The 55020-nt window shown below is 66.0% G+C and carries 41 protein-coding genes and 1 pseudogene; 21 read left to right on the forward strand and 21 right to left on the reverse strand.

What is annotated here, in order from left to right; genetic code table 11:
- The 10 genes from FJZ36_02185 to FJZ36_02230 form a co-directional block, all read right to left on the reverse strand.
- Positions 1–445 (reverse strand): 2,3-bisphosphoglycerate-dependent phosphoglycerate mutase (locus tag FJZ36_02185; GenBank protein ID MBM3213709.1); only part of this gene is annotated, 445 nt, incomplete at its 3' end.
- A gap of 25 nt (positions 446–470) precedes the next feature.
- A complete protein-coding gene (locus tag FJZ36_02190; GenBank protein ID MBM3213710.1) occupies positions 471–1334 on the reverse strand; it encodes a J domain-containing protein in 864 nt (287 codons plus the stop codon).
- A gap of 17 nt (positions 1335–1351) precedes the next feature.
- A complete protein-coding gene (locus tag FJZ36_02195) occupies positions 1352–1594 on the reverse strand; it encodes a FeS-binding protein (GenBank protein MBM3213711.1) in 243 nt (80 codons plus the stop codon).
- Between the two features lie 145 nt (positions 1595–1739).
- Positions 1740–2651 (reverse strand): amidohydrolase, encoded by a 912-nt coding sequence (locus FJZ36_02200; protein ID MBM3213712.1) that lies wholly within the window; start codon positions 2649–2651, stop codon positions 1740–1742.
- Positions 2587–3564: a Gfo/Idh/MocA family oxidoreductase gene (locus tag FJZ36_02205; GenBank protein MBM3213713.1), complete on the reverse strand. Its 978-nt coding sequence runs from the start codon at positions 3562–3564 to the stop codon at positions 2587–2589. Before FJZ36_02205 ends, FJZ36_02200 begins: the two co-directional genes overlap by 65 nt.
- 5 nt (positions 3565–3569) lie before the next feature.
- On the reverse strand, positions 3570–4565 hold the full coding sequence (locus FJZ36_02210) for a PDZ domain-containing protein (protein ID MBM3213714.1): 996 nt from the start codon (positions 4563–4565) through the stop codon (positions 3570–3572).
- A 93-nt stretch (positions 4566–4658) separates the two neighbouring features.
- Positions 4659–4850 carry a hypothetical protein gene (locus tag FJZ36_02215; GenBank protein ID MBM3213715.1) on the reverse strand — a complete coding sequence of 64 codons (192 nt, stop codon included), beginning with the start codon at positions 4848–4850 and terminating at the stop codon, positions 4659–4661.
- Between the two features lie 477 nt (positions 4851–5327).
- A complete protein-coding gene (locus FJZ36_02220; protein MBM3213716.1) occupies positions 5328–6140 on the reverse strand; it encodes a diaminopimelate epimerase in 813 nt (270 codons plus the stop codon).
- A 45-nt stretch (positions 6141–6185) separates the two neighbouring features.
- Positions 6186–7454 carry a diaminopimelate decarboxylase gene (gene lysA, locus FJZ36_02225; GenBank protein ID MBM3213717.1) on the reverse strand — a complete coding sequence of 423 codons (1269 nt, stop codon included), beginning with the start codon at positions 7452–7454 and terminating at the stop codon, positions 6186–6188.
- Between the two features lie 99 nt (positions 7455–7553).
- Complete coding sequence (locus tag FJZ36_02230) at positions 7554–8411, reverse strand: DUF547 domain-containing protein (GenBank protein ID MBM3213718.1); 858 nt, start codon at positions 8409–8411, stop codon at positions 7554–7556.
- A 59-nt stretch (positions 8412–8470) separates the two neighbouring features.
- Between FJZ36_02230 and FJZ36_02235 the strand changes: the two genes are divergently transcribed.
- On the forward strand, positions 8471–10219 hold the full coding sequence (locus FJZ36_02235) for a fibronectin/fibrinogen-binding protein (GenBank protein ID MBM3213719.1): 1749 nt from the start codon (positions 8471–8473) through the stop codon (positions 10217–10219).
- Between the two features lie 36 nt (positions 10220–10255).
- The gene (locus FJZ36_02240) at positions 10256–11431 is read left to right on the forward strand and encodes a Gfo/Idh/MocA family oxidoreductase (protein ID MBM3213720.1); all 1176 of its coding nucleotides are present in this window, start codon (positions 10256–10258) and stop codon (positions 11429–11431) included.
- 102 nt (positions 11432–11533) lie between these two features.
- Here FJZ36_02240 and FJZ36_02245 read toward each other — a convergent pair whose 3' ends face one another.
- The 3 genes from FJZ36_02245 to thiO are packed head-to-tail and all read right to left on the reverse strand — an operon-like array spanning position 11534 to position 14468.
- Positions 11534–12259: a hypothetical protein gene (locus FJZ36_02245; protein ID MBM3213721.1), complete on the reverse strand. Its 726-nt coding sequence runs from the start codon at positions 12257–12259 to the stop codon at positions 11534–11536.
- 21 nt (positions 12260–12280) lie between these two features.
- Positions 12281–13177, reverse strand: a complete 897-nt coding sequence (locus FJZ36_02250) for a creatininase family protein (protein MBM3213722.1) — start codon at positions 13175–13177, stop codon at positions 12281–12283.
- Entirely contained in the window at positions 13170–14468 is a 1299-nt protein-coding gene (gene thiO / locus FJZ36_02255) for a glycine oxidase ThiO (protein MBM3213723.1), read from the reverse strand. Before thiO ends, FJZ36_02250 begins: the two co-directional genes overlap by 8 nt.
- Here thiO and FJZ36_02260 point away from each other — a divergent pair.
- Complete coding sequence (locus tag FJZ36_02260) at positions 14391–14696, forward strand: MTH1187 family thiamine-binding protein (protein MBM3213724.1); 306 nt, start codon at positions 14391–14393, stop codon at positions 14694–14696. The two genes, thiO and FJZ36_02260, sit on opposite strands and share 78 nt — an antisense overlap.
- Here the strand turns inward: FJZ36_02260 and FJZ36_02265 are convergent.
- Positions 14693–17593 carry a bifunctional YncE family protein/alkaline phosphatase family protein gene (locus FJZ36_02265; GenBank protein MBM3213725.1) on the reverse strand — a complete coding sequence of 967 codons (2901 nt, stop codon included), beginning with the start codon at positions 17591–17593 and terminating at the stop codon, positions 14693–14695. The genes FJZ36_02260 and FJZ36_02265 overlap by 4 nt on opposite strands.
- 500 nt (positions 17594–18093) lie before the next feature.
- Between FJZ36_02265 and FJZ36_02270 the strand changes: the two genes are divergently transcribed.
- A complete protein-coding gene (locus tag FJZ36_02270; protein ID MBM3213726.1) occupies positions 18094–18717 on the forward strand; it encodes a VTT domain-containing protein in 624 nt (207 codons plus the stop codon).
- Positions 18633–19790, forward strand: coding sequence for a radical SAM protein (locus tag FJZ36_02275; GenBank protein MBM3213727.1), 1158 nt, complete (start codon positions 18633–18635; stop codon positions 19788–19790). Before FJZ36_02270 ends, FJZ36_02275 begins: the two co-directional genes overlap by 85 nt.
- Here the strand turns inward: FJZ36_02275 and FJZ36_02280 are convergent.
- From FJZ36_02280 to FJZ36_02300, 5 genes are all read right to left on the reverse strand, one after another.
- Entirely contained in the window at positions 19739–20482 is a 744-nt protein-coding gene (locus FJZ36_02280; GenBank protein ID MBM3213728.1) for a phytanoyl-CoA dioxygenase family protein, read from the reverse strand. The two genes, FJZ36_02275 and FJZ36_02280, sit on opposite strands and share 52 nt — an antisense overlap.
- A 110-nt stretch (positions 20483–20592) precedes the next feature.
- The gene (locus tag FJZ36_02285) at positions 20593–21360 is read right to left on the reverse strand and encodes a sugar phosphate isomerase/epimerase (protein ID MBM3213729.1); all 768 of its coding nucleotides are present in this window, start codon (positions 21358–21360) and stop codon (positions 20593–20595) included.
- A gap of 16 nt (positions 21361–21376) precedes the next feature.
- Positions 21377–23311: a hypothetical protein gene (locus FJZ36_02290; protein MBM3213730.1), complete on the reverse strand. Its 1935-nt coding sequence runs from the start codon at positions 23309–23311 to the stop codon at positions 21377–21379.
- Between the two features lie 48 nt (positions 23312–23359).
- Complete coding sequence (locus FJZ36_02295; protein ID MBM3213731.1) at positions 23360–24541, reverse strand: dihydrodipicolinate synthase family protein; 1182 nt, start codon at positions 24539–24541, stop codon at positions 23360–23362.
- 119 nt (positions 24542–24660) lie between these two features.
- Positions 24661–26838, reverse strand: a complete 2178-nt coding sequence (locus FJZ36_02300) for a tetratricopeptide repeat protein (GenBank protein ID MBM3213732.1) — start codon at positions 26836–26838, stop codon at positions 24661–24663.
- Between FJZ36_02300 and FJZ36_02305 the strand changes: the two genes are divergently transcribed.
- The 15 genes and pseudogenes from FJZ36_02305 to FJZ36_02375 all read left to right on the forward strand — a co-directional run bounded on the left by FJZ36_02305 (position 26793) and on the right by FJZ36_02375 (position 47230).
- Complete coding sequence (locus FJZ36_02305) at positions 26793–31520, forward strand: tetratricopeptide repeat protein (GenBank protein ID MBM3213733.1); 4728 nt, start codon at positions 26793–26795, stop codon at positions 31518–31520. The genes FJZ36_02300 and FJZ36_02305 overlap by 46 nt on opposite strands.
- Positions 31510–31983 carry a hypothetical protein gene (locus tag FJZ36_02310; GenBank protein MBM3213734.1) on the forward strand — a complete coding sequence of 158 codons (474 nt, stop codon included), beginning with the start codon at positions 31510–31512 and terminating at the stop codon, positions 31981–31983. The genes FJZ36_02305 and FJZ36_02310 overlap by 11 nt, the downstream gene beginning before the upstream one ends.
- A 165-nt stretch (positions 31984–32148) precedes the next feature.
- Positions 32149–33405, forward strand: a complete 1257-nt coding sequence (locus FJZ36_02315) for an amidohydrolase family protein (GenBank protein MBM3213735.1) — start codon at positions 32149–32151, stop codon at positions 33403–33405.
- Positions 33348–33851: a dual specificity protein phosphatase family protein gene (locus tag FJZ36_02320; GenBank protein ID MBM3213736.1), complete on the forward strand. Its 504-nt coding sequence runs from the start codon at positions 33348–33350 to the stop codon at positions 33849–33851. Before FJZ36_02315 ends, FJZ36_02320 begins: the two co-directional genes overlap by 58 nt.
- A gap of 26 nt (positions 33852–33877) precedes the next feature.
- A complete protein-coding gene (locus tag FJZ36_02325) occupies positions 33878–35389 on the forward strand; it encodes a sulfatase (GenBank protein MBM3213737.1) in 1512 nt (503 codons plus the stop codon).
- A gap of 16 nt (positions 35390–35405) precedes the next feature.
- On the forward strand, positions 35406–36392 hold the full coding sequence (locus FJZ36_02330; GenBank protein MBM3213738.1) for a hypothetical protein: 987 nt from the start codon (positions 35406–35408) through the stop codon (positions 36390–36392).
- Positions 36393–36566: 174 nt separating this feature from the next.
- The gene (locus FJZ36_02335; GenBank protein ID MBM3213739.1) at positions 36567–36926 is read left to right on the forward strand and encodes a nucleotide pyrophosphohydrolase; all 360 of its coding nucleotides are present in this window, start codon (positions 36567–36569) and stop codon (positions 36924–36926) included.
- A gap of 29 nt (positions 36927–36955) precedes the next feature.
- Positions 36956–38341, forward strand: coding sequence for an HlyC/CorC family transporter (locus FJZ36_02340; protein MBM3213740.1), 1386 nt, complete (start codon positions 36956–36958; stop codon positions 38339–38341).
- A complete protein-coding gene (locus FJZ36_02345; protein ID MBM3213741.1) occupies positions 38338–39774 on the forward strand; it encodes an HlyC/CorC family transporter in 1437 nt (478 codons plus the stop codon). Before FJZ36_02340 ends, FJZ36_02345 begins: the two co-directional genes overlap by 4 nt.
- 9 nt (positions 39775–39783) lie before the next feature.
- Positions 39784–40746, forward strand: coding sequence for a hypothetical protein (locus FJZ36_02350; protein MBM3213742.1), 963 nt, complete (start codon positions 39784–39786; stop codon positions 40744–40746).
- 46 nt (positions 40747–40792) lie between these two features.
- Positions 40793–41182 carry a DUF1844 domain-containing protein gene (locus tag FJZ36_02355; GenBank protein MBM3213743.1) on the forward strand — a complete coding sequence of 130 codons (390 nt, stop codon included), beginning with the start codon at positions 40793–40795 and terminating at the stop codon, positions 41180–41182.
- Positions 41175–42710, forward strand: coding sequence for an AmmeMemoRadiSam system protein B (amrB, locus tag FJZ36_02360; GenBank protein ID MBM3213744.1), 1536 nt, complete (start codon positions 41175–41177; stop codon positions 42708–42710). The genes FJZ36_02355 and amrB overlap by 8 nt, the downstream gene beginning before the upstream one ends.
- Positions 42610–44005 (forward strand): annotated as a pseudogene (locus tag FJZ36_02365) (histidine--tRNA ligase). The gene amrB and the pseudogene FJZ36_02365 overlap by 101 nt, the downstream one beginning before the upstream one ends.
- Before the next feature lie 106 nt (positions 44006–44111).
- Complete coding sequence (gene aspS / locus FJZ36_02370) at positions 44112–45896, forward strand: aspartate--tRNA ligase (protein ID MBM3213745.1); 1785 nt, start codon at positions 44112–44114, stop codon at positions 45894–45896.
- Positions 45800–47230, forward strand: coding sequence for a ribosome biogenesis GTPase Der (locus tag FJZ36_02375; GenBank protein ID MBM3213746.1), 1431 nt, complete (start codon positions 45800–45802; stop codon positions 47228–47230). Before aspS ends, FJZ36_02375 begins: the two co-directional genes overlap by 97 nt.
- A 96-nt stretch (positions 47231–47326) precedes the next feature.
- On the opposite strand, the gene FJZ36_02380 is transcribed toward FJZ36_02375, so the two are convergent.
- Together FJZ36_02380 and FJZ36_02385 are read right to left on the reverse strand one after the other, a co-directional pair.
- Positions 47327–47962: a methyltransferase domain-containing protein gene (locus FJZ36_02380; protein MBM3213747.1), complete on the reverse strand. Its 636-nt coding sequence runs from the start codon at positions 47960–47962 to the stop codon at positions 47327–47329.
- 45 nt (positions 47963–48007) lie between these two features.
- On the reverse strand, positions 48008–52621 hold the full coding sequence (locus FJZ36_02385) for a hypothetical protein (GenBank protein ID MBM3213748.1): 4614 nt from the start codon (positions 52619–52621) through the stop codon (positions 48008–48010).
- A gap of 130 nt (positions 52622–52751) precedes the next feature.
- Here FJZ36_02385 and FJZ36_02390 point away from each other — a divergent pair, with 130 nt between their 5' ends.
- Positions 52752–55007 (forward strand): TonB-dependent receptor, encoded by a 2256-nt coding sequence (locus FJZ36_02390; protein MBM3213749.1) that lies wholly within the window; start codon positions 52752–52754, stop codon positions 55005–55007.
- Positions 55008–55020: the final 13 nt, after the last annotated feature.

Raw genomic sequence — 55020 nt, forward strand, 5'->3', positions numbered from 1 at the left:
TATTCCCCGCCTTCAGGTCGGGTAGGATGTGGGCTTCCCAGTAGGGCATGACGCGCTCCGCCGTGTCCTTGAGGCTCTCGCCGTTGGGCGGCCGCACGTCGAAGCTCCGTCGCCAGATGTGCACCTGTTCGTCACCGAACTTCTGCGCCGTTTCCGCCTTGTTCAGCCCCTGCAGGTCGCCGTAGTGCCGCTCATTGAGCGCCTGGTCGCGCTCGGTGGGAAGGTTCGCCTGCTTCGCGACTTCGAGGGCGATGTCTGCCGTGCGGATGGCGCGCTTGAGCACCGACGTGTAGACCTTGTCGAACCGGTAGGACGCCAGCTTCGCGCCCGCCTCGCGCGCTTCGAGCTCGCCCTTGGGGCTCAGATCGACGTCGACCCAGCCTGTGAAGCGGTTCTCCAGGTTCCACTGGGATTCGCCGTGACGCAGCAGTACTAGGAACGCCATGAGGACCTCTCAGCCGTGGATAGGACTAGCTCGCGTCGGCGAGCTTGCGAACCATCGATTCCTGCTCGGGGGAGACCGTCTGCGGAACCGTGATGAGGACGCGCGCGCGGAAGTCGCCTTTCGTGCCATTCGCTCGGGCGAACCCTTGACCCGCGATGCGCAGGAACTTGCCGGACTGCGTGCCCTTCGGGATGGTGAGCATGATGGAGCCACGCGGCGTCTCGACCAGCACCTTGCCGCCCAGGATCGCCGTCGTGAAGGGCACGTAGACGTCGGCGATGATATCGTCCCCGTCGCGCTCGAAGCGCGGGTCTTCGCGCACATCGACGGTCACGAGCAGGTCACCGGGCGGCATGCCGCCCGTTCCGGGGTAGCCCTTGCCTTCGACCCGCAGCGTGCGTCCGGACTGGATGCCTGCGGGGATGTGGAGCTTGATGCGCTGCTTCTGCCCGTCGCGCGTGACGGTGAGCGATTTTTCCGTGCCCGAGATGGCTTCATGGAACTCGATGGTCAACGAGTGATGGAAGTCGTCGCCGCGTCGGGAGCGGGAGGGTCCCTGTCCGAAGGTCGTGCGCCGTTCGCGTACGTCGCCCCAGAGATCGCCGAAGATATCGCCGAAGCGACCGAAGATGTCGTCCGTGCTCTCGAAGCCGCCGCCTCGGTATTCGTAGCTGCCGGCTCTGCCTCGCGCGTCGTACTTCCGGCGCTCGGCGGGATCGCTCAGGACATCGTAGGCTTCGGAGGCTTCCTTGAACTCGTCCGTCGCCTTGGCGTCCTTGTTCTTGTCGGGGTGATAGCGCATGGCGAGCTTGCGGTACGCCTTCTTGATGTCCTCCTGGGAGGCATCCTTCGGCACGCCGAGGGTTTCGTAGTAGTCGCGTTGCGCCATCGCTTCACTGCCTCGCCCTAGTGGACGACGACGTCCCCGTCGACGGGTTCCACCTGCACGCCCGTATGACGGAGATACTCCAGCGCTCGTTCGAGCTCGTCGGGCTCGCCGCTCATCTCCAGGACGACCCAACCGGCGTCTTTGGTGACGCTGGCTCGACGGATATTCGTCACGATGCGGAACTTGTGACCCACGTTGTAGATGACCGGCTCGGTCACCTGCTCCGGTGGGAAGGTCAGGCGTACGCGCTGCGATGTCATGGCGGACTCTCCTCGTCCGGCGCGAACGCGTCACCTCTCGCGTTCCGTCCGTCGGTTCTATTGTTGAGTACGGGTCGCGGCAAGGCAAGGGACGGCACGGTCCATCGGCGTCGACTACGCCGCGCAGAGCGGATGTCCGCAACGATCACGACAGGTGGAACACCCGCCGCGCGTTCCCGGAACCGATCGCCTCGCGGGCGGCGGCCGAGAGCCTCGCCGACTCGAACATCTCGAACTGTGGGACGTTCTGCCCGATGTGCAGGTAGTCCGTGGCGAAGAAGAGCTTCCGATGATGCCGTTCGAGGAACGCCTGCCCGAACTCCCAATCCCGCGTGATCGCCGTGTGCGCCGAGCCCGCCGACAGGTCCGCGTATAGGTTGGGGTATTGCCCCAGCAGGCGATCCATCGGTCCGCCTGGGACGACGGGACCTCTTGGATAGCCGCCCATGTCGGCAGCGGTCACGTCGGCGGAGATCGCCGCCCAGAACCCCGGCGCGTGCCCGATGAACGTCACATTCGGATAGGCGTTCAGCATCGCCTCGAGCCCGCGCAGGTCGGGCGCGTCGATGCAGCGAATATTGTCGCAGTGGAAGAGCAGCGGGAGCTTCAGGTCGTCGCAGATGCCGTAGAGAACCTGAAGCTTCGAGTCGTCGATGGGCAAGCCGACCTTCACCTCGCCGAATCCGACCGCGCCGCGCTCGACGTACTCCGTGATGACCGATCGGAAGCCATCCTCCCCTCGACTCATCGACATCCTCGGATCGACGACGCAGAATGGGATGAACCGGTCCGGGTGCTGTTCGCATAGGCGCAGCATGTCGCGCGTCGTGATGTAGTAGCTGGCGCTCTCTGGGCTCTCGACGGGCAGGGGAATCGCCATCTCGATGCCGTAGGCGTCCATCCATCCGAGCATCCGATGCGGTTCCACTGGCTCGTACGTGTCCCAGACGCGTCCGACGTGCGTGTGCGTGTCGATGAGCATCGAGTCTCCCTCAGATCGTCTCGTAGGCGACCTGGACCACGGCTCCGGTCTCCGACGAGTCGCGGATCGCCTCATAGAGAACCATGCTCCTGTAGCTTTCGGCGATGTTCGAGCGAGTCGTCCTACCGTCACGGATCGCTTCGACGAAGTCGATGATTTCCGCCAGGTGCCCGGTGTCGAGTCCGCTGTCGCCGGAGCTGGTGAACGTCGAGGGTTCCCGCCATTCCGTCGGTACGCCGTCGGCGGTGATCCGCCAGCGTGAGGAGTTCGAGATCGTCATGAAGTTACCGCCCCGCGCGGTGAGCTCGACCTCCTCGGTTGGGACGCGGAACGATCGACCGTCGTTCAGGTTCATCGACCCGACCGCGCCGTTGGCGAACCGGATGCTCACGGCGTAGGCATCCTTGCCCTTGGAGAACGCGAAGACCTCCGACGCGTCGCCGAACAGATAGCCCACCAGGTCGATAGCGTGAATGGCGAAGTCCAGCAGGAACGACGTGCGGAGCGATTCGTTCGAGTATTGCGCCGAGGCGTAGTCCACCGAGAGGGAGTACAGGTCGGACGGATCGAACGACTCGATCCACTGCTTCGCGCGGGCGTAGGCGGCCGAGTAGCGCTTCTTGAACGCCGTCATGCAGAGCCTGCCGGTCTCTTGGGCGACGCGGGCAACCTGCAGCGCGTCCTGAGCCGTTGGAGCCGGCGGCTTCTCCGTGTAGACGGGGAATCCGAGCCGGAGGACCTGCGGGGCGAGCGCCGCGTGTCCTTCGGGTCCGACGCAGATGATGACGCCGTCGGGCTCCTCGGCGTCGAGCATCGCCGTCAGGTCGGTGTAGGGCATGCCGCCGAAACGCCGAGCGTTCCGTGCGGCGCGCTCTGCGTCGAGGTCGCACACGCCGACGAGCTGGGCTCCGGCAGCCCCGACGTAGGGATAGATCCGTTTCGTCGAGAGGCTGCCGGCTCCGATGATGCACAGGCGAACGTCGTCCATGGTGCCTATTCGTCCCCGACCAGAGGCAGCGTCAGGTTGACGCGCTTGCCTTCACGAATGACGACGACGGGAACCGTGGTTCCCGGCTCGTAGTTGAGGCGTACGCGTGCGCTCAGCTTCTGGAAGCTGACGTGCTTCGAGTCGCCGTCGAACGACACGAGGATGTCGTTGTTCTGGAGACCCGCGCGCTTCGTCTCCTCGCGCGGGATCCACCGCACCTTCATGGCGAGAGCATCCGGCGCGAGCCCGTTGGCGAGGCGTTCCTCCGCCGACAGCTCCGGCGACCAGAAGCCCAGGTCGGGACGAAGTCCCCACATGGACGCCCGCCAGGAGATGTCTGTCTTGCGCCAGTCGCCGACGGTATTCAGCGTCGCCTCACGGTTCTTGCCGCCGCGCGCGTAGGAGACACGGAGCTTGCCTGGCGTCGGCAGGTTGTGCAGCACCCACGCGATATCCGCTTGGGAGATGATGGCTTGCCCGTTCATCATGCGGATGACATCGCCCGCCTTAAGCCCGGCTTTGTCGGCGAAGGAACCGCTCGCGACGCTCTCGATGACCGGGTCGTCATCGACCTTCATCGTCATGCCGACGTTCTCCGGCAGCGGGTAGACCCAGATGTCCTTCTTCTGGTCGAAGGACTTCTCGGCTTTGCGGACCTCCCGCGCGCCGTCGTTGAGCATGTGGCAGTGGATACAGCCTTCTTTCGCCTGCTCGCTGTTTGCGAGACGTTCGCGGAGCGAGGGCATGTCAGACACCGTCTTGAAGCGCGGGGTCGATCCGCGTTTGGCGGAGAAGAGGGCGCGGTTCTTCGGGTAGTCCTTGTGGAGCTCGAGGGCGCGGCGCATCGCCGTCGTGAGCCCCGTCAAGGAGAGATGATCCATGGCATCTTCGGACGCGCGGATACCGTAACGCCCGTAGATCGTACCGTCGGCGTTCATGAAAAACGCCGCCCACGTGAGGTCGTAGTCGAACTGGAACTGAACCAGGTCGATTGTGTTCATCCGAACGATACGCACCGGCACGAAGAGCTTGGAGAGCTCCGTGAGCTCGTTGTCCTGACGAGCAACCTGCCCGTCAAATGCTCGGCATGCCAGTCAAGGCACGCATCGGAAGACGACGAAGAGCGGTTTGCCCTCCTGCTTCGCCCGCGCGATGCCCGCGTCGAGGTCGTTGTAGATCCAGTGATCGCCCACTTCCAGGTCGCCGAGCTCCTGCCGCAACACTTGCCCCTGGAGCGACATGGCGATCAGCAGCGCACACGCCGTCGCAGCCGCGAATCGTTTCATCGAGCGTCCTCTCTGAACCGGCGAGCGATGTCCTCTCACCCTCGCCATATGCGCTGACTGTATCAACTCGGTCGTGGCGTGTCCAGCGGCGACTTGGCTTCACAGCCAATCGGCGGCAAGACCGGACCTCATCCACCAAGAATCTCTCACAGAAGGATGGATCGAAGTGTTAAGTTGGAGGGGGCTTGCGCGACGTGGCTCTTGACACGAATCGTGGCGCTGGTCAAAACCGATGGTGTTCCGACTGCCCCGATTTGGAAGGGGATGAAACGGCGCGTTGTTGTAGAGGGCAACGGGGGTCTGTTGGGCGTGGCGATTGCCGGCGCGAACGTCTACGACACTCAGTAGAATTCAGATACGACCTATAACGTTATCGAGTCTGATCAGTACGCGTGATACCCCGTCACCGAACGCGCGACGACAGAGCGCCTTGCGACAGTGGAGCCCGGAACGGTCACCAGTCCATTGGCGACTCGCCTAGTAGTCCCAAGCGTCCTGCCGTAGCTCGCCGACGTAGACGATCCGAGCGTCGCCTTCGAGATGGATCGACTGCGCGGACTCGCCGACGAGCTCGAAGCTGACGGTCAAATCGAAGCCGCCCTGCGTCCGAAGCGTCACGGGCGACTGTACGACTCCCCGCGCTCCGCCGAGAATCGCCGCCGCGATGGAGCCGGTTCCGCACGCCAGCGTCTCGTCTTCGACCCCGCGCTCGTAGGTGCGGATGCGCATCGAGTTCCGTCCCGTGACGGTGACGAAGTTCGCGTTCGTCCCGGCGGGCGCGAAATCGGCGTGGTAGCGCGTCTGCCGACCCAACCCGACGACGTCTACATCGTCCACGCTCTCGCAGAAGAACACGACGTGCGGAACACCCGTGTTCGCAAACGAAACCTTGAACTCGCCTCCTCGCAGAGCCAGCGGGAAATCGAGTCGCATGTCCTTCGGATCGCTCATCTGGACGCGGACACGCTCGCCTCGTATCTCGGACTCGTAGACGCCCGCGAGCGTCTCGAACCGCATGTTCTCGCCCGCGATGCCGTTGACGTGGGCGAACCGCGAGATGCACCGCGCGCCGTTGCCGCACGTCTCGGCTTCGCCGCCGTCGGCGTTGAAGTAGCGCATCCGAAAGTCCGCCTGCGCCGGGTCCGACGGGTTCTCAACCAGCAGCAGACCGTCCGCGCCGACCGACAGACGCCGCGCGCACACGCGCTCGACGAACCGCGCATCCGCCTGGACGGTACCTTGGCGGTTGTCGATGATGACGAAGTCGTTGCCCGCGCCCGAGAGCTTCATGAAGGGAATCGCCACGTCGGTTCACCTGCCGCATGTTGCGCCGCATTAAGCCAAGAAGTCGGGGATGCTTTCGCCTCGGATCAGGTCGTCGTACGTCTCGCGCGCTCGGACGACATGGGCTCGATCGACGCTGACCAGCACCTCGGCGGCGCGTGGACGCGCGTTGTAGTTGGACGACATCGCGAAGCCGTACGCCCCCGCGCTGAAGACCGCCAGGTAGTCGCCCGCGTCGACGCGTGGGAGCTCCCGGTTCTTGGCGAGGAAGTCGCCCGACTCGCAGACGGGCCCCACGACATCGACCGTCTCCGTGTCTGCCGAACGGTCCACAACCGGATGAATCCGGTGGAAGCTGTCGTAGAGCGCCGGGCGTATCAGGTCCGTCATCGCGCCATTGACGATGACGAACGTCTTGGTGTCCGTCTCCTTTCGGTAGAGGACCCGCGTACAGAGGATGCCCGAGTTCCCGCTGATGTAACGACCCGGTTCCAGTAAGAGCCGGCAGCCGCTCTGGCGGATCAAGGGGATGAGCCGCTCGGCGTACTCGGACGGGGGCGCGGGCGTCTCGTCGCGGTACGCGATGCCCAGCCCGCCGCCGAAGTCGAGCCGCGTGATGCCGATGCCGCGAGTGCGCAGGAGCCCGATCAGCTCCACGATGCGCGCCATCGCCTGTTCGAAGGGCTCCAACTGCATCACCGGGGAACCGATGTGCGCGTGAACGCCGCAGACGTCGAGATGCGGCATCGCGGCGGCTGCCTCGAAGCTCCTGATCGCGACGTCGAGATCGATGCCGAACTTGTTGCCCTTCTTGCCGGTCGTCGTGTGCGCGTGGGTGCGAGCGTCCACGTCGGGATTGACGCGCAGGGCGACGGGAGCCCGCACACCGAGCTCGCCAGCGACGGAGTCGATGAGCATCGCCTCCGCCAGCGATTCGACGTTGAGCATGTAGACGCCTGCCGTCAGCGCGGCGCGGACCTCATCACACGACTTGCCGGGACCCGCGTAGACGATCTTGCTCGCGTCGATCCCGGCTCTCAGCGCGCGGAAGAGCTCGCCGCCGGAGACGATATCGGCTCCAGCGCCTTCACGCGCCAGGGCGCGCAGAACCGCCAGGTTCCCGTTGCTCTTCATCGCGAAGCAGATCAGCGGGTCGATGCCCGCGAACGCCTTCTGAAAGTCGCGGAAGCGCGACACGAACGCCGCGTGGCTGTAGATGTAGAGCGGCGTCCCGTGCTGCGCGCAGAGGTCCTCGACGGAGACATCTTCGCAGAAGAGCTTCCCGTCCCGATACGTGAAAACGTCGTTCGTCTGCCCCATCCGGTGGCGTTCCTCGTGAGTAGGGTTCCTCGTGAGTAGGGTTCTTCGATGGCGCGGATGCGACGAAGGGTATCCGCGCTGGCGTCGGACGTCAAGGCGTCAGTGGTTCAGCGACCAGTCGTAGTCGTTGTAGACGAGCCGCAGCGTGTCGCGATGCTCCTCAATGTACTCGCGCGTGGCATCGTCGGACAGCATCCGCGCGATGAAGTCGATCTCGGATCGCGGCTTCTCGCCGAAATCGTCGCGGTACCAGTCGAAGATCGCCGACAGGTGGAGCGTGTTGCTCTCCGCGTCGAGGCGCACTTCGGAAGGCGAGTTCACGAAGGCGCGCGCTGCTGTGTCGAGCTGCTCGTCCAACCGGTCGGCGTCGTAGGCGGCGATGGGCGGGCATCCCGCCGACGCGCAGTTCAGGGCGAAGTGGATGCGCGGATCGAGCCGCGCGACGACGAACCGGAACCTCGGATCCGTGTGCAGGATCGATACGCCGCGCAGGATGCCGTGCTCGATGTCGTTGGGCGTGTAGACCAGTCCGCCGATCCGGTACGCGAAGAGGTCGAAGAACCGCTCGCGCTCTCGGACGCTGGTCGTCACGCCGGAATCGAGGACGGAGTGCATCACCAGCGCGTTGTAGAGGTTCACCCAGAAGGCGACCTGCTCGTCGTGCGTGGCGAGCTCGCCCGGGTCGAACCGATCCAGCCGCGCGGCGAGCTCTCGGTACTCGGCGAACGCCGGCGACTGCGACAGACCTTCGTAATCGACGCGCTTCCCGTCGACGAACTGCGCGACGAGTCGGTTCGCCGTCTTGCGCAGACGCGCGGGCACGCTCTCGTCGGGCTCTGGCGCTTCGGTCGCGCTGGCGGTCGGGTCGTTCAGGATGCGCGGCGCGCTGGCGCGAGCGCCCGACAGCAGCATGAGCGCGGCGGCGACGGACACGAGGCTGTGGGCTCGGATCGGCACGCGCGTTCCTTTCCGGGTGGAGCCGGTGCTATGCTTCCCACCGTGACCAGGAGAACCGAATGGCGATCGACGGCTTCACCCTCTACTGCATGTTACCCGAAATGGACGCGGCTCTGCGCGGGAGGGCTGTCCGCGACGTCGTCCAGCACACTCGGACCGAGGTCGTTCTACGCTTCCGGTCGCGCGAGGGCGAGCCCGAAGCCGCGCTCCTGTTGTCGGCGCACGCCGTCCACGCACGCGCGCATCTGGTCACCCGATTCCCCAAGCAGCGCGAGTCGGAGCGTCCACATTTCGCCTCGGTTCTCGTCAAGCATCTGATGCGCGCTCGACTCACGGGCGTGGGACAAGCGGGACTCGACCGCATCCTGACCTTCCGATTCGAGCTCGACTCCCAGGTTCCCGGAGCTGAACCCGAACGGCGCGATCTGGTCGTCGAGATGATGGGCAAGCACAGCAACATCATCCTGACGAACCCCGAAACCGGACGCGTCATCGAGCCGCTGACGCATGTGGACGAGCGCGTCAATCGCTACCGCGAGGTGCTCCCCGGCGTCGCCTACGTCCCGCCGCCGCCCAGCCGCCGCAGCGACCCGTTCGGGGAGACGCCGGAAGGGCTCGCCGAGAGGATCGACCCGCGCGAGACACCCGTTTCGCGTCAGATCGTCCGCGCGTACGACGGCTTCGGTTCCGCCACTGCGGCGCACGTGTGCGAGACGGCGCGCGACGAGACGGACGCTGCCGAGCTCTGGCACGCGTTCCGAACGACCGTCGTTCGCATCCGTTCCCACGATGTCGAACCGTGTGTCATCTGGGAGGAGAGGAACCGGGAACCGACGGCATACTCCTTGTTTCTCCCCAACGCCGCCGACACTCGCCATGAGCGGACGGATTCGGTCAGCCGCGCGGTGGGGCGAGCCTACGTAGGCATCGAACGACAAGACCAACTCGCGGGGTTGCGTCACACGATCGCCCAAGCCCTGGATCGGCGCGAACGATCGCTAGCGAGGAAGATCGCCGACCTGACCGTCGAGCTCTCAGCCGCCGAGAAGGCGAGCGAGTACCGCGTCTACGGCGATCTGCTTCTCGCGTCGCTCGACCGAATCGAACCTCGCGCCGAGACCGCGTCCGTCCCCAACTACTTCGAGCCCGACGCGCCCATCGTCCAGATTCCGCTGGAATCCGACAAGAACGCCGCCGAGAACGCACAGGCATACTTCCGCCGATACCAGAAGGCGAAGCGCGGGGCAGCGATCATCCGTCAGCACGTCTTCGACACCGAGCAAGAGCTGGAATGGGTCGAGGAGAAGCGCGTCGCCCTGGAGTCGGCTGACTCGCTGGAGGCGGCTACGGAACTCCACGCGCAGCTCATCGAGCTAGGCTGGGTCGCCGATCCGGATCGATCCCGGCGGCGCGAGAAGCGCAAGGCGGACACGCCGTACCGCCTCGTTACGACCGCCAACGGGTGGCAGATACTCATCGGGCGCAACGACCGTGAGAACGAGTGGCTCGTCACGCGGGCTGCCCGCAAGGACGACATCTGGCTCCACGCCAAGCAGATACCGGGCTCCCATGTCATTGTGCGGAACCCGGAGCGCAAGACGCAGATTCCGATGCCGGTTCTACTCGAAGCGGCTGGGCTCGCCGCATATTTCAGCAAGGGGCGCACGTCGAACCGTGTTCCCGTGGATTACACCTTCGCGAAGTACGTCGTCCGGCCCAAGGGTACGGCGGCTGGCTTCGTCACCTACACGCACGAGAAGACGCTCTACGTCGAACCTGCGGCGACCGATCGGCGGTTCGCCGACTGACGCACATCGCCCGCGCCAGGGCTCTCGGAGGGTTCCATGTCCGACCGACTGCGCATCGGGATCGTCGGCTGTGGTGGCATCTCGCCATCGCACATCCGCATCTACGCCGAGCATCTCAGCGAAGAAGCCGAGATCGTCGCCGTCTGCGACATCGACGAGGCGAAGGCGCGGAGCCGGTCGACCGTCGTGCGGGACACATACGCCAAGCGCGCCGAGGAGCTCGAAACACGCGCCGCCCAGACGGACACGACGGCGGCGTACGAGCGACGGAACCGCCAGATCGAGGCGTGCCGCGCATCTGCCCGCGAAGCCGCCGTGTTCACGGACTACGAGAAGATGATCGCCGAAGCCGACATCGACGCCATCAACATCTGCGTGCCGCCGTTCGCCCATTCGGGCCCGGCAATCGCGGCGGCGCAGGCGGGCAAGCACGTCTTCTGCGAGGGTCCCATCTCCGGCAGCCTGTCCGAGGCGGACGCGATGATCGCCGCTGCGAAGGCGCCCGGCGTCGTCTTCACCGTTCAGTACGGGCATACGCGGTTCCACCGGACGGCGATGATGGCGAAGCGCGCCATCGAGAACGGCGACCTCGGCAGGATCATCATGGGGAACGTGGACGTCCTGTGGCACCGAGGGCAGGACTACTACGACATGGACGCCTGGCGCGGGACATGGAAGGGCGAGCGCGGCGGAGCCACCTACCACCACGGCCGCTACGCCATCGACCTCTATCTGTGGCTCATGGGAGCCGCGGACGAGGTCTACGCCCGCATGGGGACGTTCACGCACGACATTGAGGTCGAGGACACGTCCGTCGCGCTGCTGACGTTCGCGGGCGGCGCGTTCGGGCAGATCACAGCGAGCACGTCGGCGCATCCGAACCCGAAGATGCCCAGTCAGCGCATCGAGATCTTCGGCGAACGCGCGTCGATCGCCGTCATTCCCGAGTACGCTATCGGCTCCGCCGAGAAAGGCTACGCGGAAGCTCTCGCAGCGAAGCTCGAACGCGAAACGCCCGCCGTAGGCACCGAGGGGATGCCAGGGCAGTTCGTCGACTTCATTCGGGCGATCCGCACGGGTTCCCAGCTCTTCATCTCCGGCGCGAGCACGCGTCCGCAGCTCGAAGTGACAAAGGCGATCTACAAGTCCGTCGAGACTGGGGCAGCCGTACGGCTCCCGATCCAGCGGTACGATCCGTACTACACGCTCTGATCCTGGTGTCGTCCTGAGTGGTAGGGGCGCGTCTCAGACCCGCCCCTACGGGACTGTCACCGATTTCCGAAACGAACCACTGGGAACGACACCTGCTCGCCATCAGCCGTCGTCGCGCGGGACGGGCTTGCGGCCGCCGACGTAGGGCGGCTCCAGCAGGGCTGAGCGTGTCGGCGACGCCGACTCCGCTCGAAGCCAGTCGAGCGACTCAGGCCTGCCCCAAGTCATGTGTCCCGCGTTGTACTTCAGCAGGAGCGACCGCCGCGTGTGGTCCGCCTGCCACTGGCGCGTCCCGTGGACGAGCGCCTCGGTGAACAGGATCGCGTCTCCGGGCTCCAGGGCTGGCTGGAGAACACGGTCGCCGTCGTGATCCATCTGCAGCGGCAGGTTCGACTTGTGCGATCCGGGCACGACGATGAACCCGCCGTCGCCGGGACGCTGCGGCGCAAGCGCGATGCTGATGACGACCAGCCCGTTCCACATGCGTCCCTGATGCCACGCGTAGTAGTGGGAGCCGTTGTCTCGGTAGGGCCCGCCGTGCAGGTTCGAGTGACCCTCGCCGCGCGTCATCTCCAGACCGTAGGTGTGGTCGAGCCGCACATGCTCGCCGCACATCGTCCGCATGTACGGCAGGATGCGCCGGTCATCGATGAGAGCGCGGAACGACGCGTCGAGCCGCATGAAGTCGAACGAGACACCCTTGCGCGGGTTCGCGGCGCGGTCGCGGTCGATGATTGCGTTGAACGCGGCGACCTCGTCCGCCGTCAGCAAGCCCGGGACGATCAAGAAGCCACCGAGATCGAACAGGAACATCTCCTGAGCGTTCATGTCACCCCCATGTTGCGACAGTCACGTCCGGTCCGGAATCCGCCAGTTCCGCTGCCAGACCGAATCCGACGGCAACTGCTCGCTCTCGCTCCACTGCTGCGTCATCGTGCGGAAGCCCTTGAGCGCCGGCGCGACGATGCTCTCCCAGACACGCTCGACCTCCTCGAAGGTCACCAGCCGCTGCGTCGGCTGCACGTGCTCGTAGTCGGCGAGCAGTTCGCGCGCCTTGTCGCCCAGCCAGCCGACCTCGTCGGCAACCATGCGCTCGCCGATCTGCCGGTTCGACTCGCGCGCGTTGCCTCCCATCGCGAAGTGGGGCCCCGGTGCGTCGACCGGCGGGATGCGCGACACGTCGACGCACTCAGGTTCCAGCGCCCACAGCAGCGACGTCTCGACACGACCGGCATGGTCACCGCCGCTCTTGCCGTCGCCCGCGAATCCCGGCTGGTTCGCTTCGAAGTCGGGCAGCCCGTAGAGCCGCGCGCCGACGTGGGGCTGAATGATATCGAGAAGCGTTTTGAGGTCCTGCCAGTTGGGCCCGTAGTGCCCGGTCAGCAGGATCGCTGCGCGGAAGCCGAGCGAGTCCGCCGCCCGAATCTGGTAGCAGATGTTCTTGAAGTGCATCCACGGCGGGACGGCGGTCATCCAGGCGCGTTCAACTTCGCCGACGGATCGGTGCGCCCATGCGGCGTACCCGCCGACCTCGTGGATGTGCCAGTAGTCCGGCGGCGCGACGATCCCGCCGTGCTCGTGCGCCGCGCGGCAGGCGATGGCATGCGCCTTGAGCGCGTCCAGTCCGATGGCGTTCTGGGGCCCGTGCGGCTCACACAGCCCGTAGGCGAAGTAGACGACGGGACACTGGGCGAACGCTCGCTCCAACTCGTCCGGGAACATGCGTTCCCACCGCACCTCACGCATGTCGTTCTCCTTTGCTCTGACCACGAACCGACCGCGCGTCGCGGTCTGGGTGGAAGTCGTCCAGGTTCACGGGCGACACGCCGTCCAGGATCGCCGTCGCGACGACGTGCGCCGTCGAGGGTGCGAGCAGAATCCCCGTCCGGAAGTGACCCGTCGCGACCCACAAGCCCGGTCGGAGCTCGGCGATGTAGGGGAACCGCCGCGCCGGAGCGGGCCTCAGCCCCGCCCACGTCTGCAGCACGCGCTCGTCGGCAAGAGCCGGGAACGCCCGGATGGCTCCGATCCGGAGCGACTCGATGCCGTCCTCTGTCGTCGACTTGTCGAACCCGACCTCCTCCTGGGTCGAGCCGACGATCAGCGTGCCGTCGTCTCGCTGGACGACATAGGCTCCATCGGCGTTGACCGTCCGGCTGAGCAGCCCGTCCGGCGCGGACATCCGAAGCATCTGTCCCCGAACGGGCCTCACCGGCAGCCGGACACCGCCATCGATCTGTCCCGACCAGCAGCCCGCCGTGAGCACCGTCGTGCCAGCCTGATGCTCGACGCCACCTGCGGCAGCGCCCACGACGGAGCCGTCCGGCGACGATAGGATGCCATCGACAGGCGCGTTCGTCACCACCTCCGCGCCCAAGCCTCGCGCGGCTTCGTTGAGCGCCCGCAGGAGCCGAGGCGGACGCACCTGGGCATCGTGCGGGAAGAACACGCCGCCCAAGACGGACTCGCTGACCGCCGGCTCCATGTCGCGGACCTCAGAAGGCTCCAGCCACCGAGCTCCCAGCCCGCGACGTTGCTGCATCAGCAGGAAGCGCGGGAGCGATGCCCTCTTCTCTGGCGAGAAGGCGAGCTCGAGCCCTCCGCGCGGGCGGAAGCCGATGTCGATTCCCGTGCGTTCCAGAAGGTCGTCCGCCCATGCGGGGTAGCGAGCCAGTCCCTCGCGTGAGAGCCAGCCGTAGGCGTCCTGCGTCGTCACGCGCTGATGGAGGAAACCGGCCGCAGCCCACGACGCTTCGCACCCGACCGCCGCGTTGCGCTCCAGAACCCGGACGCGCGCGCCGCGACGGGCGAGCTCGGAGGCGATTCCCAGACCGATGACGCCCCCGCCCACGATCAGGGCATCCGGGTGACTCGCGCTCATAGCGCGACTCGATCCGGCAGGCACGGTCGGCGGCGTGGTAGACTGACCGTAGGGTCCCCCTCGTGAAAGGAAGCGCGCATGTACGCCATCGCCGACATCTGCATCATCCCTCTGGGCGTCGGGACCTCCGTCTCGGAGCAGGTCACGGTCGCCCATCGCATCCTGCGCGACGCCGGGCTCAACGCCCGCCTGCACGCCTACGGCACGAACGTCGAGGGCGAGTTCGACGACATCATGGCGGCGCTGCGCCGCTGCCACGAGGAACTGCACGCGCTCGGAGTGCCACGCATCTCGACTTCCGTTCGGATCGGGACGCGAACCGACAAGCCGCAGACCGCCGACGACAAGCTCCGTGCGGTCGAAACGCTCCTCGGCGACGCCTAACGGGCTGGCGACACGCGCTCAGCTTCCCGCTCCAGTTCGTCGACGAAGTCCGCCGGATCGTCGAGAATGGGTCCCTCGTTAACGCGGCTCCAGTCGAACTCGGCGTCGAACGGATCGAGCGCCTTCGACGGGTCGAACACCTCCGGGTGAACTGGCACGGCGTCGTAGGGCGAGAAGTCCGGCGTGTCGGTGAAGCAGTCGTCCAGCAGCGATGCCCCACCGTCGTACTGGTTCAGATACGGGATTCCCAGCAGACGTTCCATCGTCTTGAGGATCGACCCGAAGCTGGCGTGCCGCCGCGAGAGGTAGCCGCGCTTCGCCCACGGGCTGATGACCATGCATAGGCTGCGATGGGCGTCCACGTGATCGAGGCCGCCCTGAGCGTCGTCCTCGGTGACGAAGATCGCCATCTCGCGCCAGTAGGGCGTCCGGGAGAGCATCGACACGACGCGTCCCAGCGCGAGGTCGTTGTCTGCCATGTAGGACTCGCGGAACGGGTAGCCGTCGTCGGGGCGTTCCGACGCGCCGTGGTCGTTGGGTAGCATCATCGTGATGAGCTGCGGGAAGGGCTCCGCGCCGCTCAGCCATCGCTCGCGCAGCTCCTGCTCGAACATGTCCGCACGGAACTGGTCGGGCACGTTCATGTTGTAGGTCGCGAACTGCCTCGACGTGCGCTCGAACAGGGCTTGCGGCATGGGGTAGTTGAGCGGTAGGCGGATGCCGGTGAACCGGTGCTCCTGCCGCTCGAAGCTACCCGCGAACTCGAATCCGAGTCCGAAGTTGCGGAAGGACACGCCGTTGCGTTCGAGATGCTCCCAGATGGAACCCGCCTCGTTGTAGTCTTCGGGGTAGATCGCGCCGCTGGCTCCGGTGACGGCGCGGCGTCCTGGCGCTGAACTCGTCGTGATGTGCCGCCGATGTCCGCCGTAGGACGCCGACGTGCTCGTCTCGACCCACTCGTTCGGGTAGACGCCGACGAGCCAGCGGTGACCATCTGCCGAGTGGTCTGAGTCGCAGTAGAAGTTGTCGGACATCGCGTACTGCGCCGCGAGCCGGCGATGGTTGGGCATGACGGTCACGTCCTCGACGGCGAGGCTCCCCGCCGCGTTGACGACGCGCCTGCCCGCGCCGTACGTCGCCAGCGTCGGGTCGCCGTCGACGCCCGGCATATCCCCGAACACCTGATCGAACGTCCGGTTCTCCTTGGCGATGTAGACGACGTAGCGGATGCGATCGCTCCAGTTGGGTTCCGCTGGATCGCTGGCGCGTTCGATGGCGAAGTTGGCGTTGACGACCTGCTGGGTCATCGCCCGCAGCGCGTCAGGTGACGGGATGTCGCACACCTGGACGACGCCCTTCATCAGCCGCCCGACGTTCCTTCCTTCGGGGCCCGGCACGAAGTCGGTTCCGCCGTTGGGTCCGGATCCGAAGCCCTTCGCGTTCGCGATGACCAGTCGCTTGCCATCGGGTGTGACGGCGATCTTGCTGGGGAACCACGCCGTCGGGATGTAGCCCTGTACGGAGAGGAGCCGCGTGTCGATCACGGCGACGGCGTTGACGCCGGAAGCCGCGACATACAGCGAGCGCTCGTCCGGCGACAGAGCCAGGCCGAACGGGATCGCGCCGCGCCATGCGTTAACCGCCGGATGGAGCCGCAGCGGAACCTCGGCGACGACCGTGTGCCGGTCGCGGGCGATGACGGACACCGTGTCGTTGCTCCCGTTGCTGACGAAGACGTAGTCGTCGGACACGACGACCGAGTTCGGGGACGACCCGCCGACGGCAGGGATTCCCTCGACAAGCTCGCCGACGAGGACGCCGGTCTTGATCCGCGCCGTAACTTCCAGCGTCGTCGTATCGACCGCCCAGACCGAGAACGACTCCGGGGCGTTCGGGTCGCCCAAACCGGGGACGTGTCTGCCATCGGGCAGCGTAACGCCCGTTTCGGCTTCGGGCGATGGGAATCCGAAGGCGGGGAACTCCATCGCCGTGGCTTCGGTCCCGTCGTAACCCTCGACGGTCTGGTACTCGAACATGCCGACGTTGGCGACGTAGAGTGTCCCCTCGTCTGGAGCGAGCGCGATACCGAACGGGTACCGACCCACGCGGACGCTCCCAGTGACCTGTCCTGTCTCGAGATCGGCGACGACGACGCGGAAGTTCGCCTGATCGACGGCGTAGACTGTCCGCGCATCCCGCGCCAGGACGAGATCGCCGATGTACGAGTGTTCGAACGCCTTGCCGTTCACCGGCACGTCGCAGGAGATCGTCTGGAGCCGTGTCCCGTCGAGCACGTCCCAGACCATGATCGTGCCGTCGTCGCCTCCGGCTGCCACAAGCCGGCGGCTGTCGGGAAGGAAGGCGAGTCCCATGAAGACGGCGTTCAAGATGCCGGAGTCCGTCTCGACGCCGGGCGGTATCTGCGTCACCGTCGGCGAGTCGGTGTCGATGCCCCGGACGACGGAGAGCGAGAAGGGCCCGGTTCCGCTGTTGGCGGTGACGGCGATCTTGCCGTCGGGGCTGAGCGCCAGCCCGTAGGGATGGGGAGCCACGGTGACCAAGTCGCCGACGGGGCGAACGATGCGCCCGTTCGGAAGGACCGCAATACCCGCCTCGCGGTCGATCTGTGCTGGTCGGTCACCAGCGGGTGCGCTGACTTGGTAACGAGCGTTCGCTGTCGCTGCCGCCGACCCGAGGCAAAGCAGTAGTCCTAACAACCGGAGCTTCACCAGCGCCTCCTGAGTGCGGCACGAGAAAGGGAGCCAATCGCTTGGCTCCCAGTCTGTACGAACGCGAGTCCGATGGCAACCGGCTGGCTGCGTCGCGCCAGATGCGGTCGAATCCCGCGTGACGGAGTTCTTGCCGATGTCGCTGCGAGTCATACGCCCGATCGGCATAGATCCGTTGAAAACGACGATGCGACGATCTCCCACAAGTCATCGGTCACCAACGGTCTTGCCATCGTTCCTCCCTTTCACCGGGAGGATAACCGCAGCGCCACCTTTTGTTAGAGGTTCTAAGTGGGCGCTACATCAGGGCGAATCTTGTGTCAATGCATGGCTGTCGGGCTCTGCCGATCGAGCCTCGTGTGACTCCACAGACGGCGAACCGTTCGGCACTCGTGACGGAACGGGCAGCCACGGCGCGACCCTACAGCTACACGCGAGCGCTGTAGACCAACAACGCTGCTATCATCGCCTATGTCACAACGTCGTCGGGTCGCCGGCTGACGGTGCACGCCCAAGCTCCGTCCAGCAGCCTCAGAAGTTCTTCTGGTCCCACGGTTTGCCGCGCACGACGGAACGGCAGTAGCCGTTGCCGGTCACGTCATAGGCGACCGTGACGGCGTGACTCATCCTAGTTGCGGCTGACGGTTAGGAGCGCTACCATCGCCTCCATGGATGCAGTACGACCGCATACCGCGACACGTCTGATCGCCATCTCATCCGCGATCCTGGCGGTGGGAGTCATTCTGTCCGCTGCTTGGCTGATCTATCCGCCCGGGCGTGGGCTGGTCTATCTCTGCCTCTACACCGTCCTGACGAACACCTACATCTCCCTCCTTCCGTACGAGCCGTTCCTGTTCTACTACTCTGCGCTTTACGCGCCGATGTGGGTCACGGCAGCGGCGGGAGTCGGCGCGCTCCTGTCCGGCTCGATCGATTACGCGACGCTGAACCCCGTGCTGCACCTCGCAAAGATCCGGCGCCACTTCGTCGAACGTCGGCTCTATCGGTGGCCGGTCCGCGTCTATGACAGAGCGCCGTTCCTGTTGATCGTTTTTGCCGCTCTGACCCCGTTTCCGTTCTACCCCGTGAAGTTCCTGGCTCTCTCGACTCGCTATCCGATGGGGCGGTACCTCGCCGCGCTGATGGTCGGACGACTGCCCCGGTTCTACGCACTGGCATCCGTCGGGCATGCGATTCACATACCGCTATGGGTGCTTGTCCTATCGTTCGTCGCGATGTTCGGCGTGACGTTTCTCGGCTCGAAGCTCAGACGCAAAGGCGCGCGCGGCTGAGCCGACATCGTCGGATACAGAAAGGGAGTCCGATGCGGATCCGCCACCCTATCCGCGTTGCATGGAACACGCTGGCGCGGAGATCGCCGATTGACGCCCAGTTGGTCGTTACGAGACGTTGCAACCTGAGCTGCGGGTATTGCCACGAGTACGACCGCACATCGCTGCCGGTCCCGACAGACGTGGCGAAAGAGCGCATCGACGTCCTGCATCGACTCGGAACCGCGTCCATATCGCTTCTCGGCGGGGAGCCGTTGCTGCATCCAGACGTCGTCGAACTGATCCGCTACATCTCTCGGCGGCGCGTCGCCGGCATCATCACAAACGGGTTCCTGCTTACAGACGAGATGATCCGTGCGCTGAACGACGCCAGGCTCGACTATCTGCAGTTGAGCATCGACGCGGCCGTGCCTTCGCCCGACCTCTTCATTATCAAGTCGCTCAAGAGCCTGAGCAGGCAGTTGGAGCTGCTCAGAGCAGCGGCGAGATTCTCGGTGAACGTGAACATCGTGCTCTGTCCGCAGAATGCGGATGAGTTCACAGAGCTCGTAACGACAGTGGAATCGATGGGCTTCCCGGTGACGATCGGACTCGTCCATGGCTCTCATGGGCGCATCATGATCCACGGGGAGCCGTATGTGAGCCTGTGGGAATCCCACTTCCGCCGGGCGACGGGGATGCCCGCCATCGAACGGACATACGGAGCTCGGCTTCTACGCGGTGAGACGCCCGACTGGCGCTGCCGGGCGGGACGGCGATATCTCTACGTGGACGAAGCAGGACGGGTTCAGTATTGCGCCTCGCAGCGCGGGCGTCTCGATGTTGCGCTATCGGAATACTCTCGCCGAGACATGCGTCGGTACGGCGATCGCCGGAAGGGGTGTGAGCCCGGCTGCACGATCGGTTGCGCGTACCGGACGTCCGCCATCGACAACTCGCCCGTTCGGGTAGCGCTGACGTGCTGGAGACTGCTCCTGCCACGGCCGCGTTCGCGATCTACCCCTGGCGGCTCGGCGAACACTCAGAAGTTCTTCTGGTCCCACGGTTTGCCGCGCACGACGGAACGGCAGTAGCCGTTGCCGGTCACGTCGTAGGCGACGGTGACCGCCCGGCGGTCGCGCGGCGACGGATTCGCGTCCGATCCGTGAATGACCAGGGGCCCGAAGAACACGGCGTCGCCTGCCTTCATCTCGACCGGTACGGCGTCCTCGCGCTTCTGAAAGTACCCCGGCAGAAAGACGCCAAAGGAGGTGTTCCGCCGGTCGTGCTCTAGCAGACCGCCCTTGTGGCTCCCCGGCACGAACTGAATGCAGCCGTTCTCGATGTCCGCGTCATCGATGGAGAGCATGCAGTTCATCATCAACGGACGGTTCTCTTTGCGATGCCAGTAACCGTAGTCCTGGTGCCAGGGCGTGATCGTCCCGTCGTAGGCGGCTTTCATGAGCAACTTGCAGTGGAACAGCGAGATGTCGGGACCCATGATGGGTTCGAGGACGTCGAGAACCTCGTCCGAGTGGACGAGCCGCTTGAGCCCGTCGCTGACGAGCTCGCCGTGCATCAACTGGCGAATGCGCTTCGGCTTGGCGGGGTCGTCGTATTCTTCCCAAGAGACGCCGACGCCCTGGGGCGTCTCCGCCGCCATCGCCTCGTGCAGTCCGTCCACCTCCTGCTGAATCTGCCGCAGCCAATCGCCCGTGACGAGCCCCCGCTTCACGAGAAAACCGTTGTCATCGAAGAACGCGCGTTCTTCTGCCGTCAGCGCCATGGTAATCCTCCTCTGCCACCCATTCCGTCACCCATACGGACGCCCTCTCATGGCTGGAAAGGGCTCCATCCGGCATATTCATGTTAGCGTGTCGTGATGCGGGGCGTGCGCTAGCTTGCCAGCGCCTGCGTGAACGCGAGGTTCCGCCGGTTCCCTTCGTCGGGAACGTCTCCTGTCGGCGTCTCCAGCACGAGCCACTGGTCATAGCCGATGTCGCGGATCGCCGCGCCGACCGCGTCGAAATCGACGCCGCCCTCGCCCAAGTGCTTGCCGCCGAGGTCCTTCATGTGGATCTGCGCGATGTGCGGACCCAGCGACCGAATCTCCGCTGGCGAGTCGTAGCCGTAGTTCGTCGCGTTCCCCATGTCGTAGTAGACCCCGACGGACGACAGCCTGACAGCGTGGACGAGCGCGTGATGCTGCTCGCCGCTCAACGTCGATTCGATGCCCAGCGTCACGCCGTACTTGCCGGCGACCTCGCCCGTCCGCTTGAGCCCGTCCACGAGGCGCGGATCGAGCGAGCGCTCCGCTGGGATCGTCCCGTCGCCGAAGAACGGCACAAGGATCACCTTCACGCCGAACTCCGGCGCGACGCGCGAGAGGTGGTTCAGCATGCGGAGTCCCTCGGTGCGCCGCTCGTCGTCCGGGTGGAGGTACGTGTAGCTCGTGAACCCGCCGGGCGAGAACGACGACACCGCGACCCCCGACGCGTCGCTCAGGGCGCGAAGCTGGTCGATACCCGCTTCGCTGAAGAGCGGGCTCGCCTGGTAGTTGCCGCCTAGGCAGATCTCGATCCCGTCGAAGCCGAGCTCCTTCGCCTTCGCAAACTGCTGTTCCAGCGGAACGCGGAGCATCCCGTCGCGGATCCCGAACCGCATCGCCGTGTCCTTCCGATCAGAAGATCCAGAACGTGTACGTCTGCTCCTGCATGATGACGCTGAGAGCGCTCCAGAAGCTCCCGATGGTGAACTCGCCGAGGATGAGTCCCAGGAAAAACGGCGTCGCTCGCTGGAGGGCTTTCAGCCCACCATATCGCAGGATCGCTGCCTTCGCAATCGACGCGATGACGAGGCAAAACCAGATGTAGTCGATCCCGAAGTTCGTCGAGAGGGCGTATCCCGCCGGGTGGAGGGGCCACCACAGGAACTGCATCCGCATCGCCATCAGGAAGAACGTGAAGACGAATCCGACCGCCAGGAAAAAGATGGCAGGCAGGTCGGGGTCGGTCGGCGACATGAGCCGACCCGTCAGCCGGTTGAACGTTTCATACCCGAACCAGTACCCGGGAGCCGTGTTCGTGTTGTAGCTCATGTGGAGCAGCGACGCGAACGAGGCGGGAACCGCGACGACGACCGCCAGCAGGATCGCCCAACTCAGGCGGCGGTTGTCCATGCGCGCCCGCTCCGCCATCTTGTAGGCTTCCAACTGCACGGGCATTGGATGGTTCCGATAGGAGCGGTTGAAGAACCAGTAGATCGTCATGATCGTCAGGCTGGGAGCGCCGAGGCGTCTCGACCCGAAGATGTCGACGAGGATGTGCTCGGCGTTCATGGGCGTCAGCTCGTGCGTTGGGGGACCCAGCTCCGCCCGCATGCGCGCGATCGCCGTCGAGATGCCCAAGTAGATGGCGAAGAAGAGCACCGCGCTCCAGAGCGACATGCCCGCCTGGACGGAGAATCCCACCAGGGCGAGCACACCGACGACGAACCCGCCAATCGCCCAGCGGTAGGGCATCGGTTCCCGCGACTCGTCGATCTCCTTCCGGTCGGGCGTCGCCGCCAGCGCCGTGCGGATCACCTGACCCAGATGGCGGCGGGATATCCAGATCGCCAGCGCCGCCAAGCCGATCCACGCGCCGGATGACTGCTCGTTCAGGTAGGGGAACCCCGGCAGATTACGAAGGCCAGCCGCCGCCGCGAGCACCTGCTGCCCCTTGCGGAACAGGTAGAAGAACCAGATGGAGAAGCACAGGTCCAGCGGCAGGAAGAACGCCAGCCCGACCGCGAACGGGTAGAGGGGCCACGGCAGGCGTCCGATGGCGTTCCACGGTTTCTGCGTGAAGACGGTTCCCAGTTGCGAGAACTTGACGGGTATCACCGGGATCGACGGGAAGAAGTGGTTCAACCCGTTGATGAGGTCGATGCCGCCCGCCAGGGCGAACGCCGCCCACATGACCGGGTTGCGGAACAGCCCCGCTGCGCCCTTCTCGTCGCTCAGTGCAAGCGGAACCTGGATGATCGGGTAGCTCAGCTTTTCGTCTTCGGTCCACGCCTTGCGGACGATCGCGTTGATGCAGAGCATCACGAACAGCAGGACGAAGATGAACCCGCCCCACCAGAGCATCGGGCCCATCCACGCCAGCAGGTTGTGCCGCGTGAACAACGACACGCCGCCGTCATAGTAGCCGTCCATCACCTGTGTATCGCGGATCGTCAGCCACGTGGGCAGATGGGGCTGGATGAGCGTCTGCCACTCGTTCTCCGGCGTGGCGAAGCGAAAGACGTGCGGGATCGACGGGATGAGAATCTGGAGCATGTCGTGCGAGGCGATCGTCGACATGATCCCGATCATCACGTAGATCGTCAGGAGCTCGCCCGGCGTCAGCGCGACGGACGGGAAGAAGCGCCGCACCGCCAGGTTGAGCAGCACAACGACCAGCAGGCTGAAGACGACGTTGTAGAAGATGGACGCGCAGGTGGGGTGCCCGGAGTACCAGACGATCTCGATCTGGATGACCCAGTAGCAGTTGAGCGGGCCCAGCAACAGAGCGATGAGGATGGCTCGCCAGGTGACGCTGCGGGGATTGGGCGCGCTGCCCCCTTTCCTCATTGGCACATGGGTTCAGACGATGCGGGCGCAGCGTGACCGTTGGATGCGTCAGACGTGGGGCTCGATATGCCTTCGGTACGCCTCAAGGGATTCGTCCTCGGTGAAGAGCCCCGCCAGGTCCATCAACCGGTAGATGCCGACCCGATGCAGAAGCCCCCGCTGGTGCGAGTTGCTGGGTAGCAGCAGGTCGTTTTCCTGCTTGCCGCGCAGCATGGCGACCGTCGCGACGCCGTGCTTGTACGCCGCCGTCGGAGCCTGGAACACCCAGTAGGACAGCGGAACCGTCGGCAGGAGCCACCGCCGGTAGAGCTCGATATCGCCTGCCGCCAGGGCGTTCAGCGCTTGCTCTGCCACGTCTTCGAACAGGCTCATGCAGCCCAGCAGTGCGTGGCTGAAGTCTCCGAAAGGATAGCGAACGCCCGATGACTCGTAAACCCCAGCGGCGACCGGATGATCCGTTCCCTCGATGAGCTCGACGTAGTGGTAGTCGTCGCCCGTCTTGACGATCTTGCCCAACGCGGCGAGCCGCCGTCGGATGTCGATCTCCCGGTCTTCATCCAGGAGCGATATCTTGGCGCTCTCGAAGTTGGGAAGCTCCATGACTCGGTAGAACGACTCGCCGGGGAAGTAGCCCCTCATCCGCGCGTTGAACATCTCTCCGAGCCAGTGAGCCAGCAGGGGACCTTCCGCCGCCGCGTCGATGGCGCTGTAGACCTCGACGAAGTCCGATTCGGTCCGCCCGGCGAGATACGGTGTCGGGAACACGGCGACTTTCCCGCCGAGCGACTGAATCTCTCTCACCTGCCGGATGTACGCCTGGGCGATCGCCCGATTGCTCGGATCGAACGCGCGGATGTCATCGGTTCCAGCGCCGAAGTACCAGCGGCGTCCGTTCGCCTGCTCGGCGGTCTGCTGGAGCAGATAGGCGACGTGTCCACGCGGCAGGATGTCGCGTTGAGCCGTATCCATGCCATCCGCGACGCCCAATCCTGCGTTCCAGATGTGCTCGCGGATCTCCGCCGTCTTGGTCCAATCGACGACGCTCAGGTCGAACTCGGTCTCGCTGCCGGCGTAGTCGGGGTTGATGACGATGTGGACGGCGGCGTCCACTTCACGGACCGGAGTCGCGGGTTGGGAGGCCCGAGGCGGCTGCCCGAAGAGACGCGCGCGAGGGATGTAGTACTCACGGGAACCGTCGCAGGTCGGAAGCCATATCCCCGTCTCAGGCATGGGGAGCCCTTTCTGTCGCGTACGTCTGCCGCGCGTTGGGGTGTCGATCCGTGCGTGCCGTCATCCCAACCTTCTCCCTCGATATGGACGGAGAGGGCGAGGGAACCGGACGCAGCGGCTTACCGGCGCATCTGGGCTTCGACGATTTCGAGGTTCTGCCTAGACTGCCGGGTCAGGGGATGGTCAGGACCCAGGAACTGCTCGCAGATGCGAAGCGCGCGTTCGGTGCATTGTCGCGCACCTGCCACATCACCCAGTTGTAGAAGAACGCCGCCCAGGTTGTTCACGTCCCTCGCGACTTCGGGGTGGTCTTTGCCGTACGCCGTTTCGTCGATGCGGAGGGCGCGCTCGAAGTGCTCCTTCGCCCCCTCCAGATCGTGCAGGTCTCGCAGAACGCCGCCCAGGTTGTTCACGTCCCTTGCGACTTCGGGATGGTCTTTCCCGTACGCCGCTTCATCGATGCGAATGGCGCGCTCGAAGCAAGCCTTCGCGCCCGGCAGATCGCCCAGGTCGTGCAGAACGCCGCCCAGGTTGTTCACGCACATCGCGACGGTGGGGTGGTCTTTGCCAAGGGCAGTCTCCAAGATAGGCAGGGCGCGCTCGAAGCACGCCTTCGCCCTCGGCAGATCGCCCAGGTCACACAGAACGCTGCCCAGATTGTTCACGAGTGTGGCGACGTTGGGATGCGCTTGTCCAAGGAGCGTCTCGAAGATAGATAAGGCGCGCTCGAAGCAAGCCTTCGCCCCCAGCAGATCGCCCTGGGCTCGCAGAACGCCGCCCAGGTTGCTCACGCCGATCGCGACGGTGGGGTGGTCTTCGCCGTACTTGGCTTCCGCGAGTTCGAGCGCCCACGTCAGGTACTCCTTCGCGCGGGCGAAGTCGGCGATCTCCCGCATCAGCCTGCCGACGTCCAACACGAACTCGCCTACATCGCCGCCGAGCCCGAGCGCCCTGACGCGCTCCAAGACGGCGATCATGTGGGGAACCTCGGACCGCAGCGCTCCCAGCCGCGTCACGAGCTCGGCATCCTCGACGTGGATCAACGGCGCATACGCCCGCGCGACCGAGAGCGCTGCCTCCTGCTCCGCCTCCGGTTCCTCGGCGACCTTCTCCCGCACGAACTCCTGAATCAGCCGATGGCAGACGATCCGTCCCGCGTCCGCCACATCGAGCATGCCGATCTGCCGCGCCTCGTGCAGCGCGTTCGCGAAGCGCGTCGGAGAGGGAGGCGCATCCGACAGGCCGCTTGCCGCCGCGAGCAGGTCGGACCCGATCGAGTTCGGCGCGTGGAACGCCGCCGCGACGACGACCTGCTTGGCGTCGATCAGGTTCCCGTCTTCCGTCAGGCGTTCCCAGGTCGTCCCGAACGTCGCGCGCACGCCTCGCACGTAGTCGTCGGGGTTGGACTCATCGAGCACGGCGACGCAACCCATCTTTTCGAGCATCGCGTCGTAGTCCTCGAAGGAGACGTCCGTGCGGGCGTTCAGGTAACCGACGGCGAGGCGCAGCGCCAGCGGCAGGTAGCCGACGCGCTCCGTGATGGACGCCGCCTTGGCGTGCTCGGGCGAGCCGGGCTCCGGTCGGCGTCGCTCGGAGCTCTCGGCGCGCGATAGCAGGAGTTCGAGCGCGTCTTCGGGGCGCAGCAGGTCGAGCCGCATCGTGTCGAGTTCGGCGGTTTCGGCGAGGCGCAGGACCCGCGTCGTCACGAGCGCGTGGTGTCCCTTCACGCCCCGTAGCGCATCCACCCACGGCTTGACGGTTCCCCACTTCTCGACGTTGTCGAACACGACGAGGAGGGGCTTCGTCTTCTGCTGGAGGGCATGAACCACCTTGAGGATCGCCGTATCCTGATGTGGTTCTTCGATGTCCAACGTGATGGCTTGGTTCGCCATCGAGGATCGGGCGGACCCCTCGTCTGCGACGACCCAGTAGACGCCGTCGGGGTAGTCGTCGCGGTGGCGGGCGGCGTATTCGGCGGCGAGCTGCGTCTTGCCGATGCCGCCGATGCCGGATAGCGCCGTCACCGAAAGGGCGTTGGCGGATTCGAGCCGCCGACGAACTTCTCCGAGTTCGTCGCTGCGTCCGATGAACCCGTCTCCGAGGGATGCCGGGGCGAAGGTGGGAGTCGGGGCAAGTTCAGGCTTCGGTGCGTCTGTCCTAGGCGCGGGAAGCGGTTCCGGGCCTACGAGCTTGAATGCCGTGACCTTGTTCCGGTCTAGACGACGTACGATAAGCCAACCTGCGGCACCCAATGCCGCAGCCACGGCCGAAGGCACAATCAATGGGACCCAGTCCATCGCGCGGACTCCTTACCCGAAGATCCGGTCGCGTTCGCGGCGAGTCTTCAACTAGAGATATGTCGCATCTCGTTGGATTCGGCAAGATGGTTCTGTCGGCGGGCGCGTCCGTGGTCGGCGGCGCGTCCGGCGATTGCGTGTACCGTTCGATGGGCATTGGACGTTTTTCACGTGAACGTGGCGTATTGGCAGCGCTGCGGCTGTGCGACGAGCTCTCCGGGACGACCGTTTGCAGGCGGCGTTCCCAAAGAGGGCGAACTCAGATGGGTTGGCTTCTAGAACGCATGCAAGACGTTCTCACCCGTGTCCTGCTCCGACAAGGCGTCTGGATGCTCCGCCACGGACGGGCGAAGACCGCCCTGGCGATCGCCACGCGAGCCCTGCACACCTATGGACGCCTCGATCCCGACTCCGGCGAGACGGTCCCGCGTCAGGAGGACGACTACGCCGACGCCCTGCTCCTCAAGGCGCGCGCGTTGGCGCATGTCCACTCGCCCAACGCCGTGGGGGCATATCTCCGCGCCCGGCAGTGGACGTCGCTCCAGCCGGAGGACATCGACTTTCTCGGCGGTTACTATCTGAACCACGTCCCCAAGACCTTCTCCGCGTTCCCCATCTATCTCGACTGGTACAAGCAGGCGGAAGACCCCGACGACGCCGAACAGCGCATCCGGCGAGTCGCCGAGATCCGCCAGAACGAGCTTCCCGACGAACCGACGCTGCCCGTTCGTCAGGAGTTGAACGAGTACCTCGCCGCGCATTTCCCGACGTGGCACTGGACGCTCGAGCATCTCGCCAACTGCCACCTGGTCTACGAGGACCTCGACGCCGCGCACGCCTGCCTCGCGGAATGGTACGCGCGGGAACCGGACAACCGCGAAGTGCGTTCGCGCGAACGCCTCACCGCAGGTCAGCGCCACTTGGCGGCGAATCAGCTTCCGGAAGCCATCGGAGCCTTCGAGACGTCGATGGCTGCCCACGGCAGCGCTGCCGAGGCAGCCGCCCGGGAACTGCTCTCCGTCGTCCGCCGGGCGCGGCTCAGCAAGGCGCAGGTGCGGCACATCCGTCGGGCGTTCGACGGGTTCAGCCTCCGCACCGATGACGTGGGGCTCCTCGTCGATTACGCGACGTGGGTGGCTCAGTCGGACGACGAGGCGGCTCTGGCGACGCTCCACCGCGCCGTGGACATCGACCCGCAACATCCGACGGCGCTCTGGGAGCTCTCCATCGCTCTCTATCGCCGAGGTCATCCCCAGCATGCCTTGGAGCATCTCGACCGGTTCCTGCGGATACGTCCCGACGACCTTCGGGCGACCGTCTGGGCGTCGCGCATCGCCGAGGAGGTGGGCGACTGGGAAAGCGCCATCGCGTTCCTCGACCGGGTTCCGACGCGAAACGCCCAGCAAGACCTGCGATACGCCCGCGCCTTGATATCCCTCAAGCGAACCGAAGCAGCGCGCGACCTGCTGACGGCACTCGACCTGAACGCGCTCCCGGCGGAACAGCGCGCAGTCGCCGAACGTCTTCTCGCCGATGTTCTCTACGAATCCGGTGATCTCGACGGAGCCGCCGAGCGCTACGAAATCCTGCTGGATACGTCCGACGACTGGACGCTCTACTACCGCCTCGGCGTCGCCTTCCTAGCCCGGCAGCGTTGGGAGGACGCCCGCGACGCGCTCTCGGAGGCGATCCTGCGGAACCCGGGGCACGTTCCCTCGCTGAACGCGCGCGGCAGCGCGAGCTTCCACCTGGGAGACCGCAAGGGCGCGTCGGAGGACTTTCACGAAGCGCTCCTGCACGACCTGCATCAGCCCAAGACGCTCTACGCCCTGGCGCTCTGCCTGATCGACGATGACGTGGACCTGGCGGCGACGTTCCTCCGACACGCCGTCGAATACGCTCCCGACATGGCTGGAGCCTGGCTCGCCCTGGCTCGGATCGCGGAGGAGGGCGAGGACTGGGCGGAAGCAACGAGAGCGTACCGCAAGGCGATGGAGAACTCGGACGATCCGGCGATCCACGCGCGGCTCGCCTTCGTCGCCCTGAGATCCGGAGACCACAGCGCCGCGACGGAATACTTCGAACAGCGAGCCGACGCGGACGACGCCGACGCCTTCGCCCGCTACGCGCTCGGCATGTGCAGCTTGCAGGCGGGCGACCTGGTACGCGCTGCTCAACAATGGCGCGCCAGCCTCTTGGTGCGCGACGATCCGAAGCTCCGCGAGGACCTCGCGTGGCTTCACATCCGGCTCGCAGACGCGGCGGCGGCTCGCAACCGAGCGGAGATGACGCAGCACTGGAACACGGCGATCGACCGCCACCCGGAGAGCCCCATCGTCGAGGCGCTCGTCCAGCGCTGGACGGCGGAAGCGGTCCGGCGGCTGCGGTATCCCGAATCCTTCCATCCGTCGTCGCGCGATTTCCAGATCGCCTACGACCTGATGTCCGATGTGCTCCACTACACGGAGGGTGACCCGGTCTATCGGCTGATCGCGGGGCTCTGCGCCGCGCGGATGGGCGATTGGCAGCTCGCCGACGATCTGGTGGAACCCCTTACGAACGAGGGGTTGTGGGCGACGGAGGCTGCCTATTTCGCCGCCGTCTGCCGGATGGAGCGGAACCTGCCCGACAGCACCCTGGCGATCCTCGAAACGCTCGGCAGAGACTGGGGCCCCTGGGAACCCTATGCCCAGGCGTTCCGCGTGCAGGTGTTCCTCTCGTCCAGCGACATCGATAAGACCGCGCGCGAACTCGCCATGCTCCGCGCGATGGCTCCCGAGCACTGCACGCAGGAGACGACGCTCGCCGTCCTGCTCCACCTGCGCGTGTGGCGGCAGCTCTACGATTTCGTTCAGGAGCTCCCGTCCGAGGATCGCTCGCCCCTGGCGTTCTACGCCCACGGGGTCGCCGCCCTCATGCTCCGGCGCGAGACGGAAGGCATCGAGCGCTTGGAGCAGGTTCCGGCGGGCTCGGAATGGGATTCGGCGGCGCAGTCGCTGCGTCTGACAGGCTACAAGCGGCAGGCGCTGCGGGCGTTCCAGGCGCTTGGGTGGTCGGAAGTCGCCCGGTCGCTCGAAGCGGTCGTCCAGATGGACGAAGACGACGAGACGGTGCGCGACTGGCTGGAACGCGCCAAGGTCTTCGCTCTGCTGTCGAGCCAGGACCCCGGTTCCAGCGCAACGCTCGTCGCGAAGTGGCGCGAGCGCATCCGCCGCGAGCCGACGGACCCGCGTCCGCTCCATCAGTGGGCGACCTTCGCCTACTGGGACGCCCAGACTGAGCCGACCCCGGAGAAGTGGCGTCACGCCATGTCGCTCTGGGGAACCCTCCTCAACCTGGAGGGCTACTGGCGGCGTTGGATCGCGGATCGGCTCAAGCGGCACGACCCGAAGTCGTGGATCGTCGCCAACGAGGACGAGACGTTCTGGACGCGCGTCGCCGCGATCGTCGCGGCGCATCGAACACGCATGATGGAGTCGCTCACGTCCGAGATGACGGACTCCGTCCTGCGGGCGAATCCTGCGTCCGAGGAGCTCGACGCGCTCGTGCTGGACTTCCTGCGCGAGTATCGCACGTCGATGCTCTGGCGCGAATGGCTCGACGAGAACTCGGACCTGCGCGACGCGGTGCTCCCTTACGGCGGCGATCTGTTGGAGACGCTCCACCGGCTCGACGAGGCGCGGGACATCCTCTCGACGACGCTGAACCTGGAGCCGACGTCGCTGACCGAACGCCTGCTGATCTACCTGTCGCCGCTGGGCTCGCTCATCGCGGCGGCGGAGACGGGCAACGAGCGGTTCGCCCACCAGCGGGCGCGAGGGCTCTTCACGAGTCCCGACGCCACGGAGCGGCGCTATGCGCGGATCGTCTACGTCTTGGCGACGCGGCACGGCGACTGGCTCACGGCAGCGCCGCGCGAAGGTCTGGAGACCGCCTTGACCGCGGTGGTCGCCGCCCACGAGGTCGGGCACTCCTCCGTGATCGCCGAAGTGGCTTGGGGCCCCATCTTCGCCCGTCTGTCGGACGCCATCGTGGCGGAGGTGGAAGGGCTCGCCAACCAGAACACCGAAGAGCGGATCCGAATCGCCGCCGACATGCGCGACCTGCTGCGCCGCGCCTACGAGACGACGCGCATGGGTTCGCTCATCCACGCCATCGTGCGCCTGACGATTCTGGAAGTGCGCGCGCGGGTCGTGCTGGGCAGGCGGGGACGCCGCGCCGCCGATGATCCCTACTTCTCGGAGCAGGACGCCGAGGCACTTGGGCTCCTCCAAGAAGCGCTCGCCCTCGCGCCCGACCACGTGACCCTCCAGCAAGAGGCGGCGCAACTCAGGCTGCGGCGCGGGCTCGTCGCCGCGAGCGAGGACCGGCTCAACGAAGCGTTGATCGACTTCTCGCGCGCCCACGAGCTCGATCCCGTGAGCCACCGCATCACGACGACCTACGCAACGTTCATGATGGAGCAAGCCGCGCGCGTGTGGATGGAGACACGCGCCGACGCTCAGCGGGAAGCGCTCTCGCTGGCGCATCGCGTGCTGTCCGCCGACCCGACGGATCCGCAGCTTCTCGCGCGATGCGCTCGGTTCCTCGATCTGCCGGAGGCGCATCCGCTTCGGGAGACGCCCGAATACCGTCGGCTCGCCGCGCTGTTCCTGAGACAGGAGGGCAACCATGAGTCATGAGCCGCCTGCCCGGCGCAACGGACGCGCCATCCGGCTCTACCGCGATCCCCGCGATCAGCGCGAGCTCTTGACGGACACCCTCGGCGTCACGGTGGATGCGAGCCTGTCGGATGCCCGTGGCGGACTCGACAGCGCCCCGACGGCTGCCGCGAACCTGCTGGGACGGCGCAAGCGGGAACGGGCATGGGAGGAGCTCCAGGACCCGGTCAGTCGGCTCATGCAGGAGACGACGCTCTATCCGGTCGAGCCGATCCCGTCGCCGAACGACCCGGAGTTCCCGTCCTACGAGCCGAAGCTGCCCGACCCGCCCTCGCTGCACGATACGTCGGCGGCGCTCGAACGCCTGCTGGACGCCCTCGAAGACGCCCTTCCGCCGCGTCCAGAGCCGCCGGAGCCCGTGTTGCGGCTTGAGGCGGAACCGCCCCTCCCGTCGTTGCCCGACCCGGAGTTCACCGACCGCTAGGCGCGCCCGATCCGCCCTTCGCGCGATCCGCTCTCGCGGGAATGACGCCGGACTCCGCCAGACGCCGACCGACGTTCCACGTCATGACGTGCCGGGTTGAGACGCCCCGCTGTATCGACTATCCTCCATCCCTGACGTGACTGCCTTTCGATATCTGAGGAACGCATGAGCCTTTGGATTCTCGGCGACCTGCTGATCCCCGGCATCGACGATGACCCTGTGCCCCGCCCCGCGATCCGTGTCGAGGACGGCGTCGTCCGAGAGATACGCGCCCGCGACGCCGTGTTCCAGCCTCCCGCTGGCGATGAGGTTCTCGACCTCTCCGGCGCGACGCTTTTGCCCGGCTTGGTCGACGCCCACGTCCATCTCTGTTTCCGACCCGACCGCTCGATGGCGCACGTCGCCGAGGTTCCGCTCTCCGAGCTCTTCTTCCGCACGCTGCGGAACGCCCAGGGCGCTCTCGCCAGCGGCGTGACCACCATCCGCGACTGCGGCGGCAGGGACTTCGTCACGCTGGCGGTCCGTGACGCCATCGACGACGGACTCGTCACGGGCCCCCGAATCCACGCCTGCGCCATGCCCATCACGACGACGCGCGGACATCTCCATTACTGCGGCGCCGAAGCGGATTCTGCCGACGAGATGGTCAAGAAAGTGCGCCAATTCGCCAAGGCGGGCGTCGACTACATCAAGGTCTGCGCCACCGGCGGCAGGAACACGCCGGGCAGCAACGTCTTCGGCGCGCAGTACCGCCAGGATCAGTTGACCGCGCTGGTCGAGGACTCGCATCGGCTCGAACTCAAGGTCGCCTCGCATGCGCTCTCGATGCCGGGGATCGCCTACTCGGTCGCCGCCGGTGTCGATACGATCGAGCACTGCACGTGGTACGCGCCCGGCGGGTTCGATTACGCCCCGAATGTCGTCGAGGAGATGATCGAGAAGGGCATCTACGCGGGATTCAACTTCAGCGGACCCTTTCGCGCCGCGCTCGACCCCGACGGCGTTCTCGACTTCGCCAAGATCGCCGACCACACGGGCGAGCTGCGCGGCAGAATGCGCGAAGCCGGGCTGCCCTATTTCCTCTCGACCGACGCGGGCATTCCCGGCATGCCGCACGAGGATTTCGCGCTCTCCATCGAGGTCGGCGCACGGTGCATGAGCTTGCCGCCCATGGAGGCCATCCGCCGCGCGACGAGCGAACCGGCGCGCGCCATCGGCGTCGAGGCGGGAACCGTCGAGGTGGGCAGACGCGCCGACATCCTCGCCGTGAACGGGAACCCGCTGAAAGGGCTCCAAGCCCTGCGCGACGTGCGCGCCGTGATCGTTAGCGGCCGGCTCGTGGTCGAACGCGGGAACGACGCCACCTGGCTCCACGGAACCGCCACGCTCCCACCGCGCCCTACTGGAGAGGAAAGCCGTTGATCGACTTCATCACGGACGAGATCGCCATCGGGAACCGACACGACGCGAGCGATCTGGATCTGCTCCGGGAGCAGTCCATAACTGCTGTCCTGAACGTGGCGTGGGACCTGGACATCGTCTATCCGCCGGACGTTCCTCCCAGGGCGTCGTATCCCGTGGAGTACCACAAGGTCGGTATGATCGACGGCGAAGGGAACGCGCCGGGAACGCTGGCGGCGGCGGTGCTGGTTCTGCAGCAGATTCTCGAGCGCCATCCGCGAGTGCTGGTGCACTGCCACGCGGGCGTCAGCCGGTCATCGACGGTGGTATCGCTCTTCCTCGCGGTGCGCGACGGCATCCCGTTCGATGCGGCGGTCGCGCAGGTGCGCAAAGCCCGCTGGGTGATCGACCCGCACGCCGCGCTCGTCGCGCTGGCGAAGCAGGCGCGGGAGCTGCTGGAAGCGTAAGTGTCGTCTGGACAGAGACACGCGACATGCCCCAGCCGAACATCCTCATCGTCACGACGGATCAGCAGCGTGCCGATAGCCTAAGCTGCTACGGGAGCGGCTTCACCGAGACGCCCTACCTCGATCGGCTCGCCGCACAGGGCGTCCGGTTCGACCGCGCCTACTGCCCCAATCCCGTCTGCACGCCCTCGCGCGTGTCGCTGTTCACGGGCAGGCAGGTCAGCCGCCACGGCGTCTGGAACGTCGGCGTCAACTGCCCGCCGGACGAGGGGATGATCTCCCACCGGCTCGCCGACGTCGGCTACCGCACGCACTACATCGGCAAGGCGCACTTTCAGGCGTTCGGCGCTAGCAGGGATGCGTCCCAAGAGGATGTCGGCGGCTGGAAGCGTGGCTACGACGGCTGGAACGCACCCTACTACGGCTTCGAGACCGTCGAGCTCGCGCTGGGGCACGCGACCTACGGCATCAGCGGTCACTACGGCGAGTGGGTGCGCCGCGCCGTCGGCGACGAGCAGGCGACCGCCTGGGAACGCGCCCGCAACCTGTCGAGCGTCGGGTTCGGCGGGAACGCCTTCGACTGGGATATCCCGCCGGAGTATCACAACAGCGCCTGGACAGCGGATCGCGCGGTCGCGTTTCTACGGGAACGCGACTCGTCGCAGCCGTTCCTGTTGGCGCTGGGGTTCGAGGACCCGCACCATCCCCACGCGGTTCCGACGGCTCTCCGCGAGCGGGTCGATCCAGAGCGCGTTCCCCTGCCCCGATTCGTCGACGGCGAGCTCGACGACAAGCCGCCGCACTTCCTCGAAGCCCGCGAGGGACGGCTTGAAAGCTCCGCCATGCGTGGGCAGTTCCACGTCGCCGGGCAAGGCGGCGGCGCGGATTATCGTCTGGTCTCGGAGCGGGACGCGCGGCTCGGACGAGCCTACTACTACTCGCTGGTGCGGTTCGTCGACACCCAGTTCGGGCGAGTGTTGGACGAGTTGGATCGTCTCGGCATCGCCGACGACACGCTCGTCGTCTTCACGTCGGACCACGGCGAGCTCCTCGGCGATCACGGTCTGTGGATGAAGGGCCCCTTCCACTATGAAGAGCTCGTCCGCGTTCCGATGATCGTCCGATGGCGGAACGGCTTCGACGGCGGGTCCCACACGGACAGCCTGATGAGCCTCGTCGATGTCGTGCCGACGTGCCTATCCGCCGCTGGGTTGCCGGTTCCCGACGATCTGGACGGAGTAGACATGCTGCCGGCGCTGCGAGGAGAAGCCGTGTCCACTCGCGACGACATTCTGATCGAGATGACGGACGACCCATCGAAGCTGCGCCTCAAGACCGTCGTCACGAAGAACTGCAAGCTGACCGCCTACGCCGGACAGTCCTACGGCGAGCTCTACGACCTCGACGCCGATCCGGGCGAGCAGGTGAACCGATGGGACGACCCCGCGTACGGTGCGGACAAGGCGCGTCTGCTCGGAAGGATCATCGACTACTCGGAACGGATCGAACGCCGCCAACCCCGCCTCTGCTACGCCTGACGGATAGGAGCCGCCCATGTCGACGACCCGCGAGCGATTCCTCGCCGTGATGCGCGACGGCGACGTGTCCCTGGGGCTTCCGGCGATCGAGTGGGCGGGATGGTGGCATCTCACCCGCGAGAACTGGCTGCGACAGGGCGCGCCGGAGAACACCGACCTGCGCGTGTGGTTCGGACTCGATGAGCATCACCAGATTTGGTATCCGCCGAACCGATCCGGCGTCCGGCACATCAAGAACGAGGGCGACTACGACCGCATCCGCTCGCAGCTCTACCCGGAGCCGACGTTCGACCCCGACGGCATGGCTCGCCGCCGCGCGCGTCAGGAGAGCGGCGACGCTTTCCTGTGGCTCACGCTTGAGGGTCCCTTCTGGTATCCGCGCACGCTGTTCGGCATTGAGCGGCATCTCTACGCGTTCTACGACCAGCCGAAGCTCATGATCCGCATCAACGAGGACCTCGCCGAGTTCAACATCCGCGTCATCGAGGCGATGTGCCAGCACTACACGCCCGACTTCATGACCTTCGCCGAAGACATGTCCTACAACCACGGGCCCATGATCTCCTACGACATGATGGACGAGTTCATGGGGCCCTTCTATGAGCGCGTCGTGCCGGAGCTGACCCGCCGAGGCATCCTCCCGATGATCGACAGCGACGGCGATATCGAGCCGCTTGTCCCGTGGTTCGAGGGCGTCGGCATCCAGGGCATTCTGCCGCTGGAGCGCATGGCGGGCGTCGACGTCTGCCGGATGCGGGGGAACCATCCGAAGTGGCGGATGGTCGGCGGGTTCGACAAGACGGTCATGCACAAGGGCGAAGGCGCGCTCCGCGCGGAGTTCGAGCGCATCCGTCCCGCCGTGCTGGGCGGCTACTACGTCCCTAGCTGCGACCACCAGACGCCGCCCGCCGTGTCCATCGAGGACTACCGGCTCTACGTCCGGCTGCTGCGGGAGTTCTCGGACGACATCGCCCATGAAGCGAGTACGCGCAAGACCGCGTAGCTGTCTGTAGCCCGAGCTTCTCTGTCGATGCGGGAACGGCGAAGCCTTTCGCCCCAGCCTGCTCCCGCGATGGCGTGAGGAACGTCGTCCTATCCGCGCGTCCGCGAACGTTGTCGGTCGCCGAATGAGCGTGCGATAATGAGCCTGGAGAGGTTCCCCGACTCGGAGGTGCGGATGAGCGGTCCTTTGACCGACTGTCAGGAGCGCGTCGACGAGTGGATTCGCACGATCGGCGTGCGCTACTACTCGGAGTTGACGAACACGGCGATCCTCATGGAGGAGGTCGGGGAAGTCGCTCGGATCATGGCGCGGCGTTACGGCGACCAGAGCTCCAAGGCATCCGACGAGCGCGTGGACCTCGGCGAGGAGATGGCGGACGTGCTCTTCGTCGTCTTCTGCTTGGCGAACCAGACGGGCGTCGATCTCGATGGCGCATTCGACGCCAAGATGCGTAAGCGCTCCGAGCGCGACGGCGAACGCCACCGGCTCAACCCGAAGCTCCGCGCGGAACCGGCGCACGAGGGCGGAGCCTAGCGCGCCGTCTATCAGTGATCCAGCCCACCATGGACGACCCGTCGCTTTGGATCGAGTTGGTTCCCGGCCTGATCGCCGCTGGCGTGCTGTTGCTCCTGTCGGCGTTCTTCTCCAGCTCCGAAACGGCGATCCTGTCGTTGACGAAGCTCCAGGTTCAGCGCTTCCGTGAACAGGGCGGACGCGCCAGCCTGGCGCTCGTGCGGTTCGTCGAACACCCCCGGCAACTTCTCATCACGGTTCTCGTCGGCAACACGTTCGTCAACATCGCGCTGGCGACGCTCGTGACATCAATGTTCCTCAGCGCGGGCCCCAGGGCGTTGGGCTGGGACACCGGCGCGCTGCTCACAGGGGCGCTGGTCGTCGGGACGACGCTGCTGCTGCTCTTCGGCGAGATTGCTCCAAAAACCTACGCGCTGCGGCATTCGGAACGCCTCGCCAGGGCGGTGGTGTTGCCGCTGTCGTTCGTCTCGTGGCTTCTGACGCCGATCCGCTCGACGCTCCGGCTCACCGTCGATGCCATCGCGCGGTTGCTCGGCTATCCCGATCTCGCCGGCGCCGAGTTCGTCACGCCCGACGAGCTGCGAAGCGCCATCAGCGAGAGCGAGGCGACCGGCGGACTGCGGGAACACGAGCGCGACTTCATCGACCGGATCGTCGAGCTCCGCGAGATGAGCGCGCGCGACATCATGGTTCCCAGGACGGAGATGGTATGCGTCGACATCGGCATGACGCTCGACGCGGCGCTGTCGGTGGCTCGCAGCGTCGGGCACTCGCGCGTCCCCATCTACGAAGGCGACGTCGACCACATCGCCGGAGTCCTCCACGTCAAAGACTTCCCGCGCTGGCATCGCCTCGACGTGCTCGACATGCCGCTGCGCGACCTGACCGAGCGGCGCTCGGAGCTCTTCCCGGATGACGCCGGAACGCTCATCCGCCCGCCGCTCTATCTGCCGGAGACGAAGCGCCTGAACGCGCTCTTGCGCGACTTCGCCGATGAACGCACACAGATGGCGATCCTGCTGGACGAGTACGGTGGAACCGCCGGGCTCATCACGCTCGAAGACATCGTCGAAGAGATCACCGGCGAGATCGCCGACGAGTACGACACACTCCACGAACCGGAGTACGTGGAGGAGTTGAGCGCCTCCATCCTTCGGACAGAGGGCGTGCAGCTTCCCGCGAAGCTGAGCCTCCGGACCGCGAGCCGCATCGTGCGCCACGCCTTCGATACGGACGTCGCCGACACTGTCGGCGGCTACGTCTACAGCCTTTTCGGGCGCGTTCCCATCGTCGATGAGACCGTCACAGACGACAACGGCTTCGAGTTCCGCATCGCTGCGATCACGGGAACGCGGATTCAGCGGGTCGTCGTTCGGCGAGAGATCGCCCCTGACGCCCACGAGGACGAGGCATGAGCGAACGCTGCCCACTGCCTCCGCCGATCATCCTCCCCAGCCGATTGCAGAGGATCGGCGTCTACATCTGGCTGTTCGTCGGGTCGGGCGCGCTCGTCGCGTGGGCTCAGACGGCAGAGCCTGTGACGCAAGGTTCCGCGATGGTCTGGGCTTACAGCGGGCTGTGTGCCGTGTGCGTTGTGCTTTCTGCGGTGATGTCCGGCTCGGAGACAGCCTTCCTCACCGCCAATCGCGCCCGCATCACCGCGCTCGCAGAAGCGGGGAACCGCCGAGCTCGGGCTCTGCTCGAGCTTTATGCCGTGCCGGAGCGCACGCAGACGACGACGCTCGTTGGGAACAACATCGTCAACGTCAGCGCGACGGCATTCTCTCTCATGCTGATCGAGACAGCAGCCGCCAATATGCAGCCGCAGTTTCGCGACACGCTGAACACTCTCGCGGTGACGCCGCTGTTGCTGGTATTCGGCGAGATCCTTCCCAAGTCGATTGCGCGAAGCCGTCCGGACATCTTCCTGAACCGCGTCGAGCCCCTGCTGGCGATGCTCGACTGGGCGCTGCGACCGGTGTCGTTCGTCGTGCTTCAGTTCGCGTACGTCCTGATGAAGCTGACCGGGCAGGAGGGCGAAGCCGAGATCGTCACGCGCGAGGATTTGCGGCTCCTCGCCGAGATGAGCGAATCCGAAGGCGTCATCCACCAAGAGCAGCGGAGGATGATCCACGCGGTTCTCGACCTGGACCAGCAACGCGTCGAGCAGGTGATGCGTCCTCTCGCCGACATCGTCTCGGTGGCAGAGGGAACGCCGTTCGATGCGTTTCTCGACCTCGTCGCCGAGACCGGGCACTCGCGGATCCCCGTTTACTGCGACCGGATCGACAACATCACCGGGACCATCCACATCCTCGACGTCGTGTATGCCGAGGCGAGCGCCGAGACCATCGACGGGTTCATCCGGCGGGAGCTCCTCTTCGTGCCGGAGACCAAGCGCGTTGCGACGCTCCTGGCGGAGCTGCGCTACCGGCGGAACCCGATGGCGTTCGTCGTCGACGAATACGGCGGCATCGTCGGGCTGGTCACCGTCGAAGACCTTGTCGAGGAGATCGTCGGCGAGATACGGGACGAACGCGACCGAGCCGGCGACGCCGTCCAGCTCAACGCGCGGACGATGTCGCTGGAGTGCGACGGCAAGATGGAGATCGATGCTCTCAACGACGAGCTCGACAAGGCGGGCATCCGAATCCCGCCCGGCGATTACGAGACGGTGGGCGGGTTCATCGTCCACGCGCTCGACAAGATTCCCCGCACCAACGATGTCGCCGAGACGGACGACCTGCTATTCATCGTGGTAGCGGCGGACGCCCGAAGCGTCCAGCGCGTTCGCATCGTCCGCAAGCGCGCGCGGGACAGCCGAAGACCCCTATCGACGGAATCCTAGGAGCCATCGATGGCGACATCCGACGACCGCTTGAAAGCGATGAATTACGAGTACCCGGAGCACATCCCGATTGGCGTCGGACTGCTGCCGGCGACGTGGATGCGCCACCGCGACAAGCTGGACGCCCTTGTCGCGCGCCATCCGATCATCTTCGGGCAGCAGGAGGTCGGCAAACGGAACTTCGACGCCGTCGGCGGAACCTACGCCGAGGGGAGCCACATCGACCGGTGGGGATGCGTCTGGGAGAACATCGAAGACGGCATGGAGGCGTACGTCAAAGGACACCCGCTCCCGACGCGGGAGTCGGTCCAAACGATGCGCGCTCCCGATCTGGTGGACGGCAGCTTCCCGCACGGGTTCATGTACCTGCGGCTCCAAGACCTGCGCGGTTTCGAGGAGCTGATGCTGGACATGGCAGAGGACCCGCCGGAGCTGAGGCAGCTCATCGATACGGTTCTCGACTACAACATGCGGAACCTCGAAGTCCGGCTGAAGGGACAGACCTATCCGCTCATGTCGTTCGGCGACGACCTGGGCATGCAGGAGAACCTGCCGATGGGTCCGGGGCTGTGGCGGAAGTACCTCAAGCCGTGCTTCGCCAAAATCTACGGCAGATGCCACGAGGCGGGGTTCGCCGTCTACATGCACACGGACGGGCATATCTGGGAGATCATCCCCGATCTGATCGAGTGCGGGGTCAACGTCGTGAACCCGCAGATTCGCGCGAACGGATTGGACAACCTCGTCGAGGTGTGCAGGGGCAAGGTGTGCGTCAACCTCGACTTGGACCGGCAACTCTTCCCGTTCTGCAAGCCCGAGGACATCGACGCGCACATCCGCGAAGCCGTCGAGAAACTGGGCGCTCCGGAGGGCGGGTTGTGGCTCTCCGCCGAGTGCGGACCCGACGTGCCCATCGACACGATCGAGGCGATCTGCGTGGCTCTCGAGAAGTACCGCGACTACTATCGTTGATGGGATCCGCTGAAACGCGCCCTTCGAGGCGAAAGGAGGTCAACCCATGTCGGACAGACAAGAACCCGAACGTCAGGCTCCCAAGCCGCCGCCCGCCAGCTTTCTCGGACTCGTCGAGATGTTCGTGAGCCAAGCCTACATGGGCATGGGCGGCGTCCAGGACCCCAAGACGGGCAAGCCGCTCATCGAGCTGGACTTCGCCAAGCATGCCATCGACATGCTGGAAGTGCTGGAGAACAAGACGAAGGGAAACCTGACCGCGCCGGAACGGAACTACCTCGAAAACGTGCTCTACGAGCTGCGGATGCGGTTCGTCCGTGTGTCCCAGAACCCGCCGGAAGTCGACGCAACGCCCGATAAGGCGGACGCGCCAGAGCCCGAGCCCGCCGAGTCGGGAGAGACCGCGCCAGAGCCCGGGGAGAAGGACGATGGCTAGACGGGATGCGGGAGACGCCCCGTACGCGCGCCCGGCAGCCGTCGCGGGCAAGTTCTACACGGCGTCGCAGGCGGCGCTGCGCAGTCAGGTCACGCGCATGCTGGGGGGCGAGCCGGACGAGCTCTCCGGCGAACTGCGGGGCGTCATCGTGCCTCACGCGGGCTACGTCTTTTCGGGAGCCATCGCGGCGCGGGCGTTCCGCCAAGTGATGGGCAGGAGCTACGACACGGTCGTTCTTCTGGGACCCAGCCACTACTACCGGTTCGACGGCGCGGCGGTTCACGCGCGAGGGTCGTTCCAGACGCCGCTGGGCGACGTGCTGATCGACGAGGCGTTCTGCGCCGATCTGCTGGCGGACCCGCTCTTCCACGACTCGCCGGCGATCCACGCGCCCGAGCACGACATCGAGGTTCAGCTTCCCTTCCTCCAGGAAGCCCTGTCGGGACCCTTCTCCATTGTCCCGGTCGTCATGCAGGACTTCTCGGACGCCAACTGTGGACGAGTCGCTGATGGGCTCTCGGAAGTCCTCGCCGGACGGAGCGCGCTCTTCGTCGTGACGACCGACCTGGCGCATTACCCAGCCTACGAGGACGCCGTCGAATCGGATCAGGCGATGGTGCGCGCCATCGAGAGCTTCGAGGGAGACGAGGTGCGGCGCCGGTCCGACGACTACATGTCGCGGAGCATTCGGAGCCTGCACTGCACGATGTGCGGCACGGGGCCCGTGATCGCTGGAATGGGGGTCGCGCGGAACCTCGGCGCGGCGGGCGTTCAGACGCTTCAGTACGCGAACTCCGGCGACGTGCCGATCGGAGGGCGCGATCAGGTCGTCGGGTACGTCGCGTCGGCGTTCGTCGCCGGTTCCACCGACGGACAGTCCCGGTCATCCCAGCAGCAGTCCATCGCGCAGGTATTGGGCGGCTCTGCTGACCTGCTGGGCGTCGAGACCCAGCGGGCTCTCCTGAGAATGGCGCGTGAGACCATCGAACGGCACGTCCAAAGCCAAGCTCCCATCCCACCGGAGCGATACGCGAGCTCCGGCGACGTCGCCGCCGACCTGCGCAAGCGGCGGGGGGCGTTCGTGACGCTCCACAAGGGCGGGCAGCTGCGCGGGTGCATCGGGCATATCGAGAACGACCTGCCGCTGTCGCAAGTCATCCCGCACATGGCGATCGCTGCCGCTACGGAGGACCCGCGCTTCAGGCGCGTCATGCCGCCGGAACTGGCGGAGCTCGACGTGGAGATCAGCGTCCTGACGCCGCCGCGCCGCGTGATGAACCTCGACGAGATCGAAGTGGGCAGGCACGGACTGATCGTCCGTCAGGGACGCCGCGCGGGGCTTCTTCTGCCGCAGGTGGCGACCGAACAAAACTGGAACCGCGCGCAATTCCTCGCCTATACTTGTGTGAAAGCCGGGCTGCAGCCGGATGCCTTCGGCGACGAGAGCACCGTCGTCGAGTGTTTCGAGGCTCAGGTGTTCTCCGCCGACACGGTCGAGTCGTCGACGGCGCGGCAAGACCACAAGTAGAGAAGGCTCGAACGTGAGCATCGCCGCGATCCGTGGAACACGAGACCTGCTGCCCGAAGAGATCGCCGCTCGCCGCGTGGCGTCGTGTCGAGGACGCCGCCCGCGACGTGTTCAGACGCTTCGGGTATCAGGAGATCCGCACGCCCATTTTCGAAGCGACGGAGCTCTTCGTGCGCGGCGTCGGCGAAGGCACGGACATCGTGGATAAGGAGATGTACACCTTCGAGGACAAGGGCGGGCGGAGCCTGACGCTGCGTCCCGAAGGCACGGCGGGAGTCGTCCGGGCGTGCATCGAGCACAATCTGCTGGCGACATCGCCGATCCGCAAGTTCTACTACACGGGTCCGATGTACCGATACGAACGCCCCCAGGCGGGGCGGTACCGCGAGTTCTGGCAGACGGGCATCGAGGCGTTCGGCGTCGCGGGTCCTTTGATGGACGCCGAAGTGCTCGTATGCGCCTATGAATTCTTGTCGGCTTTGGACATCAACGGGCTGATTGTCCAGTTGAACAGCATCGGCGACAGCGAGCGTCCCGACTACATCCGAGTGCTGAAGGCGTATGTCCAGCCGGAGCTGGAGCGCTACTGCCCGAAGTGCCAGCATCGCTACGAGACGAATCCGCTCCGTTTGCTCGACTGCAAGGTTCCGTCCTGCCGCGAGCTCGTCCAGGGCGCTCCCAAGACGGTCGAACACCTGACGAGCGAGTCGATGGAGCACCTGGTCAGGGTTCGGCGGCTGCTCGACCGGGCGAAGGTTCCCTATATCCTGAACCCGTTCATCGTGCGCGGACTCGACTACTACACGCACACGGTTTTCGAGGTCACCGCCGAAGGGCTCGGCTCGCAGGACGCCATCCTCGCCGGTGGTCGGTACGACCGGCTCATGGAAGTCGTCGGCGGGAAGCCCAGCCCAGGCGTCGGGTTCGCCGCCGGGATCGACCGGCTCGTCATGGCGATTCAGGCGCAGGAACCGGCTGCCACCGGTTCGTTTGGAATCGACGTCTATATCGCGCGGATCGGAGACGCGCCGCCGGAGCCGGCGTACGACCTCGCCATCGCCCTGCGCCGCGCCGGGATTGCGGTCGAGATGGACTACGAAGGCAGAAGCCTGCGAGCACAGATGAAATCGGCGAACGCCCTCGGCGTTTCGCACACGCTGCTCTTGGGAGAGGATGAGATCGCCCGCGAGAGCGTGACCGTCCGTCAGATGGACACGGGAGCCCAAGAGACGCTCCCGCTGACGGACGTCGTCGCCTATCTCGCCGGGCGCGCGAATCGCCCTCCGCTCGGATGATTCGGCACGGGACGGTCCGACGACCCCTGGCGCCACGCGGAGTCGGGTTCCCGTGTTCGCCCAATGATCGACACAGCCCGATCTCATGAATCGAGGTTAGGATACGATGCTGACTAGGCGTACGTCGTACTGCGGCGCGCTGCGCGCCTCCCATGTCGGGACAGAACAGGTCGTCACCGGGTGGGTGCAGCGCCGCCGGGACCATGGAGGACTCATCTTCATCGACCTGCGCGACCGCACCGGGATCATCCAGGTCGTGCTCGACCCGTCGCAGAGCCCGGATGCCCACTCGGTCGGCGAAGACGTGAGGACGGAATACGTCCTCGGCGTGCGGGGCAAGGTTCGCCCGCGCCCCGAAGGAACGGTGAACCCCAACCTGCCGACCGGCGAGGTCGAGGTGCTGGCGTCCGAGGCGGAGATACTCAGCGCGTCGGCGACGCCGCCGTTCCTGATCGAGGACGGGATCGACGTCAGCGAAGATGCCCGGCTGACCTACCGCTATCTCGATCTACGCCGACCCCGGATGCTCCACAACATCACGCTCCGCCATCGGGTTCTCCAGACGGTGCGCCGGTACTTCGACGAACACGGCTTCATCGAGGTCGAAACGCCGATCCTGACCAAGAGCACGCCGGAAGGCGCGCGCGACTTTCTGGTTCCCAGCCGTCTCAGCCCGGGCGAGTTCTACGCGCTGCCGCAGAGCCCGCAGCTCTTCAAGCAGATGCTGATGATCGCCGGACTCGACCGCTACATCCAGATCGTCCGCTGCTTCCGCGACGAGGACCTGCGGGCGGACCGCCAGCCGGAGTTCACCCAGATCGACGTCGAGATGTCCTTCTCCGGTCAGGAGGAGGTCTTCGCGACGATTGAGGGACTGATGGTCGAACTCCTGAAGCTGATCGACGTCGAGATCGAGACTCCGTTCCGGCGCATTCCCTACGCGGAGGCGATGGGGACCTACGGATCGGACAAACCGGACATCCGGTTCGGTCTGGAGCTCCGCGACGTGTCCGACATTGCCGCCGAGTGCGAGTTCCGGGTCTTCCGCGCCACGCTGGAGAAGGACGGGATCGTCAAGGGCGTGTGCGTGCCAGACGGCGTCGCGTCGTTCTCGCGCAAGGATTTGGACAACCTGACGACATGGGTGAACACCTACGGCGCGAAGGGCTTGGCGTGGATGCGCGTCACCGAGGACGGGATGGACTCGCCCATCGCCAAGTTCTTCACGGCGGAGCAGTTGGCGTCGCTCCGGGCGAAGATGGAAGCCAAGGCGGGCGATCTGCTGCTGTTCGTCGCCGACCGCCCGAAGGTGGTTCACGACGCGCTGGGACAGTTGCGCCTCCACCTGGCGCGGCGGCTGGGACTGATGGACCCGAACCAGTATGCCTTCGCGTGGGTGGTGGACTTCCCGCTCGTCTCGTGGAACGAGACGGAGAAGCGGTGGGACTCCGAGCACCATCCCTTCACGTCGCCGAACTACGACGACTTGGAATGGCTCGACAAGGACCCGTCGAAGGTGCGGTCGTACGCCTATGACCTGTCGATGAACGGCAACGAGATCTTCGGCGGGAGCGTGCGGATCCACAGCCGGGACGTGCAGGAGCGCATCTTCCGGCTGCTCAACCTGACGGACGAGGACATCTCGGTGCGGTTCGGGTTCTTCCTGCGGGCGCTGCAATACGGCGTCCCGCCGCACGCCGGGATCGCGGGCGGACTCGACCGTATCGTCATGCTGTTGGCGGGCGAACAGTCGATCCGCGACGTCATCGCGTTCCCCAAGACGCAGAAGGGAACCTGTCCCGTCACGGACGCCCCCTCGCCGGTTCCGTCGAAGCAGTTGGACGATCTCTTCGTCCAGCTCAAACGGCTGCCGGACAAGGAGAAGCCGTGAACCTTCCGGTCGTCGCCATCGTCGGGCGGCCCAACGTCGGTAAGTCGTCGCTCTTCAATCGGATGATCGGGCGGCGACTCGCCGTCGTGGAGGACACGCCGGGCGTCACCCGCGACCGCCTCTACGCGGAGGCGTCGTGGGGCGGTCGGACGTTCTCCGTCGTGGACACGGGAGGACTCGACCTGCTGCCCGACGATCCGGTCATCGACCGCGTCAAGACGCAAGTCGAGGTGGCGATCCGCGAGGCATCCGTCATCCTCTTCGTCGTCGACGTCATCGCCGGCATCACGGGCGATGACATCCTCGTGGCGGAGAGTCTGCGAACCACGAGCAAGCCGGTGCTCGTCGTAGCGCACAAGGCGGACCATCCGGGGCTGGACGCGAACGCCGCAGAAGCCTACGAGCTGGGTTTCGCCGATGTGTTCCCGGTGTCGTCCATCCACCGCCACGGGATCAGCGACCTGATGGACGCGACGGTCAGCTTGCTGCCCGAAGCGGGAGAACCTCTGACGGACGCGGACGAACGCCGCCCGATCCGCATCGCCATCGTCGGAAAGCCGAACGCCGGGAAATCATCCATCATCAACGCGCTGATCGGCGAGGAGCGCGTCATCGTCGACGACCGTCCGGGCACGACGCGCGACGCGATCAACGTCCGGTTCGAGTGGCAGTCCAACGAGTTCGAGCTCGTGGACACCGCCGGGATGCGCCGCCGCACGCGGATCGAAGCTCGTAGCGTCGAACAGCACGCGGTTCTTCGCGCGACGACGAGCATCGAACGGTGCGATGTCGCGTGGCTCGTGCTGGACGTCACGCAGGAGATATCGCACCAGGACAAGGCGATCGCCGACCTGGTGGATCGGCACGGCAAGCTCTGCATCCTCGTCGCCAACAAGTGGGACCTGGTCGAGAAGGACCACACGACCTTCAACGAGTTCACGGAGTGGGTCCGCGACTCGTTCAGGGCGTTCGATTATCTGCCGATCGTCTTCACGTCGGCGGTCACGCGGCAGCGGCTGGACAATCTGCTGGAGCTGAGCCTGCGTCTCTACACGGCGGGGGCTACCCGCGTGCCGACGGCCGAGCTCAACGACTTCCTACGCCAGACCGTCGTTCAACAGGCTCCGGCGCTCGTGCGGGGCAGGAGACCCTCGCTGAAATACATCACGCAGGTAGACGTGCTGCCCCCGACGTTCGCTGTCTTCACGAACCTGCCCGAGTCGGTTCCCGACAGCTACACGCGCTTCCTGGCGAGCCGCATCCGCGACCAATTCGGCTACGAGGGCGTGCCGCTTCGCATCCTGTATCGCCAGTCGGGGAACCGGACGCGCTGAGCGGTTCGGGACATGCGGGTTACCGAACTTGCGTGGGTAACGGTGTCTTTCCGTCGGTGAGACGTACCGCTCCGGGCTGTCGTTGGTACCCGAAGGTCAGTCGCGGCGGCGGAAGACGGCGAAGAGCTCGCATCCGCGCCGGCGTTCGACGGAGTCTTCGGGGACGAAGAGCGTCTCTTCCTCGAAGCAGGGCGTGAACCGCTCGCGAATCTCCTCGACGGAGACAGGGAACGGCGGTCCGTCGGGCGGGAGGATCGCATAGAAGAGCGCGACGAGCCTTCCGCCCGGCTTGAGCATCCGATGGACGGCGCGGACGTAGTCGTCGCGGCGCGCGGGGTCGATGGCGCAGAAGCAGGTGTGTTCGACGACCGTATCGAACGCGCCGTCGTGCTCGTCGCCGGGGTCGAGGATGTCCTGCTGCACGAACCGAAGCGGGAGTTCCTTGCCGGCGGTGAGCGCCGTCGCCTCGCGCACGGCGGCGTCTGAGAAGTCGAACCCGACGACCTGCCAGCCGTTCTCGGCGAAGAATCGCGCGTCATTCCCCTTGCCGCACCCAACGACGACGAGCCGCCCTCGCGCTTCGCCATCCAGAGATCGGACATAGGACACCAACGGCGGGGCGGGCTGCCCGAGGTCCCAGCCAGCCGTGTTCGTCTCGTATCGCTCGTTCCAGAAGGCGACGCTGCGGTAGTCCAGACCTGCCTCGTCCCTCACCGGCTCCATCCTCCCCATCGTCCTGGGCGATCCCCATCTGCCCGGTAACCATGCGGATCGCCATCAGTTCCGGTTGACGATGGCGATGACGAGAACAGTGGTCGCCGCCGTAGCGACGGTGAAGCGGATGATGCTGGCGATTCGATCCCAGGCGTTCGTCATCTTCTCGACCATGACGCGCGTCGGCACGACGATGATATCCCCCTCCCGCAGCCGCTCGACTTCGTCCACACGGAATACGAGCCCGTTCGTGCGGAGAACATGGATGCCATCCTTGTCGGCATCGGCTGCGAGTCCACCCGCGAACGCGAGGTAGTGCTTGATCTCCAGCTTCGGGTTGAACGTGAACGTTCCGGGACGTGCCGCCGCACCAGCCACGACGACGGTCGCAAGCCGACGCGGAATCTCCAGATGATCGAGTTGCCGCAGGTAGAGATCGTCAGCCCCTCTCGGAGACCGCAGGATACCCGGCAGGTCGATCACGACGCGGTCGGATTCGATGAGCTCCTCGATCTTCCGCGCCGGCGTCACGAGATTGACGACCTTGGGAATCGCCGAGGGGCTCGCTGCCGATGTCGGGAGGGTGGATTTCATCTTCGCCGCTTCCGAAGTCGCGTCACCGGTCACGACGACGGAGCCGCCCGTTTCGCTTGTCGTGGCGCCATCCGTCCCACTTTCGGTGCCGTTCTCGGTCGCGCCGGTCAGCCCAGGAGCGATGCCTGCGAACGCGCCGACGAGGGGCGTCGCCACCTGTTCCAGCGTTTCAGTGAGCGGCTCGATCTGCGCCCCCTGCTTCTGTGCCTCGAACCTCGCGCGGGCTAGCGCTCGCTCGAAGGCGAGTTCGTTCGTCGCGTCGAGCGTCTTCCACAGGTCCTTGAGCGCCTGGCGCTGGGTCTGGTTAGCGATGTTCTCGCTGGCTCGCGTGAAGACGGCTCCCTCGGCGTTACCGAGCTGTGTCAGCCCGCCCGCCTTGCGCACCAGATCGCTGATCCGGTCGTCCAACTCGATGGCGTAGGTTCCGGGATACATGACTTCGCCGGTGATGGTGACCATGCGTGGGACATCGCGGAAGAGCGTCCGGCTCATGACGGAAAGCACATCGCCAGGCTCCAGCTCGATGTTGTGCTGCGGATCGCCAGCGGCGGCTTTCGCAAGGTTCACCCAGACGACGTTCGTCTGCTTGTCGGTGCGCGCGCGGGCGATCTGTCCCTCTTCGCGCGCGTTCGGGAGAACCCCTCCTGCGACGTAGAGGGCGTCCTGAACGCGCATCCCCTCGGTGTGTGGGTAGACGTCGGGGTTCTGGACCGCGCCGAAGATGGAGATGACGTCCTCCGGCACGTATTCCGCCTCGCGGATCGTGGCGACGCGGAGCATGTCGCCGTCGCGGAGCGGGATGTCCGCGGACTCGTCGCCGGACAGAACCGCTTCGAGGTTCACGGCGATGGCGCGTTGGCGCTCCCAGTCGTCCATGTAGCGCAGCAGGTCGGCGCGCTTGAGATAGGCGTTCGGGAGAATGCCTCCGGCGCGCATCAGCAGGTCGCTGACCCGCATGTTCTCGGTGCGGGGGAACGTGTCGCCCTTTTGGACGGCTCCTATGACGCTCACCTCGCGCGGGGCTTCCCAGCGGGCGTCTTTGAGGTGGTAGATGACGAGCTCGTCTTCGGGCTGGAGCGGCAGATCGGCTGGGGCATGTCCCGCAAGGATCGCCGCCAGGTCGAGGGCCCGGCTGATTCCGACGCGATCCCAACGCGCTTCCTTGCGCAGGAGCAGCCCCAGCGGCGCATGATCCGGGAGAACGCCTCCGGCTCGGAACAGAGCGTCGCTGACGCGCATGTTCTCGGCAAAGGGAACCAGACCCGGCGTCTGCACGGCTCCCGTGACGCGGACTTCGAGATGGGGCTGCCAACGGGCTTCGTCGTGCGTCAGCACCAAGAGCACATCGCCATCCTGCACGCGGAGGTCCGTCTCCGGCGTCAGCTTCGTCAGGTCGACGGGCAGGCTCCGCGCGAGCCGGTTACGCGCGTCGACACGGAGCAGCAGCGCGTGTTGCGCGTAGCCGTCGGGCAGAGCGCCCCCGGCGAGACGCAGCAGATCGGACAGCCGCATGTCGTCGGAGCGCGGGTAGTTGCCGGGGCGTGTGACGGCTCCCTGGGCGGCGGCGATCCGCTCCGGATGCCACGACACCTCAAAGGTCGAGTAGACCGTCAGCCGGTCGTGCGGCTGGAGAGGCACGTTGGCATCAGGATTCCCGTCGAGAGCCGCGTTCAGGTCGATGGGAATGAGCGTCGTCGTCCGCTGATCGGCGTTCCGTCGGAAGAGGTCGGCGCGGTCGCGGTGGGCTTCGCCGCGCAGTCCACCGGCGAGCTGGATCGCGTCGGTGGCGCGCATGCCCGCGCGGAACTGGTAGATACGCGGCTGCTTGACGAACCCCCGGACCTGGATCGTATCGACCGGCTCCGACAGGACGGGATAGACGGTCACGCGGTCGCCGTCGAACAGCGCGGGAGCGTCGGCAAGATTGCCTGTCGCGTCGAGCGTGCGGATGACGCGCTGGGAATGGTCGTCGACGGATTCGATCTGCACGGTCTTAGCGAACCCGCTGGGGCGGATGCCCAGCGCCATCTCGACGAGCTCGGGGAACCCCTCGTCGTCGGCGAGCTCGTAGATCGCGGGTCTTTGGAACTCGCCGATGGCGGCGACTTGCCGTCGTACGGGCCCGATCCAGATTTCGTCGCCGCCTTCGAGCTTCATGTCCTGTTCGGAGTCGCCGTGGAGCAGGTAACGGTAGAAATCGACCCGGTGGGTCTTCGTGCCGCGCCGGAGGGTGATGTTCCGCAACGAGCCCGAGTCGCTGGGGCCCCCGCTCACGTAGAGGGCGTTGAAGAGCGTCGCGGCGGCGCTGATCGCGTAGCTGCCGGGACGGTAGGCGTTGCCCACGATGGAGACCTGGATCGTCCGCAGCCTCTCGAAGGTCGCGACGACGCGCGTATCGGCGAAGGTCGTCCGGGCGATGAGATCGCGCGCCGCCGACTCGAACTGTTCCAGCGTCATCCCGGCGACGACGAGGGTTCCATGCGGTGGGAGCACGACCTGACCGTCTTTGGACACGGTGAGTGTGACCGTCTCCGGCGGCTTCCCGGCTGTTTCCGACCAGGAGATGATGATCAACTGGTCGCCGGGCTGGATGACCTGGTTGTGCGGAATGCTCAGCAGGACGTTCGAATCGAGCAGATCGGTCGGACCCACGAAGCCGGAGATGGCGTCCTTGATGATCGCACTCGCCGGCGGCAGTCCCTGGCGGATGGGCGACGGCGTCTCGGTGGAACCGCTGCGAGCTCGGCGACGACCGGTCTCGGTTCCCTCAGCGTCTTCTGCGTCGAGCCGGGGTTCCTGCAGGAGGCGGACCTGGTTCTCCAGGTTCTTGATGTAGCTGCGGCTGCCCTGAAAGTAGTCGATCCCAAAGCGCTGGACGAGCTGCTGCGACTCGTCGAAGACCTGACGGCGGGCTTCCTCTTCGGCGTCGAGCAGCATCGCTTGCTCGTCGAGGGTTTCGGACGTCGGCGTCCGCCGTTTCGTCGGGACGATGATGAGGTCGCCAGCGCGGAGCGGCTCGTCGCTGCGGGCGAAGGTTCCGTCCCGGCGTAGGACGCGCACGCGCTCGGCATCGGCGTATTCCGTTGTGCCGCCGGCGAGCCGGATGTAGTCGCGCACCGCCAGCATCGGCTGGTAGAGGAAGGACATCGAGCGCGCGACCGCGCCGGTCACGACGATCCGCGCGAGAACCGTCGCGTCGATAGCCGCGTCGTCGATGGGCTGCTCGGGCTGGGGCTCGGCGACGTCCGCCGGTTCGGGTTCCAGCGGCAGACGGGGAACCAGGATCGTGTCGCCGGGCAGGAGATGGGTGATCTCGTCAGCGCGCTTGAGCTGACCGTTGGCGCGCAGGACGCGCACGGCGTCGCGGTCGGCGTCGGCGTCGTAGCCGCCTGTCGCCGCGATCAACTCGTCGAGGGTCCGCCGAGGGTCGTAGGGGAAACTCCGACCACGCACGACGGCTCCGATGACGCGGACGCCGCGCTGCTCGTCGGGCGTCGTCGGGACGGCGATTTTGGTCGGCTCGGGCTTCTCGCCGGGCTTGGCGGCAGGGGGGGCGCCGGGCGTGGGCCGCGCCGTCGTCGGAACGCCTTCTGCCTCGGCGGACATGACGATGAGCGTGTCGCCGCGCTCCAGTTCCGTCTTAGGCATCAACGGGAGCATCGTCCCGTCGGGCTTGAGAACCTGCACGTACACCTCTTCCGCGTCCTTGGCGTCCATCCCGGCGAGGAGCAGGTAGTCGCGCGGCTCGAGGCGCTCATCGAAGGGCATGGGTCCGGGGCGGCTGACATCGCCGAGGACGTACACGCTGCGCCGGAAGACGTCGCGTTCCTGCGGCGTCAGCACGGTGGACTTGCGTTCGGCGGAGCGGTCGGCGCTCTGGTCGCCTGTCGCGGTCGTCGGCTTGCGGGGTTCCTGCTGTCGTGGTTGGGTCTGCGTCGGGAGAAGACGCGGCGTTGCGCGGGGTCGTTGACTCGCTGGGTTCGACGTGGAGCTCTGTCCCCAAGCGGAAAGAGCGATCGCGAGGGTCGCCCATACGGTCGTCCACACCAAGGAACGCGCCAGACGGGCGCTCGCAGATCGCATAGCCGCTCCTCGAAGGATTCCAGCCGTCGGGACAGAGGGCGGGCGCTTGGCAGCGCCGCAGTCCCGATGATACTCTTACGCGCAATCGCCGCGCAATGGAAAGCACGCCCGTGCCCAACCGGTTCCCATCGTGAAGATGCCCCTTCGCCTGCTCATCGCGCTAACGCTCGCACTGTGCGCCTTGCCCGCCGTCGCTGCGGAACCGACGGGGACGCTCACCGGCGTCGTCCGCGCCCAAGTCACCCAAAAGCCCATCGCCAATGCCCATGTGAGCTGTGGAGCCTACACGGCACAGGCGGACGAGAAGGGCGAGTTCGTTCTGGAGGACATTCCAGCGGGCGTCTATTCCGTGTCGGCGAACGCACCCGGCTATGGCGGTCGGCTCATCACGGACGTCCAAGTATCTAGCGGGCGGGTCGCTCGGATACTGCTCGAACTACATCCCGATGAACCGGACGTGACGCAGCTCGAAAGCGTCCACGTCCAGGCGAGCCCCTTCACAGGGAGCTCGCGCGCGGCGACCAGCGCCGTCCGGCTGAACCGCTTCGAAATGCAGCGAACCGTCGGCGCCGCGTGGGACATCCAGCGCGTCTTCGGCTCTCAGCCCGGCGCGACGACCAGCTCCGACCTCACGAACAACCTCGTCGTGCGCGGCGGCAACCCGACCGAGAACCTCATCCGCGTCGACGATATCGAAGCCCTCAGCATCAGCCATATCGCCGCGCAGGGCGAGTCGGGCGGCGCTATCGGCTTAGTGAACCTCGACTTCGTCCGCGACACGGAGTTCTTTACGGGCGGGTTCCCCGCCGAGTACGGCGGCAAGCTATCGTCCGTGCTGGACATCCGCCTGCGTGAGGGGAACCGCGAGCGGCTCGGCGGCGAAATCGAGCTCTCGATGGCGGGATTCGGCGGAGGACTGGAGGGCCCCCTTCAGGGTGGACGCGGTTCGTGGGTCGCCTCGTACCGGCAGAGCTTTCTCGACCTGCTCAAGGAGCCCGCGCGTCTGACGGCGATCCCGCACTACGACGACGCGCACGCGAAGGTCGTCCTCGACCTGTCCGACTCCCATCGGCTGTCGTGGGTCGGCATCGGTGGGCGCAGCGATGTCGATATCCAATGGGTGCGGAACGTCGACCGCGCCGTCTACGACGGGTTCAAGCTGCTCACGGGCGGGACGTGGTCGGCGATCTGGGGAGAGAGCGCCGCGTCGCGTGTGACCTTGTCCCACGTCGCCAGCGTGGACGATTCGCAGATCTGGCAGGCGAAGCCGGAGCCCATCTACGACAGCCATTCGGCGAGCCGCGAGACCGCCGTCGCAGGCGCGCTCGACATCGGCGCGGACGAGAACAACGCGTGGCGGCTCGGGGCGGAGCTCCGCCGGATCGAGTTCCGCTATCGGATCGGTTCCGAGGATTGGAACGGGTTCAGCGAGAACGCCGGCAGGATCGTCTACATCGAGGAGCACGAGGTCGATGTGCGGCACGTCGGGTGGCGGCTCAGCGGCTACGCGCATCGGGACTGGACGCCCGTCCGCCCGCTGAGCGTCCGGCTTGGCGTGCGCGGTCAGAGGTTCACGCTGACGGACGCGTCGAGCGTGGACCCGCGCATCGGTCTGCGCTGGACGGTCGCGCCGCAGACCTCGCTGAGCCTGAGCGGCGGGATCTACCATCAGTCGCCGACGACGCTGGAGCTCGTCCTGGACCCGACGAACCTGGAGCTGCAAGACTTCGAGGCGTGGCATGCCGTCGCGGGATTCGAGCGGCGGTTCGCGGGGGCGTCGCGCCTGCTGATCGAAGCCTATCGGAAGGAGTACCGCGACCTGCCGATCCGCGAAGACGAGACCCTCGCCGGATCGAACGCGCTGAGGAACCTCGGCAGGAAGCAGGTGCAGGGCGTCGATCTGCTGCTGGAGAAGCGCATCCGGAAGGGTCCCTACGGGTCGATCATCCTGTCGCTGTCGGACTCGAAGTCGCGCGACGCCCAGGGCGCGTGGTACCCGGACGACTACGACATCCGCCGCCTCGTGTCGGTGTCGGGCGGGGTTCCGCTGATCGCGGGATGGACGCTCGGCGGCAAGTGGAGGCTCGTCGGCGGCAGACCCTACACGCTCCTGCCCATCCGTCCGAACGACGTGGGGGGTTACGATCTGGACCCGGACTTCGAGGCGCGGAACACCGTGCGCTATCCGGACTACCGGCGGCTCGACCTACGGATCGACCGGCGATTGGAGCTGGGCGGGTGGGGCGTGTCGCTGTTCTTGGAGGTCCAGAACGTCACGAATCGGGACAACGTCTACGCCTGGCAGTTCGACCGCGTGGATGGGGAACTGAAGCCCATCCTTCAGTTCCAGCGGCTGACCATCATGGGAATCATCGCGGATTTCTGAGGTGGGAGCGATG

The organism is Candidatus Poribacteria bacterium, from assembly GCA_016866785.1.
Classification (GTDB): Bacteria; Poribacteria; WGA-4E.

What these genes read in the sequence shown, in the direction of transcription:
- FJZ36_02190 (MBM3213710.1), bottom strand. Translation starts at nt 1,334, where the DNA reads ATGGCGCAACGCGACTACTACGAAACCCTCGGCGTGCCGAAGGATGCC.
- FJZ36_02195 (MBM3213711.1), bottom strand. Translation starts at nt 1,594, where the DNA reads ATGACATCGCAGCGCGTACGCCTGACCTTCCCACCGGAGCAGGTGACC.
- FJZ36_02200 (MBM3213712.1), bottom strand. Translation starts at nt 2,651, where the DNA reads ATGAGGCGATCCGCGACTCGTCGGAGACCGGAGCCGTGGTCCAGGTCG.
- FJZ36_02205 (MBM3213713.1), bottom strand. Translation starts at nt 3,564, where the DNA reads ATGGACGACGTTCGCCTGTGCATCATCGGAGCCGGCAGCCTCTCGACG.
- FJZ36_02210 (MBM3213714.1), bottom strand. Translation starts at nt 4,565, where the DNA reads ATGAACACAATCGACCTGGTTCAGTTCCAGTTCGACTACGACCTCACG.
- FJZ36_02215 (MBM3213715.1), bottom strand. Translation starts at nt 4,850, where the DNA reads ATGAAACGATTCGCGGCTGCGACGGCGTGTGCGCTGCTGATCGCCATG.
- FJZ36_02220 (MBM3213716.1), bottom strand. Translation starts at nt 6,140, where the DNA reads ATGAAGCTCTCGGGCGCGGGCAACGACTTCGTCATCATCGACAACCGC.
- lysA (MBM3213717.1), bottom strand. Translation starts at nt 7,454, where the DNA reads ATGGGGCAGACGAACGACGTTTTCACGTATCGGGACGGGAAGCTCTTC.
- FJZ36_02235 (MBM3213719.1), top strand. Translation starts at nt 8,471, where the DNA reads ATGGCGATCGACGGCTTCACCCTCTACTGCATGTTACCCGAAATGGAC.
- FJZ36_02240 (MBM3213720.1), top strand. Translation starts at nt 10,256, where the DNA reads ATGTCCGACCGACTGCGCATCGGGATCGTCGGCTGTGGTGGCATCTCG.
- FJZ36_02245 (MBM3213721.1), bottom strand. Translation starts at nt 12,259, where the DNA reads ATGAACGCTCAGGAGATGTTCCTGTTCGATCTCGGTGGCTTCTTGATC.
- FJZ36_02250 (MBM3213722.1), bottom strand. Translation starts at nt 13,177, where the DNA reads ATGCGTGAGGTGCGGTGGGAACGCATGTTCCCGGACGAGTTGGAGCGA.
- FJZ36_02260 (MBM3213724.1), top strand. Translation starts at nt 14,391, where the DNA reads ATGTACGCCATCGCCGACATCTGCATCATCCCTCTGGGCGTCGGGACC.
- thiO (MBM3213723.1), bottom strand. Translation starts at nt 14,468, where the DNA reads ATGGGCGACCGTGACCTGCTCCGAGACGGAGGTCCCGACGCCCAGAGG.
- FJZ36_02265 (MBM3213725.1), bottom strand. Translation starts at nt 17,593, where the DNA reads ATGCCGATCGGGCGTATGACTCGCAGCGACATCGGCAAGAACTCCGTC.
- FJZ36_02270 (MBM3213726.1), top strand. Translation starts at nt 18,094, where the DNA reads ATGGATGCAGTACGACCGCATACCGCGACACGTCTGATCGCCATCTCA.
- FJZ36_02275 (MBM3213727.1), top strand. Translation starts at nt 18,633, where the DNA reads ATGGGTGCTTGTCCTATCGTTCGTCGCGATGTTCGGCGTGACGTTTCT.
- FJZ36_02280 (MBM3213728.1), bottom strand. Translation starts at nt 20,482, where the DNA reads ATGGCGCTGACGGCAGAAGAACGCGCGTTCTTCGATGACAACGGTTTT.
- FJZ36_02285 (MBM3213729.1), bottom strand. Translation starts at nt 21,360, where the DNA reads ATGCGGTTCGGGATCCGCGACGGGATGCTCCGCGTTCCGCTGGAACAG.
- FJZ36_02290 (MBM3213730.1), bottom strand. Translation starts at nt 23,311, where the DNA reads ATGAGGAAAGGGGGCAGCGCGCCCAATCCCCGCAGCGTCACCTGGCGA.
- FJZ36_02295 (MBM3213731.1), bottom strand. Translation starts at nt 24,541, where the DNA reads ATGCCTGAGACGGGGATATGGCTTCCGACCTGCGACGGTTCCCGTGAG.
- FJZ36_02305 (MBM3213733.1), top strand. Translation starts at nt 26,793, where the DNA reads ATGCCGCAGCCACGGCCGAAGGCACAATCAATGGGACCCAGTCCATCG.
- FJZ36_02300 (MBM3213732.1), bottom strand. Translation starts at nt 26,838, where the DNA reads ATGGACTGGGTCCCATTGATTGTGCCTTCGGCCGTGGCTGCGGCATTG.
- FJZ36_02310 (MBM3213734.1), top strand. Translation starts at nt 31,510, where the DNA reads ATGAGTCATGAGCCGCCTGCCCGGCGCAACGGACGCGCCATCCGGCTC.
- FJZ36_02315 (MBM3213735.1), top strand. Translation starts at nt 32,149, where the DNA reads ATGAGCCTTTGGATTCTCGGCGACCTGCTGATCCCCGGCATCGACGAT.
- FJZ36_02325 (MBM3213737.1), top strand. Translation starts at nt 33,878, where the DNA reads ATGCCCCAGCCGAACATCCTCATCGTCACGACGGATCAGCAGCGTGCC.
- FJZ36_02330 (MBM3213738.1), top strand. Translation starts at nt 35,406, where the DNA reads ATGTCGACGACCCGCGAGCGATTCCTCGCCGTGATGCGCGACGGCGAC.
- FJZ36_02335 (MBM3213739.1), top strand. Translation starts at nt 36,567, where the DNA reads ATGAGCGGTCCTTTGACCGACTGTCAGGAGCGCGTCGACGAGTGGATT.
- FJZ36_02340 (MBM3213740.1), top strand. Translation starts at nt 36,956, where the DNA reads ATGGACGACCCGTCGCTTTGGATCGAGTTGGTTCCCGGCCTGATCGCC.
- FJZ36_02345 (MBM3213741.1), top strand. Translation starts at nt 38,338, where the DNA reads ATGAGCGAACGCTGCCCACTGCCTCCGCCGATCATCCTCCCCAGCCGA.
- FJZ36_02350 (MBM3213742.1), top strand. Translation starts at nt 39,784, where the DNA reads ATGGCGACATCCGACGACCGCTTGAAAGCGATGAATTACGAGTACCCG.
- FJZ36_02355 (MBM3213743.1), top strand. Translation starts at nt 40,793, where the DNA reads ATGTCGGACAGACAAGAACCCGAACGTCAGGCTCCCAAGCCGCCGCCC.
- amrB (MBM3213744.1), top strand. Translation starts at nt 41,175, where the DNA reads ATGGCTAGACGGGATGCGGGAGACGCCCCGTACGCGCGCCCGGCAGCC.
- aspS (MBM3213745.1), top strand. Translation starts at nt 44,112, where the DNA reads ATGCTGACTAGGCGTACGTCGTACTGCGGCGCGCTGCGCGCCTCCCAT.
- FJZ36_02380 (MBM3213747.1), bottom strand. Translation starts at nt 47,962, where the DNA reads ATGGGGAGGATGGAGCCGGTGAGGGACGAGGCAGGTCTGGACTACCGC.
- FJZ36_02385 (MBM3213748.1), bottom strand. Translation starts at nt 52,621, where the DNA reads ATGCGATCTGCGAGCGCCCGTCTGGCGCGTTCCTTGGTGTGGACGACC.